Annotated in this window: 54 protein-coding genes, 1 tRNA gene and 1 riboswitch (1 of these 56 running past the window's edge); of the genes, 30 read left to right on the top strand and 25 right to left on the bottom strand. The window is 73.2% G+C overall.

Translation table 11 applies throughout. The features are described 5' to 3' along the window. The first annotated feature begins 19 nt into the window (after nucleotides 1–19). The 5 genes from ispD (at nucleotide 20) to ACWFQ8_RS15440 (ending at nucleotide 5553) form a co-directional block, all read left to right on the top strand. A complete protein-coding gene (gene ispD, locus ACWFQ8_RS15460) occupies nucleotides 20–766 on the top strand; it encodes a 2-C-methyl-D-erythritol 4-phosphate cytidylyltransferase (protein WP_453786721.1) in 747 nt (248 codons plus the stop codon). Continuing rightward, a complete protein-coding gene (gene ispF, locus ACWFQ8_RS15455; RefSeq protein ID WP_453786720.1) occupies nucleotides 756–1313 on the top strand; it encodes a 2-C-methyl-D-erythritol 2,4-cyclodiphosphate synthase in 558 nt (185 codons plus the stop codon). Before ispD ends, ispF begins: the two co-directional genes overlap by 11 nt. 106 nt (nucleotides 1314–1419) lie before the next feature. Next, on the top strand, nucleotides 1420–2820 hold the full coding sequence (cysS, locus tag ACWFQ8_RS15450) for a cysteine--tRNA ligase (protein WP_453786719.1): 1401 nt from the start codon (nucleotides 1420–1422) through the stop codon (nucleotides 2818–2820). A 95-nt stretch (nucleotides 2821–2915) separates the two neighbouring features. After that, complete coding sequence (gene rlmB / locus ACWFQ8_RS15445; RefSeq protein WP_453786718.1) at nucleotides 2916–3887, top strand: 23S rRNA (guanosine(2251)-2'-O)-methyltransferase RlmB; 972 nt, start codon at nucleotides 2916–2918, stop codon at nucleotides 3885–3887. Nucleotides 3888–4038: 151 nt separating this feature from the next. Next, nucleotides 4039–5553, top strand: coding sequence for a DoxX family membrane protein (locus tag ACWFQ8_RS15440; protein WP_453786717.1), 1515 nt, complete (start codon nucleotides 4039–4041; stop codon nucleotides 5551–5553). Between the two features lie 249 nt (nucleotides 5554–5802). On the opposite strand, the gene ACWFQ8_RS15435 is transcribed toward ACWFQ8_RS15440, so the two are convergent. From ACWFQ8_RS15435 to ACWFQ8_RS15425, 3 genes are all read right to left on the bottom strand, one after another. Next, the gene (locus ACWFQ8_RS15435) at nucleotides 5803–6591 is read right to left on the bottom strand and encodes a nucleotidyltransferase family protein (RefSeq protein ID WP_453786716.1); all 789 of its coding nucleotides are present in this window, start codon (nucleotides 6589–6591) and stop codon (nucleotides 5803–5805) included. 28 nt (nucleotides 6592–6619) lie between these two features. Further along, nucleotides 6620–7033 (bottom strand): hypothetical protein, encoded by a 414-nt coding sequence (locus tag ACWFQ8_RS15430; protein ID WP_453786715.1) that lies wholly within the window; start codon nucleotides 7031–7033, stop codon nucleotides 6620–6622. A gap of 239 nt (nucleotides 7034–7272) precedes the next feature. Beyond that, nucleotides 7273–8361, bottom strand: coding sequence for an ABC transporter ATP-binding protein (locus ACWFQ8_RS15425; RefSeq protein WP_453786714.1), 1089 nt, complete (start codon nucleotides 8359–8361; stop codon nucleotides 7273–7275). A gap of 214 nt (nucleotides 8362–8575) precedes the next feature. On the opposite strand from ACWFQ8_RS15425, the gene ACWFQ8_RS15420 reads away from it, so the two are divergent. Then, nucleotides 8576–8650, top strand: a tRNA-Thr gene (locus tag ACWFQ8_RS15420). 67 nt (nucleotides 8651–8717) lie between these two features. On the opposite strand, the gene ACWFQ8_RS15415 is transcribed toward ACWFQ8_RS15420, so the two are convergent. Continuing rightward, nucleotides 8718–10109, bottom strand: coding sequence for an NAD(P)/FAD-dependent oxidoreductase (locus tag ACWFQ8_RS15415; protein ID WP_453786713.1), 1392 nt, complete (start codon nucleotides 10107–10109; stop codon nucleotides 8718–8720). Nucleotides 10110–10371: 262 nt separating this feature from the next. Here ACWFQ8_RS15415 and ACWFQ8_RS15410 point away from each other — a divergent pair, with 262 nt between their 5' ends. From ACWFQ8_RS15410 to ACWFQ8_RS15400, 3 genes are all read left to right on the top strand, one after another. Next, nucleotides 10372–11265, top strand: coding sequence for an aminoglycoside phosphotransferase family protein (locus ACWFQ8_RS15410; protein WP_453786712.1), 894 nt, complete (start codon nucleotides 10372–10374; stop codon nucleotides 11263–11265). A gap of 37 nt (nucleotides 11266–11302) precedes the next feature. Further along, nucleotides 11303–11800: an N-acetyltransferase family protein gene (locus tag ACWFQ8_RS15405; protein ID WP_453786711.1), complete on the top strand. Its 498-nt coding sequence runs from the start codon at nucleotides 11303–11305 to the stop codon at nucleotides 11798–11800. Nucleotides 11801–12068: 268 nt separating this feature from the next. Next, nucleotides 12069–12743, top strand: coding sequence for a pentapeptide repeat-containing protein (locus ACWFQ8_RS15400; RefSeq protein ID WP_453786710.1), 675 nt, complete (start codon nucleotides 12069–12071; stop codon nucleotides 12741–12743). Nucleotides 12744–12870: 127 nt separating this feature from the next. Here ACWFQ8_RS15400 and ACWFQ8_RS15395 read toward each other — a convergent pair whose 3' ends face one another. From ACWFQ8_RS15395 to ACWFQ8_RS15385, 3 genes are read right to left on the bottom strand one after another with little or no spacing between them, the layout of a single operon-like run. After that, a complete protein-coding gene (locus ACWFQ8_RS15395; protein ID WP_453786709.1) occupies nucleotides 12871–13374 on the bottom strand; it encodes a hypothetical protein in 504 nt (167 codons plus the stop codon). Nucleotides 13375–13412: 38 nt separating this feature from the next. Further along, complete coding sequence (locus ACWFQ8_RS15390) at nucleotides 13413–14033, bottom strand: response regulator (protein WP_453786708.1); 621 nt, start codon at nucleotides 14031–14033, stop codon at nucleotides 13413–13415. Then, a complete protein-coding gene (locus tag ACWFQ8_RS15385) occupies nucleotides 14030–15385 on the bottom strand; it encodes a histidine kinase (RefSeq protein WP_453786707.1) in 1356 nt (451 codons plus the stop codon). The genes ACWFQ8_RS15390 and ACWFQ8_RS15385 overlap by 4 nt, the downstream gene beginning before the upstream one ends. Before the next feature lie 1111 nt (nucleotides 15386–16496). Between ACWFQ8_RS15385 and ACWFQ8_RS15380 the strand changes: the two genes are divergently transcribed. Both ACWFQ8_RS15380 and ACWFQ8_RS15375 read left to right on the top strand, forming a co-directional pair. After that, nucleotides 16497–17054, top strand: a complete 558-nt coding sequence (locus tag ACWFQ8_RS15380; protein ID WP_453786706.1) for a GlcG/HbpS family heme-binding protein — start codon at nucleotides 16497–16499, stop codon at nucleotides 17052–17054. 95 nt (nucleotides 17055–17149) lie between these two features. After that, entirely contained in the window at nucleotides 17150–18565 is a 1416-nt protein-coding gene (locus ACWFQ8_RS15375; RefSeq protein ID WP_453786705.1) for a M1 family metallopeptidase, read from the top strand. A 20-nt stretch (nucleotides 18566–18585) separates the two neighbouring features. On the opposite strand, the gene ACWFQ8_RS15370 is transcribed toward ACWFQ8_RS15375, so the two are convergent. Further along, nucleotides 18586–19131 (bottom strand): N-acetyltransferase family protein, encoded by a 546-nt coding sequence (locus ACWFQ8_RS15370; protein ID WP_453786704.1) that lies wholly within the window; start codon nucleotides 19129–19131, stop codon nucleotides 18586–18588. Nucleotides 19132–19219: 88 nt separating this feature from the next. Next, nucleotides 19220–19795 (bottom strand): TerD family protein, encoded by a 576-nt coding sequence (locus ACWFQ8_RS15365; RefSeq protein ID WP_033223609.1) that lies wholly within the window; start codon nucleotides 19793–19795, stop codon nucleotides 19220–19222. A 143-nt stretch (nucleotides 19796–19938) separates the two neighbouring features. Between ACWFQ8_RS15365 and arfB the strand changes: the two genes are divergently transcribed. Then, on the top strand, nucleotides 19939–20364 hold the full coding sequence (gene arfB / locus ACWFQ8_RS15360; protein WP_453786703.1) for an alternative ribosome rescue aminoacyl-tRNA hydrolase ArfB: 426 nt from the start codon (nucleotides 19939–19941) through the stop codon (nucleotides 20362–20364). An 85-nt stretch (nucleotides 20365–20449) separates the two neighbouring features. On the opposite strand, the gene ACWFQ8_RS15355 is transcribed toward arfB, so the two are convergent. Next, the gene (locus ACWFQ8_RS15355; protein ID WP_453786732.1) at nucleotides 20450–21013 is read right to left on the bottom strand and encodes a flavin reductase family protein; all 564 of its coding nucleotides are present in this window, start codon (nucleotides 21011–21013) and stop codon (nucleotides 20450–20452) included. A gap of 339 nt (nucleotides 21014–21352) precedes the next feature. Here ACWFQ8_RS15355 and cdgB point away from each other — a divergent pair, with 339 nt between their 5' ends. Both cdgB and ACWFQ8_RS15345 read left to right on the top strand, forming a co-directional pair. Continuing rightward, complete coding sequence (gene cdgB, locus ACWFQ8_RS15350; RefSeq protein ID WP_453786702.1) at nucleotides 21353–23074, top strand: diguanylate cyclase CdgB; 1722 nt, start codon at nucleotides 21353–21355, stop codon at nucleotides 23072–23074. A gap of 68 nt (nucleotides 23075–23142) precedes the next feature. After that, nucleotides 23143–24189, top strand: a complete 1047-nt coding sequence (locus ACWFQ8_RS15345) for a CBM35 domain-containing protein (RefSeq protein WP_453786701.1) — start codon at nucleotides 23143–23145, stop codon at nucleotides 24187–24189. A 4-nt stretch (nucleotides 24190–24193) separates the two neighbouring features. Here the strand turns inward: ACWFQ8_RS15345 and ACWFQ8_RS15340 are convergent, their stop codons facing one another. From ACWFQ8_RS15340 to ACWFQ8_RS15330, 3 genes are all read right to left on the bottom strand, one after another. After that, entirely contained in the window at nucleotides 24194–25111 is a 918-nt protein-coding gene (locus tag ACWFQ8_RS15340) for a 1-phosphofructokinase family hexose kinase (RefSeq protein ID WP_453786700.1), read from the bottom strand. A 123-nt stretch (nucleotides 25112–25234) separates the two neighbouring features. After that, nucleotides 25235–26386, bottom strand: coding sequence for an N-acetylglucosamine-6-phosphate deacetylase (nagA, locus tag ACWFQ8_RS15335; RefSeq protein WP_453786699.1), 1152 nt, complete (start codon nucleotides 26384–26386; stop codon nucleotides 25235–25237). Continuing rightward, complete coding sequence (locus tag ACWFQ8_RS15330) at nucleotides 26386–27318, bottom strand: ROK family protein (protein ID WP_453786731.1); 933 nt, start codon at nucleotides 27316–27318, stop codon at nucleotides 26386–26388. The genes nagA and ACWFQ8_RS15330 overlap by 1 nt, the downstream gene beginning before the upstream one ends. Before the next feature lie 209 nt (nucleotides 27319–27527). Here ACWFQ8_RS15330 and ACWFQ8_RS15325 point away from each other — a divergent pair, with 209 nt between their 5' ends. The 3 genes from ACWFQ8_RS15325 to otsB all read left to right on the top strand — a co-directional run bounded on the left by ACWFQ8_RS15325 (nucleotide 27528) and on the right by otsB (nucleotide 30184). Beyond that, entirely contained in the window at nucleotides 27528–28829 is a 1302-nt protein-coding gene (locus ACWFQ8_RS15325; protein ID WP_453786698.1) for an extracellular solute-binding protein, read from the top strand. A gap of 207 nt (nucleotides 28830–29036) precedes the next feature. Continuing rightward, nucleotides 29037–29273: a DUF3263 domain-containing protein gene (locus ACWFQ8_RS15320; RefSeq protein WP_453786697.1), complete on the top strand. Its 237-nt coding sequence runs from the start codon at nucleotides 29037–29039 to the stop codon at nucleotides 29271–29273. A 62-nt stretch (nucleotides 29274–29335) separates the two neighbouring features. After that, nucleotides 29336–30184 carry a trehalose-phosphatase gene (gene otsB, locus ACWFQ8_RS15315; protein WP_453786696.1) on the top strand — a complete coding sequence of 283 codons (849 nt, stop codon included), beginning with the start codon at nucleotides 29336–29338 and terminating at the stop codon, nucleotides 30182–30184. Nucleotides 30185–30760: 576 nt separating this feature from the next. On the opposite strand, the gene ACWFQ8_RS15310 is transcribed toward otsB, so the two are convergent. After that, a complete protein-coding gene (locus ACWFQ8_RS15310; RefSeq protein ID WP_453786695.1) occupies nucleotides 30761–32233 on the bottom strand; it encodes an alpha,alpha-trehalose-phosphate synthase (UDP-forming) in 1473 nt (490 codons plus the stop codon). A 95-nt stretch (nucleotides 32234–32328) separates the two neighbouring features. Further along, a complete protein-coding gene (locus ACWFQ8_RS15305; RefSeq protein WP_453786694.1) occupies nucleotides 32329–33279 on the bottom strand; it encodes a glucosyl-3-phosphoglycerate synthase in 951 nt (316 codons plus the stop codon). Between the two features lie 184 nt (nucleotides 33280–33463). Beyond that, nucleotides 33464–33618: riboswitch (SAM riboswitch) on the top strand. Between the two features lie 17 nt (nucleotides 33619–33635). Here ACWFQ8_RS15305 and thrC point away from each other — a divergent pair. The 4 genes from thrC to groL all read left to right on the top strand — a co-directional run bounded on the left by thrC (nucleotide 33636) and on the right by groL (nucleotide 37874). Continuing rightward, a complete protein-coding gene (gene thrC, locus ACWFQ8_RS15300; RefSeq protein WP_453786693.1) occupies nucleotides 33636–34940 on the top strand; it encodes a threonine synthase in 1305 nt (434 codons plus the stop codon). A gap of 35 nt (nucleotides 34941–34975) precedes the next feature. Beyond that, nucleotides 34976–35251: a MoaD/ThiS family protein gene (locus tag ACWFQ8_RS15295; protein WP_384540488.1), complete on the top strand. Its 276-nt coding sequence runs from the start codon at nucleotides 34976–34978 to the stop codon at nucleotides 35249–35251. A gap of 441 nt (nucleotides 35252–35692) precedes the next feature. After that, entirely contained in the window at nucleotides 35693–35899 is a 207-nt protein-coding gene (locus ACWFQ8_RS15290) for a cold-shock protein (protein WP_030009783.1), read from the top strand. A 352-nt stretch (nucleotides 35900–36251) separates the two neighbouring features. After that, the gene (gene groL, locus ACWFQ8_RS15285) at nucleotides 36252–37874 is read left to right on the top strand and encodes a chaperonin GroEL (RefSeq protein ID WP_453786692.1); all 1623 of its coding nucleotides are present in this window, start codon (nucleotides 36252–36254) and stop codon (nucleotides 37872–37874) included. Nucleotides 37875–38020: 146 nt separating this feature from the next. On the opposite strand, the gene ACWFQ8_RS15280 is transcribed toward groL, so the two are convergent. Further along, a complete protein-coding gene (locus tag ACWFQ8_RS15280; protein WP_453786691.1) occupies nucleotides 38021–38452 on the bottom strand; it encodes a GNAT family N-acetyltransferase in 432 nt (143 codons plus the stop codon). 218 nt (nucleotides 38453–38670) lie between these two features. Here ACWFQ8_RS15280 and ACWFQ8_RS15275 point away from each other — a divergent pair, with 218 nt between their 5' ends. From ACWFQ8_RS15275 to ACWFQ8_RS15265, 3 genes are all read left to right on the top strand, one after another. Beyond that, entirely contained in the window at nucleotides 38671–39297 is a 627-nt protein-coding gene (locus ACWFQ8_RS15275) for a phosphoribosylanthranilate isomerase (protein WP_453786690.1), read from the top strand. 369 nt (nucleotides 39298–39666) lie between these two features. Beyond that, on the top strand, nucleotides 39667–41286 hold the full coding sequence (locus ACWFQ8_RS15270; RefSeq protein WP_453786689.1) for a right-handed parallel beta-helix repeat-containing protein: 1620 nt from the start codon (nucleotides 39667–39669) through the stop codon (nucleotides 41284–41286). 149 nt (nucleotides 41287–41435) lie between these two features. Further along, complete coding sequence (locus ACWFQ8_RS15265; protein WP_453786688.1) at nucleotides 41436–42068, top strand: TetR family transcriptional regulator; 633 nt, start codon at nucleotides 41436–41438, stop codon at nucleotides 42066–42068. 2 nt (nucleotides 42069–42070) lie between these two features. On the opposite strand, the gene ACWFQ8_RS15260 is transcribed toward ACWFQ8_RS15265, so the two are convergent. Both ACWFQ8_RS15260 and ACWFQ8_RS15255 read right to left on the bottom strand, forming a co-directional pair. Beyond that, nucleotides 42071–42334 (bottom strand): DUF397 domain-containing protein, encoded by a 264-nt coding sequence (locus ACWFQ8_RS15260; protein WP_453786687.1) that lies wholly within the window; start codon nucleotides 42332–42334, stop codon nucleotides 42071–42073. Further along, complete coding sequence (locus tag ACWFQ8_RS15255) at nucleotides 42318–43154, bottom strand: helix-turn-helix domain-containing protein (RefSeq protein WP_453786686.1); 837 nt, start codon at nucleotides 43152–43154, stop codon at nucleotides 42318–42320. The genes ACWFQ8_RS15260 and ACWFQ8_RS15255 overlap by 17 nt, the downstream gene beginning before the upstream one ends. A 115-nt stretch (nucleotides 43155–43269) precedes the next feature. Here ACWFQ8_RS15255 and ACWFQ8_RS15250 point away from each other — a divergent pair, with 115 nt between their 5' ends. Together ACWFQ8_RS15250 and ACWFQ8_RS15245 are read left to right on the top strand one after the other, a co-directional pair. Then, nucleotides 43270–43491 carry a hypothetical protein gene (locus ACWFQ8_RS15250; protein WP_453786685.1) on the top strand — a complete coding sequence of 74 codons (222 nt, stop codon included), beginning with the start codon at nucleotides 43270–43272 and terminating at the stop codon, nucleotides 43489–43491. Next, entirely contained in the window at nucleotides 43488–44018 is a 531-nt protein-coding gene (locus tag ACWFQ8_RS15245) for an amidase (protein ID WP_453786684.1), read from the top strand. The genes ACWFQ8_RS15250 and ACWFQ8_RS15245 overlap by 4 nt, the downstream gene beginning before the upstream one ends. Nucleotides 44019–44122: 104 nt before the next feature. Here the strand turns inward: ACWFQ8_RS15245 and ACWFQ8_RS15240 are convergent, their stop codons facing one another. Further along, nucleotides 44123–44731: a GNAT family N-acetyltransferase gene (locus ACWFQ8_RS15240; protein ID WP_453786683.1), complete on the bottom strand. Its 609-nt coding sequence runs from the start codon at nucleotides 44729–44731 to the stop codon at nucleotides 44123–44125. A 286-nt stretch (nucleotides 44732–45017) separates the two neighbouring features. Between ACWFQ8_RS15240 and ACWFQ8_RS15235 the strand changes: the two genes are divergently transcribed. Beyond that, entirely contained in the window at nucleotides 45018–45275 is a 258-nt protein-coding gene (locus ACWFQ8_RS15235) for a hypothetical protein (protein ID WP_453786682.1), read from the top strand. A gap of 12 nt (nucleotides 45276–45287) precedes the next feature. Here the strand turns inward: ACWFQ8_RS15235 and ACWFQ8_RS15230 are convergent, their stop codons facing one another. Genes ACWFQ8_RS15230 through ACWFQ8_RS15220 form a run of 3 tightly spaced genes read right to left on the bottom strand, consistent with a single transcriptional unit; the run spans nucleotide 45288 to nucleotide 48781 of the window. Further along, on the bottom strand, nucleotides 45288–46892 hold the full coding sequence (locus ACWFQ8_RS15230; RefSeq protein ID WP_453786681.1) for a PTS transporter subunit EIIC: 1605 nt from the start codon (nucleotides 46890–46892) through the stop codon (nucleotides 45288–45290). Nucleotides 46893–46952: 60 nt separating this feature from the next. Then, nucleotides 46953–47876, bottom strand: a complete 924-nt coding sequence (murQ, locus tag ACWFQ8_RS15225) for an N-acetylmuramic acid 6-phosphate etherase (protein WP_453786680.1) — start codon at nucleotides 47874–47876, stop codon at nucleotides 46953–46955. Beyond that, a complete protein-coding gene (locus ACWFQ8_RS15220; protein WP_453786730.1) occupies nucleotides 47873–48781 on the bottom strand; it encodes a MurR/RpiR family transcriptional regulator in 909 nt (302 codons plus the stop codon). The genes murQ and ACWFQ8_RS15220 overlap by 4 nt, the downstream gene beginning before the upstream one ends. A gap of 262 nt (nucleotides 48782–49043) precedes the next feature. Here ACWFQ8_RS15220 and ACWFQ8_RS15215 point away from each other — a divergent pair, with 262 nt between their 5' ends. Beyond that, the gene (locus ACWFQ8_RS15215) at nucleotides 49044–49424 is read left to right on the top strand and encodes a hypothetical protein (RefSeq protein WP_453786679.1); all 381 of its coding nucleotides are present in this window, start codon (nucleotides 49044–49046) and stop codon (nucleotides 49422–49424) included. A 7-nt stretch (nucleotides 49425–49431) separates the two neighbouring features. Continuing rightward, nucleotides 49432–49701, top strand: coding sequence for a DUF4031 domain-containing protein (locus ACWFQ8_RS15210; protein ID WP_453786678.1), 270 nt, complete (start codon nucleotides 49432–49434; stop codon nucleotides 49699–49701). A gap of 6 nt (nucleotides 49702–49707) precedes the next feature. Here ACWFQ8_RS15210 and ACWFQ8_RS15205 read toward each other — a convergent pair whose 3' ends face one another. Further along, nucleotides 49708–50931: a Cmx/CmrA family chloramphenicol efflux MFS transporter gene (locus tag ACWFQ8_RS15205; RefSeq protein WP_453786677.1), complete on the bottom strand. Its 1224-nt coding sequence runs from the start codon at nucleotides 50929–50931 to the stop codon at nucleotides 49708–49710. 132 nt (nucleotides 50932–51063) lie between these two features. Further along, nucleotides 51064–51813, bottom strand: a complete 750-nt coding sequence (locus ACWFQ8_RS15200; protein WP_453786676.1) for an HD domain-containing protein — start codon at nucleotides 51811–51813, stop codon at nucleotides 51064–51066. A 142-nt stretch (nucleotides 51814–51955) separates the two neighbouring features. On the opposite strand from ACWFQ8_RS15200, the gene ACWFQ8_RS15195 reads away from it, so the two are divergent. Then, nucleotides 51956–52651: a copper homeostasis protein CutC gene (locus ACWFQ8_RS15195; RefSeq protein WP_453786675.1), complete on the top strand. Its 696-nt coding sequence runs from the start codon at nucleotides 51956–51958 to the stop codon at nucleotides 52649–52651. 96 nt (nucleotides 52652–52747) lie between these two features. Here the strand turns inward: ACWFQ8_RS15195 and ACWFQ8_RS15190 are convergent, their stop codons facing one another. Next, nucleotides 52748–54153 carry the 3' portion of a HelD family protein gene (locus ACWFQ8_RS15190; protein WP_453786729.1) on the bottom strand. The gene runs 577 nt beyond the window's last position, so the window shows 1406 of its 1983 coding nt (coding positions 578–1983); its start codon lies beyond the right edge, outside the window; its stop codon occupies nucleotides 52748–52750.

Here is a 54153-nt window from a genome sequence, read left to right as displayed (position 1 = left end):
GCGCACCCCGGAGCTACCGATGCATGACGAACCGCGCCCGCACCGCACCGCCGCGGTCATCCCCGCAGCCGGCCGCGGCCTCCGCCTCGGCCCAGGCGCCCCCAAGGCCCTGCGGGCCCTCGGCGGCATCCCGATGCTCGTCCACGCCGTCCGCGCCATGGCCCGCTCCCGCGCGGTCTCCCTCGTGGTCGTCGTCGCCCCGTCCGGCGGCGCCGCCGAGGTGCGCCGGATGCTCGACGAGCACGCGCTGCCCGAGCGCACCGAGATCCTGGTCGTCCCCGGCGGCGAGACCCGCCAGGAGTCCGTGAACGCGGGCCTGGCCGCGCTCCCGCACGACGTCACCTCCGTACTGATCCACGACGCGGCCCGGCCCCTGGTCCCCGTCGACACGGTGGACTCCGTCGTCGAGGCCGTCCGGGCCGGAGCGCCCGCCGTGGTCCCCGCGCTGCCGCTGGCCGACACCGTCAAGGAGGTCGAGCCCGGCGGGCCGGGCGAGCCCGAGCCGGTCGTCGCCACCCCCGAGCGGGCCCGGCTGCGCGCCGTCCAGACCCCGCAGGGCTTCGACCGCGACACCCTGGCGCGCGCGCACCGGGAGATCGCGGTCGACGGCGAGGGCGCCACCGACGACGCCGGAATGGTGGAACGGCTCGGTGTCACCGTCGTGGTCGTCCCCGGCCACGAAGAGGCCTTCAAGGTCACCCGCCCGCTGGACCTCGTCCTCGCCGAGGCCGTACTCGCCCGCAGGAGGGCCACCGATGCCTACTAGCCCCGAAACGCGCGAAGTGCCTGAAACGCGCGGAGCGTCCGAACCCCTCGCCGCCCCGCTGATCCCGCTCGTCGGTATCGGCACCGACGTGCACGCCTTCGAGACCGGTCGCGAGCTGTGGTGCGCCGGCCTGCTCTGGGAGGGCGAGGACGGGCTCGCCGGGCACTCCGACGGAGACGTCGCGGCGCACGCCGCCTGCGACGCCCTGTTCTCCGCCGCCGGCGTCGGCGACCTCGGCGCGCACTTCGGCACCTCCCGCCCCGAGTGGTCCGGCGCCGCCGGTGTCACCCTCCTGGCGGAAGCCGCGCGCATCGTCCGCGCCGAGGGCTTCGAGATCGGCAACATCGCCATCCAGGTGATCGGCGTCCGGCCGAAGATCGGCAAGCGGCGCGAAGAAGCGCAGAAGGCGCTCGCGGCCGCCGCGGGCGCCCCCGTCTCGGTCTCCGGCACCACCACCGACGGGCTGGGCCTGACCGGCCGCGCCGAGGGGCTCGCGGCCATCGCGACCGCTCTCGTGTACCGCGTGCGGGCCGACAAAACAGGCTGAGTACGGCGTACGCCCGCATCGCGGGCCGCACCGCTTCGGCAACAAACCCGCCCCGCGTCCCGAAAGGGTCGCGGGGCACTGCTACAGGCGCACTACCCTGGATGCCGTGACTATTCGCCTGTACGACACCAGCGCCCGGCAGATCCGCGACTTCACCCCGCTCGTTCCGGGCTGCGTCTCGATCTACCTCTGCGGCGCCACGGTGCAGGCCGCCCCGCACATCGGGCACATCCGGTCGGGCCTCAACTTCGACATGATGCGCCGCTGGTTCGAGTACCGGGGCTACGACGTCACCTTCGTCCGCAACGTCACGGACATCGACGACAAGATCATCGCGAAGTCCGCCGAGCAGCGCCGCCCCTGGTGGTCCATCGGCTACGAGAACGAGCGCGCCTTCAACGACGGCTACGCCGCGCTCGGTTGCCTCCCGCCCACCTACGAGCCCCGCGCCACCGGCCACGTCACCGAGATGGTCGAGATGATGCGCGGCCTCATCGAGCGCGGCCACGCCTACGAGTCCGAGGGCAACGTCTACTTCGACGTGACGTCGCACCCCGGCTACCTCTCGCTGTCCCGCCAGGAGCTCGACAACATCCGCCAGCCGGAGAGCACCGGCGAGACCGGCAAGCGCGACCCCCGCGACTTCGCCATGTGGAAGTCCGTCAAGCCGGGCGAGCCCTCCTGGGAGACCCCGTGGGGCCGCGGCCGGCCCGGCTGGCACCTCGAATGCTCCGCCATGGCGCACAAGTACCTCGGCGAGGCCTTCGACATCCACGGCGGCGGCCTGGACCTGATCTTCCCGCACCACGAGAACGAGATCGCGCAGGCGAAGGCCTTCGGCGACGAGTTCGCGAAGTACTGGGTGCACAACGCCTGGGTCACCATGTCGGGCGAGAAGATGTCGAAGTCCCTCGGGAACTCGGTCCTCGTCTCCGAGATGGTCCAGCAGTGGCGCCCGATCGTCCTGCGCTACTACCTCGGCACCCCGCACTACCGGTCGATGATCGAGTACAGCGAGGAGGCCCTGCGCGAGGCGGAGTCCGCCTTCGCCCGGATCGAGGGCTTCTACCAGCGCGTCGTCGAGAAGGCCGGCAAGCCCGTCGAGCCCGCCGCCGAGGTGCCGCCCGCCTTCGCCGAGGCCATGGACGACGACCTCGGGGTCCCGCAGGCGCTGGCCATCGTCCACACCACGGTCCGCCAGGGCAACAGCGCGCTCGCCGCCGACGACAAGGACGCGGCCATCGCGCGCCTGTCCGAGGTGCGGGCCATGCTCGGCGTCCTCGGCCTCGACCCGCTCGACCCGCACTGGGCCGGCGAGGCCGACCGCGGCGAGGACCTCCACGGCGCCGTGGACACGCTCGTACGCCTGGTCCTGGAGCAGCGCGAGTCGGCCCGGTCCCGCAAGGACTGGGCGACCGCCGACGCCATCCGCGACCAGCTCCAGCAGTCCGGGCTGGTCATCGAGGACAGTCCGACGGGCCCGCGCTGGACGCTCGGCCCCCGCTGAGCCCGGGCAGCTGAGCTTGGTGTGCCGCCCGGCGCTCCGGGCCGCACACTCTTCATACGTACATATCGCAGCATCAAAGAAAACAGGTAGAAGTCATGGCCGGGAACAGCCAGCGCAGGAACCGCCGCACGTCCAACAAGAAGGGCGCGACGGTCGGCAGCGGTGGCCAGCGGCGCAAGGGCCTGGAGGGCAGGGGCCCCACGCCCAAGGCCGAGGACCGCAAGAAGCACAAGGCGCACCGCATCAGCAACGCCGTCGCCCGCCAGGCCGCCAAGCGTCGCCCCGCCCCGCGCCGCGGCGGTCCCAAGGGCACCAGCGAGATGGTCGTCGGCCGCAACCCGGTCTTCGAGGCGCTGCGCGACGGGGTTCCGGCCACGACGCTGTACGTCCAGCAGTTCATCGACAACGACGAGCGCGTCCGCGAGGCCCTCCAGCTCGCGGCCGAGCGCGGCAACATCAACCTGATGGAAGCCCCGCGCCCCGAGCTCGACCGGATGACGAACGGGCTCAACCACCAGGGTCTGGTGCTCCAGGTCCCGCCGTACGAGTACGCGCACCCCGAGGACCTCACCGCCGCCGCCTACGACGACGGCGACGACCCGCTGATCGTCGCCCTCGACGGCGTCACCGACCCGCGCAACCTCGGCGCGATCGTCCGCTCCGTCTCCGCCTTCGGCGGCCACGGCGTGGTCATCCCCGAGCGCCGCGCCGCCGGTATGACCGCCGGTGCGTGGAAGAGCTCGGCCGGCACCGCCGCCCGTACCCCGGTCTCCCGCGTCACCAACCTGACGCGCGCCCTGCAGGAGTACAAGAAGGCGGGCATCGCCATCGTCGGCCTCGCCGCCGAGGGCGAGCACACGGTGAACGACCTGGAGGCGCTCGGCGGCCCGGTCGTCATCGTCGTCGGTTCCGAGGGCAAGGGTCTCGGCCGTCTCGTCGGCGAGAACTGCGACTACCTCGTCCGCATCCCGATGCCGGGCGGCGCCGAGTCCCTGAACGCCGGCGTGGCCGCCGGCGTGGTGCTCTACGAGGCGGCGCGCCGCCGCGCCGAGCGTCCGCGCGCCTGATCCGCGCTATCCGCTTGATCCATTCGGCTCACGCGGAGTGACCCGTGAGCGTGCCACCCCGCCCCTTGTGGGCGGGGTGGCTTGATCTTGACGGGTCTCGGACACATCCCTGCCGTCAAGGCAGTGTCCTAAACACTGATCACTCGGTTAGATGAGTGTGGACACCAGAACGTCAGGGTTCGACGACCAGCCCGCGCTGAGCATGGTCAAGGTGCCGTGCGACCCCGCACAGGTCATCGTCAACCACGCCAGCTTCCGCGTGCGGCTCGCACCGAGCCCGAGCGCGCGTTCCAAGCCCGCGAACGCCCCCGGCCGCGCACCCGTCCTCGGCGGCGCCGTGGTCGCCGCGGCCGGAGCCGGCCGCCGCCGGGCCCCCGTCGTCTGGAGCGGCAAGGCCGACGCCGGCGACTCCGCGGCCATGGGCGGACTGCTCCAGGCCGTACGGGACGTCGGGCGCGGCCACGAGGAGTACGACGGGGGCTCGACCCAGGTCATCCCGCGCGTCGATCTGGCTCACGACCTCGCCGACAACACCCTCGCCACGCCGACCGTCATCGGTCAGCGCAGCTACGGAGACCCGGAGACGCGCCCGCTGGCCCCCGTACGGGACCTGTCGTACGCGCGGCCGCCGGGCGGCGCCGAGGCCGGGGCGGACGGGCGGCGGGGCTCCGACGCGCGCGGGCAGGCCTCCTACTATCCGGGCCGCCGGATGAACCTGGGCGTCGTGCTGCTCCCGCTGCGCGTCTTCCTCGGCTTCATCTCCATCTACGCCGGCATGGGCAAGCTGTGCGACCCCGTCTACTTCGACGGCGGCGAGCGCGGCTCCATGGTCACCTGGCTGCACACCCTGCAGCCGTGGGCGCTCGCCGAACCGCTGCGCGACTTCGCGCTGGCGCACCCGGTGGGCGCGGGGCTGAGCGTGGCCTTCCTCCAGGTCATCGTGGGCGTGCTGACGGTGTTCGGCCTGTGGCAGCGGTTCGCCGCGTGCTTCGGGGCGCTGCTGTCCGCCGCGCTGCTGATGACGGTGAGCTGGAAGACCGTCCCGGCGTACGACGCGCCCGACATCATCTACCTCGCCGCCTGGAGCCCGCTGATCATCGCGGGCGCCCCGGTGTACTCCCTGGACGGGCGGCTCGCCGGCGAGGCCTGGCGCACCCTCGGTCCGCGTTCGGAGATCTGGCGGCTGCGGCGGCGCGTACTGCGGCGCGGCGCGGTCATGGCGACCGTCGTGTGCGGGCTGACCCTGCTCGTCGGTTCGCTGCTGGGCGGCGCGGTGCGGTCGACGACGGTGGTCACCGTGCCCGGGCCGGGGCAGGCCCCGACCAACTACCTGCCGGGGCAGCCGCTGCCGCAGCGGTCGCCGGTACGCCAGCAGCCCGTGGCGCCGACGCAGCCGACCAAGTCGGCGCAGCCCTCCGCGACGGCCTCCGAGCCGGCCGCGAAGCCCGGGCGGGGCGCGACGAGCGGTCCCGCCCGGGAGACGGCCGGGACCGGCTCCGGGGCGCCCACCGCGACACGGGGCACCACCGGCAAGCAGACCCCGCGCAGTACGCCGCGGCAGTCGACGGCGCCGAAGCCGCCGTCCGCGACCTCGGGGAGCACCACCGGGGGTGGCGGGGAGGCCCCGTCGAAGCAGCCCGGCCTGGTCGGGGGTCTCCTCGGCTGAGGCCGGTCCGGAACCGATGTGACCCGCCCAGCGGGGGCCCGGCGCGAGTGAGCGCGCCGGGCCCCTTCCACGTGCGGCGGGGGCGGTGTCGGGCGCGGGGGCCCGTACGGTCGTGGTCCCGCGCGCGGGGCACCGTACGGCCGTGGTCCCGGGCGCGGGGGCCCGTACGCGCGCGGGGCCCGTCCGGGCGCGGGTCCCGGGCGCGGGGCCTCGTACGCCCGGCCGCGTCCGGGCGCGGACCGGAAGGCCTCAGGGGGCCTTCTGGGACGCCAACTCCCGTGCGGCCTCGGTGAGGTCCTTCGCGGTGTCGATCGCCCGCCAGTAGGCCCCCTGGGGCAGCGGGTAGCCCGCCAGCCGGCGCTCGCGGGCCAGCCGGGGGAACGTCGTCCGCTCGTGGTCCCCCAAGTCGGGGAGCAGCGCGGCGAATTCGGGCCCGAAGACGTACACGCCGGCGTTGACCGGGTAGGGCGACGGCGGGGCTTCGATGAAGTCCAGCACCTGCCCGAACTCGTTGGTCTCCACCACCCCCCACGGGATCCGCGGCCGGGCCAGGGCGAGCGTGGCGGTCGCACCGCGCTCGGCGTGGAAGGCGGCCATCTCGCGCAGCGAGAAGCGGGTCCACACGTCCCCGTTGGTGGCGTACCAGGCCTCCTGCGGGTGCGGGAGGTGGCGGGCGGCGAACTTGAGGCCGCCGCCGCGCCCCAGCGGCTCCTCCTCCACGACCGTGGTCACGCGCAGCGGCAACCGGGCCTGCGCGAGCCACTCCTGGAGCACCTCGGCGAGGTGCCCGCAGGAGACGACGGCGTCCGTGACCCCCTCGGAGGCCAACCAGGCCAGCTGGTGCCCGATGATCGGCAGCCCGGTGCCCGGGATCTCGACCATCGGCTTGGGGCGGTCGTCCGTGTACGGGCGCAGCCGCGACCCCTGGCCGCCCGCCAGCAGGACTGCCTGGGTGGGCGCGGCCGGGAACGCGGCTGCGGAGGGCGTGGATCGGGGTGCGGGAGCTGCGGGTGGTACGGGCTGCTGGTCGTCGGTCATGGCGGCCAGCGTAGGGACGCCGTACGGCTCAGCCCATGGAGGCGACGCCGGTCGCGTACGAGGTGTCGCACACGGGGCGGGCGAAGGACTGGGCCTTCGTCGGGCCGTACACGTCGACGGCGGCGCGTCCCAGCGCCCGCGCGATGCCCACGCAGTGCTCGGCAAGCGACGGCCGGCGGTTCACCTCCTGCTGGAGGTGGGTGAGGACGTCACCCGGCTCCTGACCCGCCTTGAGGTCGCCGACGAGCGCGTCGCGCAGCACCTCGTGCGCGGCGCGCGGCTTCGCGGGGACGGAGACGTCCTCGGCGGAGGCGGTCAGGATCTGGGAGGAGGATGTGTCCGCCCAGGGGACCATGGTGACCGCGAGGGTCCCGGACAGGACCAGGACGACGGGCAGGACCAGGGCGAGGGAACGGCCGATACGGCGGGCAGTGTGGGTCACGAGGGCGAGAGTAGCGCTCGGTGAAGATTTGGCGACATTTAGTCACCCTGTCGGGGGATGGTTCGAGGTGGTTTTTCGAATGGGGGGTTGACGGACAGGGCCGAATGGCCCGGTCTGCCAGGGTTTCGACCTCGACCTCGACCTCGACGCCCGGCGCCGCTGCCGACCCCGACCTCGCGGACGCGGAAGGGGCGCCCCGCGGCGGGGGCGCCCCTTCGGCTCGGGCCTTGCGGGCGGCGCTAGTTGGAGAGGCGCTCGCCGGAGGAGGTCGAGAAGACGTGGATCTCGCCCGCGCGCGGGACCACGTGCAGGCTGGAGCCCTTCTCGGGCACCTGGCGGCCGTTGACCCGGACCACGAGGTCCTGCGAGCCCTCGGCGGAGGCGGTGGACCCGTACACGTAGCCGTCGGCGCCGAGTTCCTCGACGACGTTCACGACGACGGTCAGACCGCCGGTCTCGGCGAGGTCGAAGTGCTCGGGGCGGACGCCGACCGTCACGGTGCGGTCGCCCGCGTCGGCGGCGGCGGACAGCGCCTCGCGCGACACCGGGACGACGCTGTCGCCGAACTTCACGCCGCCGTCGGCGATCGGCACCTCGACCAGGTTCATGGCCGGGGAGCCGATGAAGCCGGCGACGAAGAGGTTCGCCGGACGGTCGTACATGTTGCGCGGGGTGTCGACCTGCTGGAGCAGCCCGTCCTTCAGGACGGCCACCCGGTCTCCCATGGTCATGGCCTCGACCTGGTCGTGGGTGACGTAGACGGTGGTGATGCCGAGGTCGCGCTGGAGCGCGGCGATCTGCGTACGGGTGGAGACGCGGAGCTTGGCGTCCAGGTTCGACAGCGGCTCGTCCATCAGGAAGACCTGCGGCTTGCGCACGATGGCGCGGCCCATGGCGACGCGCTGGCGCTGACCGCCGGAGAGCGCCTTCGGCTTGCGGTCGAGGTACTGGGTGAGGTCGAGCATCTTCGCCGCGTCCTCCACCTTCTTGCGGATGGTGGCCTTGTCCTCGCCGGCGATCTTGAGCGCGAAGCCCATGTTGTCCGCGACGGACATGTGCGGGTAGAGCGCGTAGTTCTGGAACACCATGGCGATGTCCCGGTCCTTGGGCGGCAGGTGCGTGACGTCGCGGTCGCCGATGCGGATGGCGCCCCCGTTGACGTCCTCCAGGCCGGCCAGCATGCGCAGCGAGGTGGACTTGCCGCAGCCGGAGGGGCCGACGAGGACGAGGAACTCGCCGTCCTCGATCTCCAGCTCCAGCTGGTCGACGGCGGGCTTGTCGCCGCCGGGGTACAGGCGGGTCGCCTTGTCGAAAGTGACGGAAGCCATGGTGATGCGTCCCTTCTACCGGCAGGAACGTGCCGGACGATCCGAGTGGAAGGAGAATGGGTCTAGTCCAGTGAACGGACTCCGCCCGACGCTACCCGGCCGCGCCGCGTCTGTCAGTACCGGGAAGGTCCCGATTACGCGATGGCCCCGCGAATCGGCCGCTGTGTAGAGTGATGGCGGCTCGACGCGCGGTGGTTTCGCGCGTCCGTGCCACGCCTCCTTAGCTCAGTCCGGCCAGAGCAACGCACTTGTAATGCGTAGGTCGTCGGTTCGAATCCGACAGGGGGCTCTTCTCGACCCCCCTCGCGGGGTCGGTGTCCTGGTCCGCGGTCGGACTCCCCGGGCAAGCCCGGCGGTCAGTGGCGGCCCGAGATGCGGTCGGCCGCGCGGGCCAGGGGGGACGTCGTCGGGCGGTGCCCGGCGGCCTCGCGGCGGTCCGCCTCGCGGTAGGCGGCGTACAGGGCCTGGACGCCGAGCCAGCGGAAGGGCTCCGGCTCCCAGCGGCGCACCCGGTGGTTGACCCAGGGCAGCGCGGTCAGCCCGGTGCTCTCCTCCAGGACGAGGTCGCGCAGGGTGCGGCCGGCGAGGTTGGCGGTGGCCACGCCCGAGCCGACGTAGCCGCCGGCCCAGCCGAGGCCCGTCGTGCGGTCCAGGGTGACCGTCGCGCACCAGTCGCGCGGCACGCCGAGCACGCCCGACCAGGCGTGGGTGATCTCGGTGCCCGTGAGCTGCGGGAAGAACGCCGTCAGCAGCGCCGTCAGGGAGTCGATCGTGGCCGGCTCCGTACGGCCCGTGTTCTCGGCGGCGGCCGCGCGCGAGCCGAAGCGGTACGGGACCCCGCGGCCGCCGATCGCGATGCGGTCGTCGGCGGTGCGCTGGGCGTACATGTACGCGTGCGCCATGTCGCCGAGGACCTCCCGGCCCGTCCAGCCGAGCTGCTCCCAGGTCCGCTCGGACAGCGGGGCCGTCACGATCATCGAGGAGTTCATCGGGAGCCACGCGCGCTTGTGGCCCTTGAGGGCGGCCGTGAACCCCTCCGTGCAGCGCAGCACGTACGGGGCGCGGACCGTGCCGTACGGGGTGACGGCGCGGCGCGGGGCGATCTCGGTGACGGGCGTGGACTCGTGGATCACCACGCCCAGGCGCTCCGCGGCGGCGGCCAGTCCCGTGACGAGCTTCAGCGGGTGGACGCGGGCGCCGTGCGGGCTCCAGCTGGAGCCGACGGCGTCGGCGATGTCGAGGCGGGCGCGGGTGGCGGTGGCGTCGTAGAGCTCGCGGTCGCTCTCGCCGAAGGCGACCTCGGCGGCGTGGAAGGCCCGCAGCCGGGTGAGCTGGGCGGGCGTGCGGGCGACTTCGAGGACGCCGCCCCGGTGGACGTCGGCGTCGATGTCCTCCTTGTCGGCCACGTCGATGACCTCGGTGACGGTGTCGTTCATGGCCCGCTGGAGCCGACGGGCGGCCTCGGGGCCGTGCAGCGCGGCGTACCGGTCGCGGCCGGCGATGCCGTTGTAGAGCCAGCCGCCGTTGCGGCCGGAGGCGCCGTAGCCGCAGAACTTCTGCTCCAGCACGGTGACGCGCAGGTCGGGGGCGGACCGCTTGAGGTAGTACGCGGTCCACAGGCCGGTGTAGCCGCCGCCGACGATGACGACGTCGGCCGTGGCGTCGGCGGTCAGGGGCGCGCGGGGTGGTGCGGCCGGGGCGGTGCGGTCCGTCGCGTGCCAGAAGGAAATGCCGCCGTTGATCGTCATGGAGGAGTTGCTACACCTCGTTCCGCCGGGGTGTCCAGGGGCGGGATGTCGCACTTCGGGGGCCGGGGGGTGGCCCTGTGACCGATGCGGGCGGGGCGGCGGGGCCCGTAGGGTTGGGCGGGGGTTTTGTCTGTATTGCGTAGGGCGGGGTCGATTCGTGGTGGGCGGCTGGGCGCGGGCGAAGCCGGCGGGGGCGGCCGGCGAGGGGCGGCGGGGTGGCGGGAGTCGGCGGTGCGGCAGGGCCCCGGGCTACCGTCGGGGCATGGTCGAGGTTCCGGACGGGCTGATCGAGGCCCAGGTCACGTACAACGGCGCCGCGGGCCGGGAGTTCATCGCGGCGCTGCCGGCACGCGCGGCGGAGTTCCTGGACCGGTGGGAACTGCGGCGCACCGGACCGGAGATGCACGGGACGACGGCCCTGGTGCTGCCGGTGGAGCGCGCCGACGGCACCCCGGCCGTGCTCAAGCTGACGCTGCCGGACGAGGAGAGCGCCGGGGAGCCGGTCGCGCTGCGCGCGTGGCGCGGGGAGGGCTGCGTACGGCTGTGGCGGCACGACGCGGCCACCGGCACCCTGCTGCTGGAGCGGCTCGACGAGAGCCGCCACCTGTCGGCGCTCGCGGAGCGCGACAGCCGCCGGGCCGTCGCGGTGATCGGGGAGCTGCTGGCGCGGCTGACGGCGGTACCCGCCCCGGCCGGGCTGCGCGGGCTCGGGGAGATGACCGCCGCGATGCTGGAGTCCGTACCGCGGGCGCTGGCGCTGCTGGCGGACGAGGGTGAGCGGGCCTTGGTGCGGGACTGCGCGGCGGCGGTGGCGGAGGTCGCCGGGGAGCCGGGCGACCGGCTGCTGCACTGGGACCTGCACTACGACAACGTCCTCGCGGGCGGGCGCCGCGAGGCGTGGTTGGCGATCGACCCGAAGCCGCTGGCCGGCGATCCCGGCTTCGACCTGCTGCCGGCCGTCGCCGACAACTTCCGAGCCGAGGAGGTGCGGTGGCGCTTCGAGCTGCTGGCGGAGGCGGTCGGGGCGGACCGGGAGCGCGCCCGGGCGTGGACGCTCGGACGGGTCCTGCAGAACGTCCTGTGGGACGTGGAGGACGGCGAGGACCGGCTGGACGGGGAGCAGTCGGCGGTGGCGCGGACCCTGCTCGGTCGCTGACCGGCCGGTCCGCGCGGACGCGGCTTAGGCTGCCGCCATGATCCGTAGCGCCGAAGTCACCGACGTGCCCGTCATCCACGCGATGATCCGCGAACTCGCGGCGTACGAGAAGGTCCCGCACGAGGCGCGGGCCACCGAGGAGCAGTTGCGCGAGGCGCTGTTCGGTGCCCGCCCGGCCGTCTTCGCGCACATCGCGGAGGCGGAGGACGGCGAGGCCGTCGGCTGCGCCGTGTGGTTCCTCAGCTTCTCGACGTGGCGCGGGGTGCACGGCATCTACCTGGAGGACCTGTACGTCCGCCCGTCCGCGCGCGGCGGCGGCCACGGCAAGGCGCTGCTGGCGGAGCTGGCGCGGACGTGCGTGGAGCGGGGGTACGAGCGGCTGGAGTGGTCGGTCCTGGACTGGAACACCCCGGCCGTCGACTTCTACCGGGCGGCGGGTGCGGTGGCCATGGACGAGTGGACCGTGAACCGCCTGACGGACGACGCGCTCCGCGAGCTGGGCGGGTGGGCGGAGGCGGAGGGCTCGTGCGCGTGACGTCGGGACGGGCCGCCGGGGGCCGGGGCCGTGGTGCCGGGGGGGGCGATGGGCACGCGCGATGTGTGGCGTCCGCGTGCGTGACGACGGGCGTGGCGGCGGGGGCGGTCGTGGGTGGGGCGGGGGTGCGTCGGGGGGTGTGAAGGCGGGCGCGGCGGCGGGCGGTGGCGTCGGCGTGCGGGTCGGTGGGCGTGCGGCGAGGCTGCGACCTCCAGCGCGGTCGAGGTCAAGGGCCGGGATTGTCGGAGCCGTCGGCCACGATGGGGCCATGGTGCGAAAAGGGCAGCAGCAGACGGTCAAGGCGGCGCGGCGGGCGGAGGTGCGGCTGCCGGAGCTGGCGCCGTGGCCCGGCGGCGGCCTGGAGCCGGACGGGGACTACGACGGGCTGGAGCTCGCCGACCTGGACCTGACGGGGGAGGAGGGGATCGGGTCCCGGTTCATGGACTGCGCGCTGCGGCGCTGCGCGCTGGACGAGGCGGGGTTGGCCAAGGCCCGCTTCCTGGACTCGGTGCTGGAGGGCGTCCGGGGGGTGGGCACCGACCTGTCGGGAGCCTCGCTGCGGGACGTGGAGCTGCTGGACGCCCGGCTGGGCGGCGTGCAGTTGCACGGCGCCGTGCTGGAGCGGGTCGTGGTCCGGGGCGGCAAGATCGACTACCTGAACCTGCGGACGGCGCGGCTCAAGGACGTGGTCTTCGAGAGCTGCGTCCTGGTGGAGCCGGACTTCGGCGGCGCGGTGCTGGAACGGGTGGAGTTCCGGGACTGCGTGCTGCGGGGCGCGGACTTCAGCCGGGTGCGGATGACTGACGTGGATCTGCGGGGGGCGACGGCGTTGGAGATCGCGCGGGGGGTGGAGGCGTTGGCGGGGGCGGTGATCAGTCCGGGGCAGCTGTTCGAGCTCGCCCCGGCGATGGCTGCGCAGCTGGGCGTACGGGTGCTGGCGTAGCCGGGCGGGCCGCCGCCGCCCGCCTCAATCGCCGGCGGGGCTGGGTTCGGGGCTCCGCCTCTGGCCTCGGGCCTCGGATGTTGGCGGGGTTCAAGATCGGGGCTCCGCCCCGGGCCCGGGTCCGGGGCTACGCGGGGACGCGGGGGAAGCGGGACTGGAGCATCCAGATGGCCGGGTTGTCGGCGAGGCCGTCGTGCATGTCGGTCAGGTCCGCGACGAGGTCGTGCAGGAAGTCGCGGGCCTCGCGGCGCAGCAGGCGGTGGCTGAAGGTCAGCGGGGCCTCCTCCGGCGGCATCCAGTCGGCCTCGACGTCGACCCAGCCGAAGCGGCGCTCGAACAGCATCCGGTCCGTCGACTCGGTGAAGTCGAGCTCGGCGAACTGGCGGTTGGCCGACCGGTTGCCCCGCGGGTCCCGGTCGAGCTGCTCGACGATGTCGCACAGCGCCCACGCGAAGTCCAGGACCGGAACCCATCCCCAGGCTGTGGACACTTCCCGGTCCGCGGCGGTGTCGGCGAGGTAGACGTCCCCGCAGAACAGGTCGTGGCGCAGGGAGTGGACGTCCGCCGAGCGGTAGTCGGTCTGCGGGGGGTCCGGGAAGCGCCGGGAGAGGGAGTAGCCGATGTCGAGCACGTACCCGATGGTGTCACGGTCGTCCGGGGGGCTCCCGTTCAGGGGAGGAGGCGTTGTTCCTTCGCCACCGAGACGGCGCCCGCGCGGGTGTCGACGCCCAGCTTGTCGTAGATCCGGCCCAGGTGGGTCTTGACCGTGGCCTCGCTGATGAACAGGGCGCGGGCGATGTCCCGGTTGCCGAGCCCCCGGGCCAGCTGCCCGAGGATGTCCAGCTCGCGGTCGGTGAGGGTGGGGCGGGTGCCGCGCATGTGGGCCATCACGCGGCTGGCGACGGGCGGGGACAGCGTGGTGCGGCCCTGCGCCGCCGAGTGGATGGCGGCGAAGAGCTCTTCCGGGCGTTCCGCCTTGAGGAGGTAGCCCGTCGCCCCCGCGCCGATCGCCCGGGTGATGTCCGCGTCGGTGTCGTACGTGGTGAGGACCAGGACGTGCGGGGGCCGGGGGAGGGCCGTGATACGGCGGGTGGCCTCGACGCCGTCGATGCCCTCTCCCAGCTGGAGGTCCATGAGGACCACGTCGGGGCGGAGCCGGGTGGCCAGGGCGACCGCCTCCTCGCCGCTGCCGGCTTCGCCGAGTACCTCGATGTCCGGCTCGCTGCCGAGCAGGGCCAGCAGTCCGGCGCGGACCACCACGTGGTCGTCACAGAGCAGGATCGTCGTCATCGGGTGGGCTCCAGGGGTACGGCCGCGGAGAGGACGGTGCCCTCGCCCGGCGTGGACTCGACGGTGAGGGTGCCGCCCAGCTGGCGTACGCGGGCGCGCATGGCCGGGAGGCCGTGGCCGCGTTCGGAGGCGGAGGCGGGGGCGGGGGCGGAGGCGGGGGAGGTCGCGGAGGGTGTGCCGCCGGGCCGGGCGAAGCCGTGGCCGTCGTCGGCGATGTCCAGGACCACCTGGTCCCCCAGGAAACTGAGGGTGAGCGCGGCGGTACCGGCGCCCGAGTGCTCCCGGACGTTGGCCAGCGCGCCCTGGGCTATGCGCAGCAGGGCGGACTGGACGCGGTCCGGGAGCGGGGCCGGGGTCCCTTCGAGGTGGAACCGGACCTCGATGTCCGGGCCCGCGTCCAGTGCGCGCAGGGCGGCGGCGAGCCCGGCGCCGTCGGCGAGTTCGGACGGCGCCAGGTCGTGCACGAGCCGGCGCGCCTCGGCGAGGCCGCGGGCCGCGATGCCGGTGGCGGTACGGACGTGCGCGCGGGCGGTGCCGGGGTCGGTGTCCCAGGTGCGGTCGGCGGCCTGGAGCAGCATCTGCTGGCTGGACAGGTTCTGGGCGAGGGTGTCGTGGATCTCCATCGACAGCCGCTGGCGCTCGGCGAGGGTGCCTTCGCGGCGTTCGGTGGCGGCCAGTTCGCGGCGGGTGCGGATGAGGTCGTCGATGAGGGCGCGCTGGGCCTGGGCCTGGCGTTCCATGTGGACGAAGACGGCGGTGGCGAGGGCGGCCACGGCGGGCGGGGCGAGGAGGAGGTTGGGGTCGAAGGTGTCGGAGAGCTGGAGCTGGGCGGTGACGACGAAGACGGTGAGGAGTGCGACGAGGACGATGGCGGCGCGTGGGGGGAGGGTGCGCAGGGCCGTGTAGAAGAGCGGTACGGCGCACCAGGCGAAGCTCGGCGCGAGGACGACCAGGACCACCCAGGTGGTGACGATCAGGCCCAGCCAGAGGAGACGGCCGGCGCCGGGGCCGGGGCCGGGGCCGGGGCCTTGGCCGGCGGGGTGGCGGGTGGCGCCCGCGGGGCCGGTGCCCTGGCCTTGGCCGGCGGGGGAGTCGGTGCCGGTTGCTTGGCCGGCGGCGGGGCGGGCGCCTCGGCCTCGGGCCCCGGGGCCTGTGCCGTGGACGGCGGCGGCCGCGGCGGGGCCGGTGCCTTGGCCGGCGGGGCGGGTGGCGCCGACGGCGTTGCCGAGTACGTACAGCAGGGCCAGGGCGATGCTCAGCGCGATGACCCAGGGGGTACGGGGCTCGCCGGGGTGGCGCAGGAGGAAACGGGCCACCGAGGCGCCGAGGAGCAGGAAGAAGGCCGTGTGCATGACCGCGGCGAGTACGCGGGTGTCCGGGTCGGTGGCGGTGGACCGCGAGGGCAAAGGGGGTCGCGGCGGATGCGGGGGTTGTGGGAGTGGGGCGGGGCTCACGGGGGCTCCTGGGGCGAGGTGGTGCGTGTTTCCATCCTGCCGGGTTCCGGTGCGGTGGGCCGGTGCGGGCCGTTGCCGGGGCTCCGCCCCGGACCCCGCGCCTCAAACGCCGGCGGGGCTGGTGGTGGGGCCGCCCCGGAACCTGCGCCTCGGACGTCGGTGGGGCTCCGCCCCGGACCCCGCGCCTCAAACGCCGGCGGGGCTCGGTGCTGGGGCTTCGCCCCCGGACCCCGCGCCTCGGGCGTCGGTGGGGCTCCGCCCCGGCATCAGCGCCTCAAGCGCGGGCGGGGCTGGTGCTGGGGCTCCGCCCCGGACCCCGTGCCTCGGGTGTCGGTGGGGCTGGTGGTGGGGCTTCGCCCCGGGACCCGTGCCTCGGGTGTCGGTGGGGCTGGGGCGGGGGTGGACCGGCATGGGGAGGTGGGCTGGACGGCGTCGGGAGGGGAACCGGGCGGGCCGGGAGAGGGCTGGCAGGGGGCTGGCGGGGCTGAGGGGGACGGCGGCTGGGTGGTGGGGGTTTGTCCCGGGCCCGTGCCGCGCACCGGACGTCGGGCTCGGCCCGGCCGGGCCCTCATGGGCTCCGGCCCGGGAAGCGTGGGGACGGGGACAGCCAATGCCGGGGTGGGGGTGGGGCGCATCGACCGATCGGATGACCCCCGGGTCAGCCGGTGCGGGGCAGGGAGCGAGCCGGTACGGGGACGGGGCGGCGGGGGGTTCGGGGGGAGGGTTGGAGCAGTGGCGGGGCCGGGCCGCCCAGCAGCGGCGGAAGCGTCCGATCACCGCCACCCGCGCTCCCCGTCCACCCGTCCGTACCCCCGCGTAAACCCCGTGCGTGCCACTCGTCCGTGCCCCCGCGTAAACCCCGTGCGTGCCACGTCCGTGCCACCCGCGGAAACCCGTGCGTGCCACTCGTCCGTACCACCCGCGGAAACCCGTGCGTACCCCTGTGCGTACCACCCGTTCGTACCACCGTCCGTACCACCCGTCCGTGTCACCGTCCTCAGGAGCAGAGATGAACACCCGCACCCGCGTCCTCACCGGTACCGCCCTCGCCGTCGCCCTCGGCGCCGGGACCTTCGGCGCCGTCAGCGCCACCGCCGCGCCCGCCCGGGCCGAGTCCGCGCCGGTCCTCGCCGCCGCGAAGAAGAAGGACGGCGACAAGGACTTCACCACCACCACGCACCTCACCGTCGACGCCGCCACCCGCGCCGCCCAGGCCGCGCTGGACGCCGCCGCGAAGGAGAACCAGCGCGTGTCGGTCGCCGTCGTGGACCGCAACGGCAACACCGTCGTCACCCTCCGCGGCGACGGCGCGGGTCCGCAGTCCTACGAGTCGGCGCAGCGCAAGGCCTTCACCGCGGTGTCCTGGAACGCCCCGACCTCCGTGCTCGCCGGCCGGCTCGCGCAGACCCCGAACCTGAAGGACATCCCCGGCACCCTCTTCCTCGGCGGCGGCGCCCCGGTGCAGGCCGACGGCGCCCCGGTCGCGGGCATCGGGGTGGCCGGCGCCCCCAGCGGCGACCTCGACGAGAAGTTCGCCAAGGCCGGCGTCGACGCGCTGAGCAAGTAGCGCGTAGCGAGTGGCCCGTAGGAAGGGGCGAGCAGCCGGCAGTCGGCCGGGACGCGTCACCGAGGTGCGCCGGGATGCGACCTAGGATCCTTTGTGTGGAACCTCGCGCATTCGTCCGTCTCGCCGCCCCCGCCGTTGCCGTCCTGCTCGCCCTCACGGCGGCGTGTACCGGCGGCACCGTGCAGGGGCGGCCGGGGGCGTCGGGGCTGCGGGACCCGTACTTCCCCAAGGCGGGCAACGGCGGCTACCAGGTCGACCACTACGCGCTCGACCTCGACTACGACCCCGCCGACGGGAAGCTGCGCGGCAAGGCCGTCATCACCGCCCGCGCCGAGCAGGGGCTGAGCTCCTTCAACCTCGACCTCAGCGGCCTCGACGTCGACGGTGTGGCGGTGCAGGGCGCCGCGGCCCGTTACAACCGGACCGGCAGCGAGTTGACCGTCCGTCCCGCCGAGGACCTGAGGAAGGGCGAGGTCTTCCGGACGGAGGTCGACTACAGCGGCCGACCGAAGGTGTTCGAGGATCCGGACGGCTCCCGGGAGGGCTGGATCACGTACGCGGACGGCGCGGTGGGCGTCGGTGAGCCGATCGGGTCGATGGCCTGGTTCCCCGGCAACCACCACCCCAGCGACAAGGCCGCCTACGACATCACGCTCACCGTGCCGGACGGCTACGAGGCCGTGTCGAACGGCGAGTTGCGTTCCCGCACCGAACGGGGCGACGGACGCACCGCGTTCGCGTGGCACGCCCCGGAGCCGATGGCGAGCTACCTGGCCACCGCCGCCGTCGGGAAGTACGAGGTGACGACCGGGCGGACCGCTTCCGGGGTCCGGCTCTACCACGCGGTGGCTCCCGACCAGGTGGCGCGGAGCGCGGACGCGCTCGCCCGGCTGCCGGAGGTGCTGGAGTGGGGCGGCGGCCGGTTCGGCCCGTACCCCTTCGGTGCGGCGGGTGCGATCGTGCTGCCCGGCGGCACCCTGGAGTACGCCCTGGAGACACAGACGCGCCCGCTCTTCCCCGGCGCGCCCGAGGAATCGCTCGTCGTGCACGAGCTGGCCCACCAGTGGTTCGGCAACTCGGTGTCGCCGGAGTCCTGGAAGGACATGTGGCTCAACGAGGGCTTCGCCACCTACGCGGAGTGGCTGTGGGCCGAGGACCACGGCGGGAACACCGCGCAGGAGAGCTTCGACGCCTTCCTGGAGGGCGACACGGAGACGGAGCCGGCGGCCGGTTCCGACTGGGACGCCTTCCCGCCCGCCGCCCCGCCGGGGCCCGAGCACATCTCCGGGAACCCGGTGTACTTCCGCGGCGCGATGGTCCTGCACCGGATCCGCCAGGAGGTGGGGGACGAGAAGTTCTTCGCGCTGCTGCGGGGCTGGGCCGCCGAGCACCGGCACGGGAACGCCAGCACCGCCGACTTCACCGCCTACGCGCAGAAGAGCACCGGGCACGACCTGGAGAAGGTCTGGGACGTCTGGCTGTTCGGGAAGGGCCGCCCGCCCGCCGCGTGAGGAGGAGAGGACCGCCCCTCCTACAGTCCTGCGCGCGGCGGCCGTCCGGCGTCGAGGGGCTTGCGCAGCACCGTGCGGTCGCGGCCCCGTTCGCGGTCCTCGGCCTTGCGCACGGGGGCGTAGCCCCGGGACTTCCAGAACGCGAGCGCGGCCGGGTTGTTGTCGAGTACGGCCAGGCGTACGCCTGTTCGCCCAGCGGTGCGGAAGCGGTCCTCGACCAGGGCGGTGACGGCGCGCCCGTAGCCCTGGCGGTGTGCGGTGGCGTCGATGAGCAGCAGCCCGATCCACGGGTCCGGGTCGTCGGACGCCGGGTCGGGGTGGTGGGCGAGGGTGGCGGCGAGGCCGACGAGGCGGCCGGCGGAGCGGGCGAGGAGCACCTCGGCGCCGTCCTTAGCGATGTCGTCGGCGAGGGCGGCCGCGACCTGTTCGACCGTGATGCGGTTCGGGTCGGGGAAGTCGCCGCTCAGTTCGAAGAATGCGTGGTTCGTCGCGTAGAGCGCGGCGATCTCGGTGAGGACCGGACCGGGCAGGGCGCCGTCGACGGGAACGAGCGGTTGGAGAATCACCTGGTCAACGGTAGCGAAGCCCCCTCTCCTGACGGGAGGAGGCTTCGCCTGCCGAGGGTCGGCCCCGATCGCTCGGGGCGTGGCGGACTCAGACGTTGACGCCGAAGTCCTGGGCGATGCCGGTGAGACCGGAGGCGTAGCCCTGGCCGACCGCGCGGAACTTCCACTCGGCGCCGTTGCGGTAGAGCTCGCCGAAGACCATGGCGGTCTCGGTCGCCGCGTCCTCGGAGAGGTCGTAGCGGGCGATCTCGGCGCCGCCGGCCTGGTTCACGACGCGGATGTACGCGTTGCGGACCTGGCCGAAGTTCTGGCTGCGGGCCTCGGCGTCGTAGATCGAGACCGGGAAGACGATCTTGTCCACGTCGGCCGGGAGGCCGGCGAGGTTGACGTTGATCGCCTCGTCGTCGCCCGCGCCCTCGCCGGTGCGGTTGTCACCGGTGTGCACGATGGTCTGGTCCGGGGTGGACTTGTTGTTGAAGAAGACGAAGTGACCGTCGGAGACGACCTTGCCCGTCGGGTTGACCGCGATGGCGGAGGCGTCCAGGTCGAAGTCGACTCCGGTCGTCGTACGGACGTCCCAGCCGAGGCCGACCGTGACGGCAGTGAGGCCCGGGGCCTCCTTGCTGAGCGAGACGTTGCCGCCCTTGGACAGGCTTACTGCCATTTTGACTGGTGTCCCTTCCTCGTCTCATGACCGCGATATGTGGCCAAGTTACCGCTGATCCCTATAACGCGAGGAGAGGGGCGCGGGGTTCCCGGCGTGAAATACGGGTGACGGGGCGGCCCCGGGGCACGGATCATAGGGACATGCCTGGTCCCTATGTCATCCGCGGTTCGGTCGTGCTCCCCGAGGGAGAGCTCGCCTGGCGCTTCTCGCGGTCCTCCGGGCCGGGCGGCCAGCACGTGAACACCTCGGACTCGCGGGTGGAGCTGCTGTTCGACCTGGCGGCGACGAAGGCGCTGCCCGAGGTGTGGAGGGCGCGGGCGCTGGAGCGGCTCGCCGGCCGGCTGGTGGACGGGGTGGTGACCGTACGGGCCTCCGAGCACCGCTCGCAGCTGCGCAACCGGGAGATGGCGCTGGTCCGGCTGGCTTCCCTGCTGGCGGAGGCGACGGCGCCGCCGCCGAAGCCGCGCCGGGCGACGAAGATCCCGCGCGGGATCAACGAGCGGCGGCTGCGGGAGAAGAAGGCCCGCGCCGAGACGAAGCGAGGCCGCACCGGCCGCGACTGGTAGCCGCCCCGCCGGAGCCGGAGCCGGAGCCGGAGCCGGAGCCGAAGCCGGAGCCGGAGCCCCGCCCCCTCGGGAGCCGCCGCCGTCCCTACGCGCCCAGGTGCCGGTAGCGCCCCCGGAAGTACGTCAGCGGCGAGGAGTCGGGCGCGGGCAGTCCCGCCGTCAGCACGCGGCCGACGACCAGGGTGTGGTCCCCCGCCGCGACACGGTTCTCCGTACGGCATTCGAGGGTGGCCAGCGCCCCGCTCAGCAGCGGCGCGCCCGAGGCCTCGCCGCGCGTGTGGGGGAGGTCCGCGAAGAGCAGCCGGTCGCTGATCCGGCCCTTCATCGAGAACCGGCCCGCGACCTGGAGCTGGTGGTCGGCGAGGACCGAGACCGCCCACAGCGGCTGCTCCGCCAGCAGGTCGTCCATCCGGGAGCCCTCGCGCAGGCTCACCAGGACCAGGGCCGGGTCCAGGGAGACGGACATGAAGGCGGTGGCCGTCATGCCGACGTCCTCGCCGCGCGTGCCGTCCACCGTCAGGGGGGCCTCGTGCGCGGTCACCAGGCACACGCCCGCCGCCAACCGGGCCATCGCGGCGCGGAACTCGTCGTTGCTCACTCCCTCAGCATGGGGTCTCGCCCCGGGCGGGGCGGACACGGGGGTCGACACGCGGGGGACACGGCTGGGTACAGGGGTCGTCTCGGGCACGTCGACACGCTAATCTCGCGGTTTCGCGCGCACATCGGGCCCGGGTCCGAGTCGCGCCCCCGCCCCTCGGCCTAGGTCCCGACGTATCGTTTGCTCCCGGGAAGGCGGGGGAGCGCTCCCAGCCGGTAACCCCCCGCTGAGCACCGGTATTCATCTCATGTGACTTGAGTCACAGAGGGCAAGATTTGTTGACCCTGTGTACCTGCCGCACAGCTCACTGTGATTCAGTGGACGGGACACCGCAACGAAACGCCGATGACAAACCAGGAGTTGCTGTCGAGGTCTCGGGGAGAGCGAGCAATGGAGACCGAGTCGGAGCCGTACGTCCGTCTTGCGACCCTGCGGCAGCTGCACCGGGTGGTGGCCGAGCTCAACACGGCCCGCAGCCTGGCGGACACTCTGCAGACCGTCGTGGACGGCATCGTCGTGGGTCTCGGCTACGAACTCGCCTGTGTCAACCTCGTACGCCCGGACGGTGATCTGGTCGTCGCCGCCTTCGCCGGCGACCCCGCGGCCGAGGCCCTCATCACCGGTCGCGTCGGCTCCCGGGCCTCCTGGGAACGCCGCCTGACGATGGGTGAGAACTGGGACGGGCTCCGCTTCATCCCGCACACCGAGGGCTGGGTCCTGCTGGAGGACGACGTGCCCCAGTGGCACACCGACGGCCCCGATCCGCGGTTCGCGGACGAGTGGCATCCGGAGGACCGGCTCTACGCGCCGATGTACGCGTCCGGCGGCGAACTCCTCGGTGTCATTTCGGTGGACAGGCCGCGCAACGGACGCCGGCCGGGCGCCTGGGGGCGCGAAGCGCTCCAGATGTACGCCTTCCAGGCGGCGATTGCGATCAGCAATGCCCGGCTCCGCGCCAACATGCAGCGCGCCCTGGTACGGCTCGAACGGGAGCAGCAGGCACTGCGGGCCAGCGAGGAGTCGTTCCGCCAGGCCTTCGAGTACGCGCCCAGCGGCATGGCCATCGCCGAGATGGGCGGCGACCAGCACGGCCGGCTGCTGCGGACCAACGACGCGCTGTGCCGGCTGCTGGGCCGGCCCGCCTCGGTGCTGCGCCGCTACTCCTTCTCCGACCTGGTCCACCCCGAGGACATCGGCACCCTGCTGCGCACCTCGGCCGAGGGCGGTCGCGCGGAGCTGCGCCTCGGGCGGCGCGACGGCACCTACGTGTGGGTCTCCCTGCGCAACTCCGTGGTCGCCGACGCCGCCGACGGGCCCCGCTTCCTGCTCACGCACGTCGAGGACATCGAGGAGCGCAAGCGGCACGAGCTCCAGCTGGCCCACCGCGCGAGCCACGACTCGCTCACCGGCCTGCCCAACAGCGCCGAGCTGCGGGCCCGGCTCGGCGCGCGGTTGTGCCGCAGACCGCAGTCCGTGCGGGCCACCGCCGTGGAGGCCTTGGACGCGGCCTACGAGGGGCGTGAGGGGCACGACGCGTACGAGGTCCGCAGAGGGGCGGGTGGTGCCGGTGAGCACGGCTTTCAGCCCGACGGGAGCGACCGCTACCCCACGCCCGAGCCCTTCGAGTTCCCCGTCGGGGCGGTGCCGGCCCAGGACGGCCCGTACGACCACCACGTGCACACCGTGGCGCCCGCCACCGACGTCGACGACGGGACGAAGGGGCTCGCGGTGCTCTTCTGCGACCTCGACGGCTTCAAGTCGATCAACGACCGGTTCGGGCACCACACGGGCGACGCCGTCCTGATCGAGGTGGCCCGGCGGCTGACGACCGGCGTCAGGGACGGTGACACCGTCGCTCGGCTAGGTGGTGACGAATTCGTCGTCCTCGCCGACGGACTGGGCGCCGCGGACGCCGCGGACCTGGCCGTGCGGCTGCGCAACGCGATCATCCCGCCGATCCGGGTGGACGGCCGCGCGGTGCGGGTGGGAGCGAGTTTCGGCATCGGCTGGGCCAGTTGCGGGATGTCGGCGGACGAGGTGCTGCGCTCCGCCGACCAGCGGATGTACATCGAGAAGCGGTCCCGTTCCAAGGCGCACCGCCGGGCGGGCTGAGCGGATCGGCCGCTCGTGGGCGCACGTGTTCGGGGTAGGCTCCCGGGGGTCGAAAGGAGTGACCTGCGATGACGACGCCCGCGAACAACGGCCCGAACAACGGGGCGAACAAGCCCGAGGACGACGACCCGTTCGGCTATCTCTACGCGGACGGCCAGGCCGCCGGAGCCACCCCGCCCTCGGGCGGTGGATACGGCTACCCCGGCGGCTCGACGGTCGGTGGTCAGCCCGGCGCGCAGCCCGGCGTCCCCCGTACCTCGTACAACCAGGTGCGCACGGTCGGTGAGCGGAGCTACGGCGGCCAGCGCGGCCCCGTCCCCCCGCAGCAGGGCCCCGGGCAGCAGCCTTCGGCCTACCAGGCGCAGTACCAGTCCCCGGAGGCGCTCCAGGCGGGCGGCTACGGCGTCCCGCAGCAGCAGCCCCCGCAGCACCAGACCCAGACGGTCTCGCACCTGGGCGGTCACGGCGGGGGCCATGGCGGCGGGCACGGCGGCGGGTCCAGCCGCCGGGGCATGCTGATCGCGGCCGTCGCGGTGGTCGGCGCCGTCGTGATCGGCATCGGTGCCGCCGTGACCTTCGGCGATGACGACGAGAAGAAGGGGAAGGAGGCGGACGGCAAGCCGAACCAGTCGGCGGCCCCGCAGAACCCCTCGACCCCGCCGACCGGCGGCGCCTCGCAGCCGCCCCAGGCCGAGCTGCCCAGGGCGGACTTCGCGGGCGCCGGCATGTCCCTCACGGGCGGCGCGGTGCTGCAGAACACGGTGCCCGGTGCCAAGAGCGCCGGCGGCCAGTACGTGGGCGGGCTGAGCACGCCCGGCGCCGCGGCGACGTGGAGCCTGGAGGTCCCGGCGGCCGGCAAGTACAAGCTGAAGATGACCTACGGCGTGCCCGGCAAGGACGCGAGCACGACGCTGACCGTCAACGGCGAGAAGCAGAGCCGGCAGATCAACATGAAGAACTTCTCCAAGGCCGCCGAGGGCGACTGGTCCAAGGGCTGGACCAACACCTACTCGATCGTGACGCTCAAGCAGGGCGCCAACACGGTCAAGATCTCGTGCGAGGCCGGCGACAGCTGCGAGGTCAACCTCGACCAGCTGTGGCTCGAAAAGGAGTGACCGGCTAGCCGGCCGTCACCTTCACCGACCCCCGGACCTCCTCGTAGGTGCGGGGGTCGAACTCTCCCGCCGCCGGGGCGAGCACCGTGGCCGCCGAGAGGGCCACCGCCCGGGCGAGCCGGTCCGGCCAGTCCAGCCCCTCCGCCAGGCCCGACAGCAGGCCGGCGACCGCGGAGTCCCCGGCGCCGGTGGGATTGCCGGCGAGCACCCGGGGCGGGGCCGCCCGCCAGGTGCCCTCGGCCGTGGCGGCCAGCAGGCCGTCCGGTCCCAGCGAGGTGACCACCGCGTGGGCGCCGCGGCGGCGGGCGTCGCGGGTGGCGGGCAGCGGATCGCGGGAGCCGGTGAGCTCGGCCAGCTCGGCGGCGTTCGGCTTGATGATCTCGGGGCGGGCGGCGACCCCGCGGCGCAGCGCCTCGCCGCCGGTGTCCAGCAGGACCGGGACGCCGGCGGCGCGGGCCGCCCGTACGAGCACCGCGTACGCGCCGACGGGCACGCCCGGCGGCAGGCTGCCGCACAGGGCCACGGCGCGGGCGGTACGGACGAGCTCCTCGTAGCGGGCGAGGAACCGCGCCCATTCGGCGGCCGTGATCAGCGGGCCGGGCTCGTTGAACTGCGTGGTGTCGCCGGAGGCCGCGTCGACCACGGCCAGGGTGCGGCGGGTGCCGTCGGCGCAGGGCACCAGGGCGTCGGCCACTCCCGGGTACCGCTCCAGCGACTCCCGTACGAGGGCGCCCACCGGGCCGCCCGCGAAGCCCGTCGCCGTCACCTCGTGGCCCAGCGCGGCCAGTACGCGGGCCACGTTGAGGCCTTTGCCGCCGGGCCGTTCGGTGACGCCGGCGACCCGGTGCGAGGTGTGCGGAAGCAGCCTCGGCACGCGGTACGTGACGTCGAGCGCGGTGTTGAGCGTCACGGTCAGGATCATGGGCACTCCCGGGTCTTGTGCCGGGATCATGCCAAACGCAGGGCGGTGGGCCCAGTCCCGGGGCCGACCGCCCGTCCGCGTACAGCCGCTCGGCCGCCAGTCGTCGACCGGTCAGGGGAGCGCTCAGAGCGCCGGCTTGACGATCCATTCGCCGCGCCGCATGACGCCCTTGACGTCGAACTCGGCGTCGAGGACGACCAGGTCGGCGTACTTGCCGGGCTCCAGCGAGCCGATCTCGTCGTACCGGCCGATCAGTTTGGCCGGGTTGGCGGAGATCGCCTGGACCACGGACTCGACGGGCAGCTTGTCGAGGGTGACCGAGCGCTTGAAGGCGGTGTCCAGGGTCAGCGTCGAGCCTGCGATCGAGCCGCCCTCCACGAGCCGGGCCACGCCCTGCTTCACCTCGACCTCCAGCGGGCCGAGGTGGTAGGTCCCGTCGCCGAAGCCGGCCGCGTCCATCGCGTCGGTGATCAGCGCCACGCGGTGCGCGCCGGCATGGTGAAAGGCCAGCTCCAGCATCGCCGGGTGCAGGTGGGTGCCGTCGTTGATGAGCTCGACGGTCACCCGCTCGTCCTCCAGCAGCGCCGCGATGGGGCCGGGGGCGCGGTGCTCCAGGCCGGGCATCGCGTTGTAGAGGTGGGTGGCCACGGTCGCGCCCGCGTCGATGGCCTGGCGCGCCTGCTCGTACGTGGAGTCCGTGTGGCCGATGGCCGCGATGACCCCGAGCTCCGCCAGCAGCCGTACGGAGTCCAGGCCGCCCGGCAGCTCGGTGGCGAGGGTGAACATGCGGGCGGTGCCGTGCGCGGCGTCGACCAGCTTGCGGACCTCGGCCGGGTCCGGGTCGCGGAGCAGGTCCGCCTTGTGCGCGCCCTTGCGGCAGGCGTTGATGAAGGGGCCCTCGAAGTGGATGCCCGCGATCTCGCCCTGCTGGGTCAGCTCGGCGAGCAGTCCGGCGCGCCGCGCCAGTTCGTCGAGGTCGCCGGTGACGGTGGAGGCGACGAGGGTGGTCGTCCCGTGCTCGCGGTGGGTCCGTACGCCCTTGAGCACCTGCTCGGCGGTGCCGGAGGTGAAGGAGGCGCCACCGCCGCCGTGGTTGTGGATGTCCACGAAGCCGGGGACGAGCCAGTGCCCGGTCAGGTCCAGGACCTGCGCGCCCTCCTGGGCACTGCCGGCGATGCGGTCGCCGTCGACGATGACCCGGCCGTTCGCGACCGTCCCGGTGGGCAGCACCACCCTGGCGCCGGAGAGAACAGTGCTGTGCGCGCTTCCGGACATCAGGCAGGTACCTCCGTGGCGAGTAGGTCCCAGGCGAGCAGACCCGCGCCCAGGCATCCGGCGGTGTCCCCGAGGGCCGCCGGAACGATGTGGGGGAGCCGCTGGAACGTCACGCGTTCCTCCACGGCCGTCCGTAGTGGTGTGAACAAGGTTTCCCCGGCCTCCGCGAGCCCGCCACCGATGATCAGCGTGCGGGGGTCCAGCAGCGTGATCGCCGTGACCAGCCCGTCGGCGAGGGCGCCGATGGCGGCCAGCCACACCTCGCGGGCCCGCGCGTCACCCGACTCGACGGCCCTGGCGCAGTCGGCGGCGTCCGCCAGCGGGTCGCCCGAGGCGGCTGCCCAGGCGCGGCTGACGGCGGAGGCGGAGGCGAGGGTCTCCAGGCAGCCGCGCTGACCGCAGCCGCAGGCGGGTCCGCCGGGGCGGACCACGATGTGCCCGATCTCGCCCGCGTAGCCGTGCGCGCCGGCTTCGATGCGGCCGGCGATGCCGATGGCGCCGGCGATGCCGGTGCCGAGCGGGACGAAGAGGAAGCGGTCCGCGCCCCGCCCGGCGCCGATGCGGCCCTCGGCGAGTCCGCCCGTGCGCACGTCGTGCCCGAGGGCCACGGGGATTCCGCCGAGGCGGGCGCCGAGCAGGGCGCGCATCGGTACGTCGCGCCAGCCCAGGTTCGCCGCGTAGACGGCGATCCCGTTCTCGGCGTCGACGATGCCGGGGACGGCGACGCCGGCGGCCGAGGCGGGTCGGCCGAAGCGCTCCGTGCCGGTGTCGAGCAGCTCGGCGGCGAAGTCCTGGATCGTCTCGACGACGGCGTCGGCGCCCCGCTCGCGGCCGGTGGCGCGGCGCGCCTCGTGCAGCAGGGTGCCGTCGGCGGCGACCAGGGCGGCCTTCATCCCGGTGCCGCCCACATCGAGGGCGATGACGTGTTTCACGGGTTTCACAGAGATAGTCTCGCGTGCTCGGCGGGGAAAGGTCTAGTCCATTGAGAGGGATTGTTGAGCTGCCATACAAATCCGGGACCCAGGTCGGACACGGTCCGGACACGGACCGCGCCCGGAAGCGCCCCCAGGTGTCGGCGAGCCGTCAAAGTGGTGTAGACCTTACGTGGATCGTACGTACAACTAGGGGTGGATGGAGAACTGTGAAGGGCCGTTACCTGAGCCTGGCCGCGTCCGGCGCCGTGCTGTGCCTGTCCGCAGTGACGCTGACGGGCTGCGGAGCCGTCGGGGGACTCGCCGGGGACAACGAGGTGACCCTGCGGGTCGTGGCGGCCGACTACGGGGACAATCCGCAGAACTCCTCGCAGTCGTACTGGAAGGACCTCGCCGAGGGCTTCGAGAAGGACCACCCCGGCATCAACGTCGAGGTGAGCGTCTACTCGTGGTCGGAGGTGGACGCCAAGGTCGCCGAGATGGTCAAGGCCGGCAAGGCCCCCGACATCGCCCAGATCGGCGCCTACGCCGACTACGCGGCCGCCGGCAAGCTCTACCGGGCCGACGAACTGCTCTCGGTCAAGACGGAGGCCGACTTCCTGCCGCCGCTCGCGGACGCCGGCAAGGTCAAGCGGGTCCAGTACGGGCTGCCCTTCGTCGCCAGCACCCGGCTGCTCTTCTACAACGAGAAGCTGCTGGCCGACGCGGGCGTCGTGCCCAAGGACGGCCGGACCCCCTGGCAGCCCAAGAGCTGGACGGACCTCGAAGCGGCCGCCAAGAAGCTCAAGGGCGCGGGCGTCCCCACCCCCTTCGCGCTGCCCCTGGGCCGCGAGGAGGCGCAGGCCGAGACGATGATGTGGCTCCTGTCGGGCGGAGGCGGCTACACCGACAACGAGGAGTCGTACTCCATCGACTCGCCCGCCAACGTCAAGACGCTGGAGTTCCTGCGCGACAAGCTCGTCGGGCAGGGGCTGACCGGGCCCGTCGAGCCGGCGAAGCTGGACCGGCAGGCCGCCTTCGACGCCTTCACGCGCGGCGAGGTCGGCATGCTCAACGGCCACCCGACGCTGGTCAAGCAGGCCGCGGACAAGGGCGTGAAGGTCGGGATGCTGCCCCTGCCCACCGCCGACGGCACCGATCAGTCGGCGATGGGCGTCGCGGACTGGGTGATGGCCTTCAAGAACGGGCACAACCGGGAGTCCGGGAAGTTCCTCGACTACCTCTACGACACGAAGAACGTGACGGCCTTCACCGACAAGTACGCCCTGCTGCCGGTCACCACGAGCGGCTACCGGGCGATGGAGTCGGCGACGGGCGGGTCCGCGCCGCAGCTGAAGACCTTCCTGGCGGCGCTGCCGAACGCGCGGCTGTACCCCGTCGGCAAGGAGTCCTGGGCGGGCGTCAGCGAGGACATCAAGCAGGACATCGGCACGACGGTGCAGCCGGGCGGGCAGCCGGCGAAGGTCCTGGAGGACATCGCGACGGCGGCCCGGGCGGCCGACCCGCGCTGACCCCACGGCCGCGGCGCCGCCGGTTCCGGGCCGGGAGACCCCCGCCGCCGCCGGGCCGCCGGTACCGGGTTGCCGGTTCCGGGTCGCCGGTTTCGGGCTCAATGGTCCCGGGCCGCTCGTCCGCCGGCTCCGGGTCCGCCGGGTGCGCGGCGTCCGTCGGGTTCGGTCGGCGGGGTGGGTGTCGGTGGGCGGCGTTAATCTGGCCTTATGACGGACGAAGGGCGGCTGACGGCCACGGAGGCCGCGGTGCTCGCGTACGAGGGCCGTACCTGGCCCGGGCCAGGGGCCAAGGAGCGGGCCATACGGGAGGGGCTCGGGATGACCCCGGTCCGCTACTACCAGCTGCTCAACGCGCTCATGGACGATCCCCGCGCGCTCGCCCACGCACCGGGCACGGTCAACCGCCTCCGGCGCATCCGCGATGCCCAGCGGGCCCGCCGTTAATCGTCGCGCGCCCGTGGTCCGCGCCATAGCCGACACGGGGCCGGGCCGTTAGGGTCGTCGGTATGGGGAGCCGTCCGCACGACCTGCCGATGCCCGTCACCGCAGCCGGACGCGAGGGCCTGGAAGCACTGCTCCGCGCCCCGCGCCGGTCCGTGGTCGCACTCGACTTCGACGGCACACTCGCCGACATCGTCCCGGACCCGGACCAGGCCCGGGCCCACCCCGGAGCCGTGCCCGCGCTGTCGGCGCTGGCCCCCGAGGTGGCCTCGGTGGCCGTGATCACCGGCCGGCCGGCCGGGGTCGCCGTCCGCTACGGCGGCTTCGCCGGCGTCCCGGGACTCGAACACCTGGTCGTCCTCGGTCACTACGGTGCCGAACGCTGGGACGCCGTCACCGGCATCGTCCACGCCCCCGCCGAGCACCCCGGGGTGGCGGCGGTCCGGGCGGAGCTGCCGGGGTTCCTCGACGCGATCGGGGCCTGGCGGGGCACGTGGATCGAGGAGAAGGGCCGCGCCCTGGCCGTGCACACCCGGCGGGCCGAGGACCCCGAGGCGGCCTTCGCGGCGCTGCGGGAGCCCCTCGCGGAGCTGGCCGCGCGGCACGGGCTGATGGTCGAACCGGGCCGGGCCGTGCTGGAGCTGAGGCCGCCGGGCGTGGACAAGGGCGTCGCGCTGACGGAGTTCCTGGCGGAGACGGGCGCGGAGGCCGTGCTGTACGCGGGGGACGACCTGGGGGACCTGGCGGCGTTCGCGGCGGTCGAGAAGCGGCGGACGGACGGGTTGCCGGGCGTGCTGGTGTGCAGTGGCTCGGCGGAGGTCCCGGAGCTCGCCTCCCGCGCGGACCTGGTCCTCCCCGGCCCGGCCGAGGTCGTCGCCTTCCTGTCCACGCTGGCGGCGGCCGTCCGCGGCTGACCCTGCCGTGCGGTTCGGCCGCCGGCCGGGCCCGGTGCCGGCTGCGGCTGCCGCGGTGCGAGAACCGCGGCACCGGCGGGCGGAACATGCCCCGGGCGGGGGCCGAGGCCAATCCCCCCGGGCTCCGCCCCGGACCCCGCGCCTCAAGCGCCGGCGAGGCTGGATTCGCTCGGCCTCGGGCCTCGCGCCTCAATCGCCGGCGGGGCTGGTTCGGCCGGGCCGGTTCTCTGCGCGGCTCAAGGATCGGGGCTCCGCCCCGGACCCCGCGCCTCAATCGCCGGCGGGGCTGGATTCGCTCCGCCCCGTACCCCGCGCCTCAAACGCCGGCGAGGCTGGATTCGCTCCGCTTCGGATTTCGCGCTCCAAGCGCCGGCGAGGGTGGATGGGGCTGGTGTCCTCTGCCTGGCGAGGGCTGGATTGCCCGGAGGGCAATTCCAGCCCCGCCGGCGTTTGAGGCGCGGGCGCGGAGCGCCGTGGGGTTGGGGGCGGGGCCCCGGGAGGGGAGCCGTGGGGTTGGAGGCGGGGCCTCGGGAGGGGAGGCGTGGGGGGTCGGGGCGGAGCGCCGTAGGGGGGCGGTCAGGGCTTCGCGGGGGGGAGGGCCGACAGTTGGGACGTGAACCAGCGGGCCGGCGGGAGCGCCGTCGCGGCGGCCGCGAGGCGCTTCGTGCGCTCCGCCCGCTCCCCCTCCGGCATCGCCAGCGCCGCGTGCAACGCCTCGGCCGTCTCCGTCACGTCGTACGGGCTCACCGTCAGCGCGTCCTCGCGGAGCTCCTCGTACGCCCCCGCCCCCGTCGACAGCACCAGCACGCACCCCTCCTCCGACACCACCGGGATCTCCTTCGCCACCAGGTTCATGCCGTCCCGCACCGGGTTCACCAGCGCCACGTCCGCCATCCGGTACGCCGCCAGCGACCGCGCGAAGTCGTCCTTGACCGACACCAGCACCGGCTGCCAGTCCTCCGTGCCGAACTCCGCGTTGATCTCCGCCGCCAGCGTGGCCACCGCGTCCGTGTAGTCCCGGTAGACCTTCAAGTCCTGCCGCGAGGGGTACGCCGACGCCAGGTGCACGACCCGGCCCCGCCACTCGGGGTGCGTCGTCAGCAGTTCCCGGTACGCCAGCAGCCCGCGCAGGATGTTCTTGGACAGCTCCGTCCGGTCCACCCGGACGATGGTCTTTCGGCCCGCGACCTCCGCCCGAAGCTCCGCCAGCTTCTCGTCCACCTCCGGACGGTGCGCCAGCGCGCGCAGCTCCTCCGCGTCGACGCCGAGCGGGTACGCCTCCACGGCCGTCTCCCGCACCGGCCCCAGCCCGCTGCCGTCCGCGCGCATCCTGCGGTGCGTCACCGAGGTCGGGTTGCCGCCGTGGGCGAAGCTGCCCGTCGCGACGCCGGTAGGGGAGTCCGTGCTCGCGCCCGTGATGAAGTTGACGCCCCACCGCTCGGTGTGGAAGCCGAGCCGGTCCGCCCCGAGCATGCCCCACAGCAGTTGCTCCCGGATGTCGTCCGGCAGCATGCCCATGAACTCCGGGGACGCCCACGGAGTGTGCGTGAAGTGCCCGATCCGCAGGTCCGGCCGCAGTGCGCGCAGCTCGCCCGGGGCCAGCGCCAGGTGGTAGTCCTGCACGAGGACGGCCGCGCCCGGCGCCGCCTCCTCGGCGAGGGCCTCGGCGAAGGCCCGGTTGTACGCCACGTACGAGTCCCAGCGGCGCCGGAACTCCGCGTCGAAGACCGGCTCGCGCGGGACGTCGTACAGGTGGTGGTGGGTGAACCAGAGCACCGAGTTCGCGATGCCGTTGTAGGCGTCGTCGTACACCGTGGGATCGATGTCCAGCATCCGGACACCCGGCTCCGCGACGCCCCGCCGAACCGCCTCCCGGTCCGCCTCCGACAGGGCCGCGCAGATCCACAGGGCGCCTGGTTGCTCCGCGAGCGCGGCGGAGAGCCCCGAGACGAGCCCGCCCCCGCCGCGCCGGGCGGTGAGCGTGCCGTCGGGGGCGAGGGCGTAGGAGAGCGGGCCGCGGTTGGCTGCGACGAGTACCTGAGAAGCCATGCCGCCAACCTAGCCCCGACCGCCCTCGCTCAAACGTGTGGACGGAGCCGGCCGGGGGCCCGGACCGGCTCGCGCCGGGCGCCGAGGGAGCCGGTTCAGGCCACGCGGCGCACGGCGTACTCCGGGATCTCCCGCATCGGCGGCCGCTCCTCTGTGTCCACCGCGTACGTCCGCGCAACGAACCCGTCCGGTCCCCGCTCGAACTGCGTCAGCTCCGGCCGTACGAGGTGCCCGCGCGAGAGCCGCAACTGCGCCGTGCGGTAGATCGCGGCGGCCATCCGGCCCAGCGCCTGCCCGTCCTGATGGCGGTGGACCCGTACGCCCACGTCCACCTGGGCCAGCGCGTCCAGCCCGACCGTGTGCAGCGCGTCCACCAGCAGGCCGAGCTCGACCCCGTACCCGACGGGGAACGGCAGCCGCTCCAGCAGCGAGCGCCGCACCGCGTACTCGCCGCCCAGCGGCTGCACGAAGCCGGCCAGCCGCGGCCAGTGCAGGTTCAGCAGCGGGCGGGCCACCAGCTCGGTCACCCGGCCGCCCTGGCCCGGGGCGTCGCCCAGCGGGCGGTCGTACATCGCCTTGACGAACTGCACACCGGGGTCGGTCAGCAGCGGTCCCACGATCCCGGAGACGAACGAGGCCGAGAAGTCCCGCAGATCGGCGTCGACGAAGCAGACCACGTCCCCGGTGGTGGCCAGCAGCGAGCGCCACAGCACCTCGCCCTTGCCGGGCAGTGGGGGGATCCTCGGGAGGAGCGCGTCGCGGTGCACGACCCGGGCGCCGGCCTTCGCCGCGACCTCCGCCGTGCGGTCCTCGGAGCCCGAGTCGATCACGACCAGCTCGTCCACCAGCGGCACCGGCAGGCCCTCGATCAGATCGCGCCGGATGACCTCGACGATGGCGCCGACCGTCGCCTCCTCGTCGAGCGCGGGCAGCACCACGCTGACCGTCGTGCCGGCCGCCCGTTTCCGGTCGAGCAGCTGGTCGAGCGGTCGGTCGGCGGCGGACCAGGAGCGGTCGGCCAGCCAGCGCTCCACCTCTTCCAGCACTCTCAGCACTCCCTGCGTCGATCCCTTTGGGGTGAAATATGATCCATCTCGCGGTTCGGACGGCTGTCTCAACCACCCGGACCTTCGGTTACAGTCTTGAACAACGCGAAGCACCGCCGCATGTCGGGGGTCCTCGCGCACAAACGCCCGGGAGCGCCACAGAGCGCGCAGCCCGGTGCCATACCGCTCATCCAGAGGGGCAGAGGGACACGGCCCGTTGAAGCCCCGGCAACCCTCCAGTCGGTTCTCGCGATTGCGTCACGCACGCCAGCGAGGTCCCCGGCTAGGGAAGGTGCCAATTCCGTCTCATGGCGAAGTGCGCCATGGGGAAGATGAGGAGAAAGGGCCTCGCCATCATGGCTGCACAGACTGTCGCCACCTCTGCCGACCTGGTTTCTGTCGACCTCGGACCCGCCACCGGCCTTTCCTGTCGCGAATGCGGTACCCGTTTCGCGCTCGGTCCCGTCTTCGCGTGCGCCGAGTGCTTCGGACCGCTGGAAGTCGCCTACGAGTTCCCGACCGGTACTGGTTCACCCGAAGACGCCGAGGCGCTGCGCGCGGCGATCGAGGCCGGACCCAACAACATCTGGCGTTACGCGCCGCTGCTGCCCGTCCCCGCGGACGTGGCCTCCAAGCCGAGCCTGAACCCCGGCTTCACCAAGCTGGTGGACGCGGCCAACCTGGCCAAGGAGCTCGGCGTCACCGGCAAGCTCTACGTCAAGGACGACTCCGGCAACCCGACGCACTCCTTCAAGGACCGCGTCGTGGCCATCGCCGTCGAGGCCGCCCGCGCCTTCGGCTTCACCACCCTGTCCTGCTCCTCCACGGGCAACCTGGCCGGCGCCGTCGGCGCGGCCGCCGCCCGCGCCGGCTTCCGGTCCTGCGTGTTCATCCCGCACGACCTGGAGCAGGGCAAGGTCGTCATGGCCGGTGTGTACGGCGGCGACCTGGTCGGTATCGAGGGCAACTACGACGACGTCAACCGCTTCTGCTCCGAGCTCATCGGCGACCCGCTGGGCGAGGGCTGGGGCTTCGTCAACGTCAACCTGCGCCCCTACTACGGCGAGGGCTCCAAGACCCTGGCGTACGAGATCTGCGAGCAGCTCGGCTGGCAGCTGCCCGACCAGATCGTCATCCCGATCGCGTCCGGCTCGCAGCTGACGAAGATCGACAAGGGTCTGCAGGAGCTGATCAAGCTCGGCCTCGTCGAGGACAAGCCGTACAAGATCTTCGGTGCCCAGGCCGAGGGCTGCTCCCCGGTATCGACCGCCTTCAAGGCCGGTCACGACGTGGTCCGCCCGCAGAAGCCGAACACCATCGCCAAGTCGCTGGCCATCGGCAACCCGGCGGACGGCCCGTACGTGCTGGACATCGCGCGCCGGACCGGTGGCTTCGTCGAGGACGTCAACGACGAGCAGGTCGTCGAGGCCATCAAGATCCTCGCCCAGACCGAGGGCATCTTCGCCGAGACCGCGGGTGGCGTGACCGTCGGCGTGACGAAGAAGCTCATCGAGAACGGGCAGCTCGACCCGACGCTGACGACGGTCGTCCTGAACACCGGCGACGGCCTCAAGACCCTGGAGGCGGTGGCCGCCGACAGCGGGCAGAGCGCCACCATCCGCCCGAGCCTGGACGCCTTCCGCGCCGCCGGCCTGGCCTGACGACCACTCCCGCACACCGGAAAGGCAGTAGCACCATGAGCGTCAACGTCCGCATCCCCACCATCCTGCGCACCTACACCGGCGGCCGGGCCGAGGTCCCCGCCGAGGGCGCCACGCTGGCGGAGGTCATCCAGTCCCTGGAGCAGAGCCACCCGGGCATCGCCGCGCGCGTCCTGGACGACCAGGGCAAGCTGCGCCGCTTCGTGAACGTCTACGTCAACGACGACGACGTGCGCTTCGAGGGCGGGCTGGAGGCGAAGACGCCGGACGGCGCCGGCGTCTCGATCATCCCCGCCGTCGCGGGCGGCTGACCGGTCCCGTCCGGACGGGACCGGACGGGTCCGGCCCCTGAGGCCGGTGTCCCGGACGCCACGCGAATCCTTTATTACCCCCTCCGTCAACAAGTGGAGGGGGTAATTCTGTTTGGTTGGGCGCGGTAGAGTTGGGGAAGTCCCCTCCGCTGGACTTGCCCGCCGCATATGTACGGGTCGCGTGAGGGTCGACATCGGGTCAATGTGCGAGTGCGGTATGGGGCTTTGGCGAGATATGTCGAGCCCGAGTTGCCCAGGAAGATGCCAAATTTTCACTCTATTTCAATGTATCCGGGTGTCCTGAATTCTCGTCGGATTGACCTGTTGCAGACAGCACCCGCGCAGATACATTCAGCCTCGGTCGACGCGTTCCGACGCAAGTTCTGACCCGGGATCGCGAAGTGCGTTCCTGCGCAAGGGCCAGTAATAGGGGAGTTAGGCATGGCTCAGGGCACCGTCAAGTGGTTCAACGCGGAGAAGGGCTACGGCTTCATCGCGGTCGACGGTGGTGCGGATGTGTTCGTCCACTACAGCGCCATCCAGATGGACGGGTACCGCACCCTTGAAGAGGGTCAGCGGGTCGAGTTCGAGATCTCGCAGGGCCAGAAGGGTCCGCAGGCGGACATGGTCAAGCTCGCACTCGGCTAGTCCTGGCGCGATCGACCGCCCACGCGTGCACGACGAGGGGCCCACATCCCGGACACGGGATGTGGGCCCCTCGCGCGTCGCGGCCCGTGCGGGGGGCCGTGTGCGGCCCGTTCTGGGCCCGTGCGGGGGCCGACGTTCACCCGGCCATTGCCCGAAGCCGCTTGCACTCGGAGGGGTCGAGTGCTAATCATTGGCGTTAGCACTCTCCTGTCGAGAGTGCTACCAAAACGAGGACCGGGCCGGTGAGGCCCGCAGGGTCCGGCGGGAAGGAACCGCCGGGCACTCAGGCCGTCCGTCGCGGGCGCGGGCGCGGTCCGGAGCAATCCACCCCTGTCCGGGAGGACCACTTCAGATGGCCAAGATCATTGCGTTCGACGAGGAGGCCCGGCGCGGTCTCGAGCGTGGGATGAACCAGCTCGCCGACGCCGTCAAGGTCACCCTTGGCCCCAAGGGTCGCAACGTCGTCCTTGAGAAGAAGTGGGGCGCCCCCACGATCACCAACGATGGTGTCTCCATCGCCAAGGAGATCGAGCTCGAGGACCCGTACGAGAAGATCGGCGCCGAGCTGGTCAAGGAAGTCGCCAAGAAGACGGACGACGTCGCCGGCGACGGTACGACCACCGCCACGGTGCTGGCTCAGGCGCTCGTCCGCGAGGGCCTGCGCAACGTAGCCGCCGGCGCCAACCCGATGGCCCTCAAGCGTGGTATCGAGAAGGCCGTCGAGGCCGTCTCCGCCGCCCTGCTCGCCCAGGCCAAGGATGTCGAGACCAAGGAGCAGATCGCTTCCACGGCCTCCATCTCCGCCGCCGACACCCAGATCGGCGAGCTCATCGCCGAGGCCATGGACAAGGTCGGCAAGGAAGGCGTCATCACCGTCGAGGAGTCGCAGACCTTCGGTCTGGAGCTTGAGCTCACCGAGGGCATGCGCTTCGACAAGGGCTACATCTCGGCGTACTTCGCCACCGACATGGAGCGCATGGAGTCGTCCCTCGACGACCCGTACATCCTGATCGTCAACTCCAAGATCGGCTCGGTCAAGGACCTGCTGCCGCTCCTGGAGAAGGTCATGCAGTCCGGCAAGCCGCTGCTGATCATCGCCGAGGACGTCGAGGGCGAGGCCCTGTCGACCCTGGTCGTCAACAAGATCCGCGGCACCTTCAAGTCCGTCGCCGTCAAGGCCCCGGGCTTCGGTGACCGCCGCAAGGCCATGCTCGGCGACATCGCCATCCTCACCGGTGGCACCGTCATCTCCGAGGAGGTCGGCCTCAAGCTGGAGAACGCCGGTCTCGACCTCCTGGGCCGCGCCCGCAAGGTCGTCATCACCAAGGACGAGACCACCATCGTCGACGGTGCCGGTGACAGCGACCAGGTCGCCGGTCGCGTGAACCAGATCCGCGCCGAGATCGAGAACTCCGACTCGGACTACGACCGCGAGAAGCTCCAGGAGCGCCTCGCGAAGCTGGCCGGCGGCGTGGCCGTCATCAAGGCCGGCGCCGCGACCGAGGTGGAGCTCAAGGAGCGCAAGCACCGCATCGAGGACGCCGTTCGCAACGCGAAGGCGGCCGTCGAGGAGGGCATCGTCGCCGGTGGTGGCGTGGCCCTGCTGCAGGCCTCCGCGGTCTTCGAGAAGCTGGAGCTCACGGGCGACGAGGCGACCGGCGCCAACGCCGTGCGCCTGGCCCTGGAGGCCCCGCTCAAGCAGATCGCCGTCAACGGTGGCCTTGAGGGTGGCGTCGTCGTCGAGAAGGTGCGCAACCTGCCGATCGGTCACGGCCTGAACGCCGCGACCGGCAAGTACGTCGACATGATCGCCGAGGGCATCATCGACCCGGCGAAGGTCACGCGCTCCGCGCTGCAGAACGCCGCGTCGATCGCCGCGCTGTTCCTGACGACCGAGGCCGTCATCGCCGACAAGCCCGAGAAGGCCGGTGCCCCCGCGGGCGGCGGCATGCCGGGCGGTGACATGGACTTCTGATCGGCCCCTGGCTGATCGGCTGTTCTCGAACGAGGGCGGCACCCCCGCGGGGGTGCCGCCCTCGGGCGTTCCGGCGGGTTCCTCGGGCGTTCCGGGTTCCTCGGGCGTTCCGGCGGGTTCTTCGGGATCGCCCGGCGGTGCCGGGATCAGGGCTTGAGCCGCTTGAGGAAGTACACGTCCTCGTGGCCGGCCGGGAAACCCGGGACGCGGGCCGTCTCCGCGTAGCCGTGGCGGGCGTAGAAGGCCGGCGCCTGGAAGGTGAAGGACGAGACCAGGATCGTGGCGCAGCCCCGGCGGCGGGCCTCCTCCTCGGCCGCGGCCAGCAGCTTCGCGCCCCAGCCTCCGCCCCGGCAGTCCTCGCGGACCCAGGTCATCCCGATGCCCGCGCGGTCGCCCCAGCTCCAGCCGGACAGTCCCGCGACGAGCGCGCCGTCCGCGTCCGTGATCCGTACGGTGAATTCGGACTGCTCGTGCCCTGCCGTCGCCGCCTGGTTGAAGGCGTCCAGCTCCTTGCTCAACCGCGCGTCGAGCTCGGAGTCCGGTCCGCCTGTGGCGATGTCCACCCCGTTGTCGTTCATGGCACTCATTCTGCGTGCGCCGCGGCGTCCGGCCGAACGGATTCCGGACTGCCGGGGGCCGGCTGCCGGGGCCGGGCTCAGAAGTCGTGCCGGGCACCCTCGATTCCGCCGCGTGACGTGCTGTGCCCGTGCCTCACCAGGTGAGGGCCGGGAGTGCCGGAGTGCCCGGGGTTCGGGACGGGGCGGCGGGGGGTCCCGGGGTTTGGTTGACTCGGGGCATGAGCGAAAGCAGCGCACTGTTCGTGAAGATCTGCGGCCTCAGGACCGCCCATGACGTGGATGCGGCCGTCGCGGCCGGGGCGGACGCCGTCGGCTTCGTCTTCGCCCCCGGCAGCCCGCGGACCGTCGGCGCCGCCGAGGCGCGGGAGCTGGCCGGGCGGGTGCCGGACGGGGTGCTGACCGTCGGGGTGTTCCGGGGACAGTCCCTCGCGGAGGTCCGGCGACTGACCGAGGAGAGCGGGGTCCGGGCCGTGCAGCTGCACGGGGACGAGGGGCCCGAGTACTACGGGGACCTCCGCGCGCCGGGCCGGACGCTGCTGCGGGCCACGGCCGAGCAGGTGGAGCGCTGCGGGGAGTACGGGGAGGACCTGCTGCTGCTCGACGCCCCCGATCCGGGGTCGGGCCGGCCGTGGAACTGGGGCTCGGCCCGGTTCACGGCGCCCGAGGGCCGGTGGTTGCTGGCGGGCGGGCTCACCCCGGCCAATGTCGGGGAGGCCGTCCGGATCACCGGCGCCTGGGGCGTGGACGTGTCCAGCGGGGTGGAACGGGAGCGCGGGGTGAAGTCCCCGGAGCTGATCCGCGCCTTCGTGCAGGCCGCCCGCGCCGCCGCCGCCGAGCACCAGTGACCTGAGTCAGAGATTCCGTGCCGGCCGGGGAGGAGTCGTCCGGGTCCGAGGATTCCGCCGTCGCCGTCTTCTGACGCCCAGCGGGCCGTGGCCATGCCCCGCCCGGTCGGCGAGGGCCGAACCAATAACTGACGGTGCGTCAAAATGCTTACACCGGGACGGGGGTTGCATACGGTTTTTCGGTCTGCGACTGTCACTCACGCAACTCATGCCCCTCACAGCGGACTTGGGGGCGCAGCGCCGAGCGCTCTGACCCCGGCGCGGCGACACGGAGCGATGCGCCCCCTGCGCCCTTCCCCCTGCCTGCGGCTCCCGCCGACGCAGGCCGCGTACCGCTGCCGCCAGGACAATCTCGGAGACCAGGCAACAATGAAACGCACGAGCACCCTCGCCGTGACCGCGGCACTGCTTGCTTCGTCCGCCCCACTCGGCCTTGTCACCATGGGAGCGGGCATCGCCCACGCCGCGGCCGGCACGTACTTCGTCAGCCCCAGCGGCGATGACGGCAACCCGGGAACCTCGGCCGGAGCCCCCTTCCGCACCCTCCAGAAGGCCGCGGACAGTGCGGGCCCCGGCGACACCGTCTCGATCATGAACGGTACGTACTCCGAACACTCCAAGGGCTCCAACGTCTTGAGCCTCACCCGCTCAGGCCTCCCCGGCGCCCCCATAACCTTCACCGCGCACCAGGGCCACCACCCGGTGATCCAGGCGGTCAGCGCATGGAACGCGATCGCCGTCAACGGTGCGTCCTACATCACCATCAAGGGCCTGGAGATCAAGGGCAACAACGACGCCCTGAACCTGGCCGCGGCGGAGCGCGGGGCGAACAAGACGGACCCCACGTTCAACACCAACTGCATCTCCGTGGAACGCAACAGATCCACCGGCGCCCCCTCGCACCACATCGAGGTGATCGGCAACGAGATACACCACTGCGCCGGCGGCGGCATCGCGGTGATGGACTCCGACCACGTGACCGTCTCCAACAACCACGTCTACTCGAATTCGTGGTACACGGTCTACGCGACCAGTGGAATCTCCATCCTCACCCCGCGCGACGTCGGCGGCGGTGACGCGCAGGAATACAAGATCCGCATTACCGGCAACCGTGTCCACGACAACGAAACAAAGATCAAATGGGAGAAGTGCGGCTGCTACTCCGACGGTAACGGCATCATCATCGACACCCTCAAGGGCGACGATGACAGTCCCGCCTACCGCGGACGTGTGCTTGTCGCCGACAACCTCTCGTACGACAACGGCGGCTCAGGAATCCACTCCTACAAGAGCCAGCACGTCGACATCGTCCACAACACGGCGTACATGAACGGCCGCAGCACCCGCATGGAGAGCTACGCCAACATCTTCGCGCACGACAGCACCGACGTACGACTACTCAACAACATCTCCTACGGCCGGCCGGGCCAAGCGACGAACAGCAAGTCCCGCAATGTCGACGTCACCTACGACTACAACGTCTACTTCGGCGGCAAGGCCCCCGAAGTGAAGGGCGCGCACGACATCGTCTCCGACCCGCGGTTCGCCGCCGCGGGCACGACGGCCCACGCGGACTTCCGGCTGAGCAAGGGCTCCCCCGCCATCGGCTCGGGCGTCCCGTTCGCAGCAGTCACCACGGACCTCACCGGAGCCCGCCGGGCCGGCCCGCCCGACCGCGGCGCCTACGGCTTCATCGCGGGCAACGTAACGCAAGGGGCCTCCGGGCCCGCCGGCAACGGGTCCGCTTCCCCCGGCCGGCAGAGCGGTACCCCTGCCCCGGGGCAGCCTTCGGGCGGAGCCGACGCGGACAGCCCGCCCGCCGCACGGGCATCCGGCGGAGCCGATGACTCCGGACCGGAGCCGAACGGCGGAAGCGGGCCGCTCGCAGAGACAGGCGGCTCCGACCCGGTGCTCCCGCTCGGCATCGCGGCGGCCGTCCTCGGCATCGGCGGCGGCCTTCTTCTTGCCGCCCGGCGCAAGCGCTCCTGACCTTCGGGACCGGACCGCTTCGACTGCCGGGTCGTGGTACCGGCCCCGCCCCCGTGCTCCGAGGGGCCGGTACCACCGCAGGCCCGGCGGGCCCCCGTTCGCGGGGCCGCTCGCACCGCCGGGTCGGCCTTGCTGACAGACTTTCCGTTATGGCAGAGCAGAATCAGACCGGAACGGAGTCACTCACCGGTGAACCCGTACCCGACCCTCCGCGCGTCGCCTGGCGCAAACAGATGAGAGTGCGCGTACTGGACGCCGCCCGCGACCTCACCTGCGATGCCGGCTGGGACCGGGTCAGCCTCTCTGCCGTCGCGGCCCGCGCCGAGGTGTCCCGCCCCTCGGTATACAAGGAGTTCGGCAGCCGAGCCGGCCTGGGACGCGCACTGGTGGTCCGCGAAACCCAGCAATTCCTCGCCGGGGTGGCCGACACCCTCTATCCCGGCCTCCCCGACCCGCACGCCTGTCTCGAAAGTGCCATCCTCTACGTGCTCAGGGAAGCCGACGACCAGCCCCTGATCCGGGCCGTCATCGCAGCTGCCCGCGAAGGCTCCGACAATCTGCTCCCCTACCTCACCGCGCGAGCGGATCCGATATTCAACGCCAGCCAGAGCCTCGTCCAGAGCTGGCTGGCCACGCGGTACCCGGAGCAAGGCGCAGCGGCACTCGAAATGACGGCGGACGTCATCGTTCGCATGACCATCAGTCATCTCATCCTGCCTGCCGCCGAACAGCACTGCACCGCTCGACGACTGGCTGACGCCGCGGTGAAACTACTGAAATGAGTTCAGCTCTCTCGGAGCGCCGAGACGAAGGTCGCCCAGGCCCGTGCCCGGAACACCACGTGCGGGCCTTCGGGCCGCTTGGAGTCCCTCACCGGGACGAGGCCGGTGTGGCCGTCGGCCACTTCGAGACAGTCCCCGCCGGTGCCGTCGCTGTATGTGGACTTCCGCCAGGTGGCCACCTCCAGGCAGTCCCCGCCGTCGCCGCCGCTGTAAGAGGACTTGTGCCACATCGCTGTCGAGAGGTCGTACTCAGGCGTGCTGGTCATGTTCGTATTCCTCCGCGACCGATTCGATCAAGGCTAGGGACTCGCGCGGCGACAGCGCGTTGGCCGTGAGGAGATCGTAGGTCAGGGTGTGCTGAGCGACCGTGGCCGGATCATCGAAGAGCTGCCCCGTACCCATGCCTTGCACATACGCGAGTGGTGGTGCGTCGTCGAAGGACATCAGCTTGAGGGATCCCAGCATGCCCGCGTGGAGACCCGCGCTGAACGGGAGTACCTGCACGATGATCCGGTGCGATCGGATCAGGCGAGCGATGTGGCGAAGCGCCTCGGCCATGAGCGCCGGCTGGTCCCCACGTCGGCGAAGGACGGACTCGTCAAGTACGCACCAAAACAGCGGGGTTGTTGGCTCGTTCAGCAGCGCGGCGCGCGCCAGTCGGTTGGCAACCAGTTCGTCGATGGTCGCTTCCGTGGCCGTCGGCTGGTATGCGCGGAACACCTCCCGCGCGTAGGCCTCGGTCTGGAGCAGCCCGGGAATGAGCTGCGGCGCGTACTCCCGGATGGCCGTCGCCAGCGCCTCGGCTTCGGCCGCCGCCGCGAAGTGATCGGGGTATTTGGACTTGGCCGCCGCCCCGCAGTTGCGGGCGAAGAATCCGCCCGTGTCGAGGATGTCGTCTATCTGGCGCGCGAAGTCGAGGTGCATGCGGCGCGTACCGGCCTCCAGTTGGCCGATGAAGGAGCCACTGACGAAGAGAGGTTCGCCCAACTCGGCCTGGCTTTTGCCGACGCGCTCGCGCGCCACGCGGAGTTCGGCGCCGAGGAGGGCGCGGGGTGAGGAGGAGGGGTCGAGGTTCTTTCCTGGCATGGAAACTCCCTGGCCAACGCTCGCGGTTGTTGCGGGTCCGCACTTGAAAGGCTAGCGAGCACGTCGCCACGCTGAGTGTCGAAGTCGGATACTCAGAGTAGAAAGGTGACATGTCATGGTGCTCACCCCACAGGAGCGCATGCGAGCGGCGGAAGAGGCCGTCCAGCAGCTCAAGGAGTCCCTCGCCGGGGTGGGGGTGCTCTTCCCCTCGCTCGATGTGGAACGGGTCTCCGCCGCCGGTTCCTACGGTCTGCCGCTCGTGGACCTCGGACGCTGCAACCTGGACACCGCGCTCCGGCTCGCCGCCGTCCTGCACGAGCGGGCGGTGGGCAGGTGAGCGAGGCGGTCGATGCCGCGCAGTTCGCCTTCGAGCTCGGCTGGAAACTGCGCGGACTGGAGACGGTCCTGGCGCCGTGGGGGGCGTCCGGCGGGCCGCGGTCGCCCGCGCGGCCCGGGTGGCACCGGTTCACGCTGATCCACTGCCCGGTCGAGGGGTATCCGGGCTTCGACGATCCGCGCTACGAGGGGCTCCGCGCGAGCCCGCCCCGGGGGTGCGCGGTCGAGGACCTCGGGGGGTGTCTTGGGCTGCGGTGCGAGCGGCCGGGCGGGCGGTTGCTGGACGCGGTGGCGGAGCTGTGCGCGGAGGTCCGGCGCGGGCACGGGCTGCTGATGACCGGGCTCGGCGTCGACCGGCTGTGGGAGTGGTCGGCGGACGGTACGGACGGATGGGGGGCCGAGGTCGTGGGGCAGCTGCTGCTGATGGCGGCCGAGCGGGGGCCCAAGCTCGGTTACGGCGTGGCCGACCTGGAGCGGTTCCTGCGGACCGCGGCCTCCGAGGGGGAGGTGGCCGCGGCCTCGGGGTGAGCGCGGGGAAACCGGTCCGGGCGCGGGAGTCGGCCGCCCGGGACGGGGCCCTGGCGCAACCCGACCGCCTCGCGGGCCGTCCGCGCCGGACGGCGGTCGACCTCTCAGTCGGTGCGCAGACGGGCGTGCAGGTGCTCGTCGTGCCAGCCGTCGCAGTGGAGGAGGGCGCCGCGCATGGTGCCCTCCAGGAGGAAGCCGGCCTTGAGCGCGACGGCGCAGGAGGCCGGGTTCGCCACGGAGTGGGTGATGCGCAGGCGGTGCAGCCCGAGGTCGTCGAAGGCCCAGCGGCTGACGGCCTCGGTGGCCTCCACCATCACCCCGGTGCCGCGTCCTGCGGGCAGCAGCCAGTAGAGGAACTCGCCGCTGCCGCCCGCGAGGTCGAGGTCGCCCAGTCCGATCAGGCCGACGGCCGGGCCGCCGGCGGCGGGGGAGACGGCCCACACGGCGGCCTCCTCGGCCCGCCAGCGCTCCTGCCAGCGCGCGATCCGGGCGTGCGCCTGCGACGGGGTGAGGGGGGACGGGCGGTTCCAGTGCCGGATGTCGGGGTCGAGGCAGGACGCCACGAGCGCGGGCACGTCGTACGGGGCCCAGGGGCGCAGCAGCGCGCCGCCGGGGAGGGCGAACTCGGGCTGCGGGAGCGCACGCATCCGGCCGGCCGGGACCACGGGCGGTATCGCCGGGGGCGGAGGGGTGACTGCGGAGTCGATCACCATCCGATCATGCCGGTACGCGTGCGCGGCGCGCGGTACGGGGGAGGCGCGGCCGGCGGCGCAACCCGGGGGGAGGGGCGGGCGTCTTCGCGGGGGGGGACGCAGCGTACGGGGCGCGCGGTACGGGAGAGGCGCGGGGATGTCGGAGCGGGAGACGCCGGAACAGCACACCGGCCCGGCCGGGCGAACGGGCCCGGCGGGGGCCGGGGCGGCGGGCGCCGGGGTGGCGGGGTCGGCCGGGCGAACGGGCCCGGCTGGGGCCGCCGGGCGGGGCCGGGCGGTGGGGGAGGTGTCGTTCGCGGACAGCCTGCCGGCGTTGGGGCTGTTGGTGCCCGCCACCGCGTTGTTGCGGTACCTCGGGGAGTACGGCTGGGCGTACTGGGCGGGTGCGGTGCTCGGGGTGCTCGGAGTGGCGGCCGCCGGGTTCGGGCTCGCTTCGGCGGTCGGCGGCCTGCGACGGGGGCGCCGCAGGCTGCTCGCGGGGTACAGCGTCGTCCTGCTGTCGGCGGCCGTCTTCGCGTTCGCGGTGCGGCTCGTGCAGAGCTGAGGCCCGGGCGGCTCAGGTCAGAGCCGGTTCCTTGCCGGACGCCGACGTCGGCGTCGACGGGGACGAGGACGGGGACACGGACGCGGACGGGGACGCCGCGCCGGCCGGGGCCGAGGGGTCCGGGTCGGTGTCGAGGTCGGCCAGCATCCGCTGGGTGAAGCCGAAGAAGTACGTGGCGACGAAGCCCACCAGGTAGCCGACCGCCAGGCCGCCCCCGTAGACGGCGATGGTCGCGCCCATGCCCGACGTGCCGTCGAGCAGCGGGAACAGGGCCCAGCCCGAGGGGCCGATGGCGGTGGAGCCGAAGGCCGTGCCGAGCTGGTTGCAGAGGCCGATGAACGCCCCGCCCGCCGCGCCGCCCACGCAGGCGGTGATGAAGGGGCGGCCGAGCGGCAGGGAGACCCCGTAGATCAGGGGCTCGCCGACGCCCAGGAAACCGGCCGGGAGCGCGGACTTGATGGTGGTGCGCAGCGAACGGTTGCGCGGGAGCCGGTAGTAGACGGCGATGGCGGCGCCGACCTGGCCCGCGCCGGCCATGGCCAGGATGGGCAGCAGGACGGTGTGGCCGGCCTGTTCGATGAGGGTGGTGTGGAGGGGGACCAGCGCCTGGTGCAGGCCCAGCATGACCAGGGGGAGGAAGAGCCCGCCCAGGACGAGGCCGGCGAAGGCGCCCCCGGTGGCGAGCAGCCAGGTGGCGAACGTACCGATGGCGGCGGAGGCCTCACCGGCGAGGAACATCAGGCCGAACAGGGTGACCAGGCCGGAGACGAGCACGGTGAGGGTGGGGGTGAGCAGGACGTCCACGGCCTCGGGGACCCACCTGCGGCACCACTTCTCGACCTGGACGGCGAGCAGCGCGGCGGCGAGGGCGCCGAGGACGCCGCCCTGGCCGGGGGAGAGGGACTGGCCGAAGGCGTCGATCTTGGCGACGCCGGGGAAGACGATGATCGCGGCGACCGCGCCACCGAGGATCGCCGTACCGCCGAACTCCTTGGCGGTGTTGTAGCCGACGAAGACGGCGATCAGGGACATGAAGCCGGAGGCGATGGCGGCCAGTGCCGGGACGAGGGCGGGCAGCCGGCCCATGTTCATCAGGACGCCGTTGAGTCCCGCGATGATGCCGCAGCCGATGAGGGCCGGGATCAGCGGGACGAAGATGTTCGCGACGCGGCGCAGGAACAGCTTGAACGGGGTCGCGTTCTTCGCCTTCCGCGCCTGCTTGATGGCCGTGCCGCGGTCCGCCAGCGCGTCGGCGGTGACGCCTCGGGCGGCTAGGGCGGCCGGGGCGGCCGGGGCGTCGGGCGCGGCGGGGGCGGTCGAGGCCGGGGCCGCCGGGGCCGCGGCGGGGGCCGCCGAGCGGGCCCGCGCCACCAGCGCCTCGAATTCCGGCGTCACCCGGGCGACGGCGCCCGGGCCGAGGACGATCTGGTACGTGTCGTCCTCGACCACGCCCATGACCGCCGGGAGGGCGCGCAGGGCCTCGTCCCGGACCAGGCTCCGGTCCCGGAGGCCGATGCGCAGGCGGGTCATGCAGTGCGCGATGGAGGTGATGTTGTCCGGGCCGCCGACCAGAGGGAGGATCGCGGCGGCTGTGGCGCGGTTCTTGTCAGTGGACATGTGGTCGCCTTGCGTCGGGGGAGCGGGCGGTGCGAGGGCGGGGCCGCCCGCGGGGCGGGGTCAGCGGGTCGCGGCGAGGGCCGCGCGGAGGTGTCCCCGCGAGGCGGCGAGCAGCTCGGCGGCTTCCGGGCCGTCGACGCCGCCGAGGATCACGAGGACGGCGTTCTTGACCTCGCCGCCGGTGGCGCTCAGCGCGGCCTCGATCTCCGCGTCGGGCGCGCCGGTGGCCAGGGACACGATGCGGCGGGCGCGGGCGCGCAGCTTCTCGTTCGAGGAGCGCATGTCGACCATCAGGTTCCCGTAGGTCTTCCCGAGGCGGATCATCGTGACGGTCGAGATCAGGTTCAGCACCAGCTTCTGGGCCGTGCCCGCCTTCAGCCGGGTGGAGCCGGTGAGCAGCTCGGGCCCGACGACGACCTCGATGCCGTGCTCGGCGGCCGCGGCGAGCGCGGAGCCCGCGTTGCAGGAGAGCCCGACGGTGAGCGCGCCGCGGGTACGGGCGAACTCGACCGCGCCGATCGCGTACGGGGTGCGGCCGGAGGCGGAGATGCCGACGACGGTGTCGTCGGGCCCGATCTCCAGCGCGGTGAGGTCCCCGGCGGCCAGCTCCGCGGAGTCCTCCGCGCCCTCGACGGACTTGGCCATGGCCGAGGGGCCGCCCGCGATGAGGCCGACGACCTGGGACGGGTCGGTGTTGAAGGTGGGCGGGCACTCGCTGGCGTCCAGGACCCCCATCCGGCCGGCGGTGCCGGCTCCCGCGTAGACCAGCCGGCCGCCGCGGGCCATGCGCGCGGCGATGGCGTCGACGGCGGCGGCGATCCGCGGCAACTGCCCGGCGACGGCGGCCGGGACGGTGGCGTCCTCGGCGTTCATGGTGCGGGCGATGTCGAGGGTGGACAGCCGGTCGATCTCGGCCAGTTCGGGACGGAAGGCCTCGGTGGTCAGGGTCTCCAGTTGGGCGCGGAGTGCGGCGTGGGAGGTCATGGGCGGTGCTCCTGGCGGGGGTGGGTGCCGTGGCTGCGCCTGCCGGTCGGTACGGGGTGGTGGTGGCGGGGGGCGAGGGCCTCGTAGGAGGCGGCGAGGGCGGGGGCGGCGGTCTCGTAGGTCCGCTGCGCGACGCCGACGAACAGGCAGTCGACGACGAGGAGCTGGCTGGTCCGGCTGGACATCGCGGCCGGGCGCAGCCGGCTCTCGCGGGCGGCGGAGGTGGCCAGTACGAGATCGGCGTAGTGGGCGACGGGGGCGCCCGGGCGGCCGGTGAGGGCGATGGTGGTGGCGCCTCGCTCGAAGGCCGTGCGGAGGGGCTCGATCACGTCGCCCGTGGAGCCGGAGTGGGTCACGGCGACGGCCACGTCGCCGGGGCGCAGCTGGACGGCGTTGGTGACGGCGAGGTGGGGGTCGCTGTGGGCGTGTGCGACGAGGCCGATGCGGAGCAGTTTCTGGGCGAGGTCCTGGCCGACGAGCGCGGAGGCGCCGACGCCGTAGATGTCGATGCGGCGGGCGGTGGCGAGCGCGCTGACGGCGGAGGCGAGCTGGGTCAGGTCGAGGCCGGCGGCGGTGTCGGCGAGGGTCTGCGCCTCCTCGTGCGCCAGCTTGGCGACGACGTCCTCGATGGGGTCGTCGACCGCTATGTCGACGGTGAGCGCGGGCGCGGCGCCGGACTCCTGCTGGGCGGCGAGGGCGGCCAGCGCGAGGCGCAGGTCGCGGTAGCCGGGGTAGCCGAGGAGGCGGGCGGTGCGGACGACGGTGGCCTCGCTGGTGCCGGTGTGCTCGGCGAGGGCGGAGACGGTGAGCCGGGAGCAGCCGGCCGGGTCGCGGGCGACGGCCTCGGCGACGGCCTGCATGGAGCGGGTCATGGACGGCGCGAGGGCCCGTACGCGGGCCCGCAGCTCGGCGGGCGCCGGCGCGGGCGCCTTGGCCGGCGGGGCGGGCGGTTTCGCGACCGCCGGGCCGGGCGGGGCCTGCGGGCCGGGCGCGACCGCCGGGCCGGGCGGGGCCTGCGGGGCGGTGTCGGCCGGCGGCGTGAAAGTTTCTTTCGTGTTCTTGCTCACTGCTGAAAGCTATTTTCAGGGCGGTCGAGGGTCAAGGAGCCATACGCCGCCGGGCGGACGGACCTTCACCGGTTGGGCCGTCCGGGTCCACAATGGGCGCATGGATCCCGCACCCCCCCTGGAGCAGGCGCTGCACGTCGCCCGCGCACTCGTTCTCGCCGACCTCGCCGCGGGCCAGGTCGCCGACGCCGATGTCGTCTCCCTCGTCGAGGACTCGGTCACGCACCGCCGGTGGTGGGTGGAGCAGTGGCCGGAGGGGGTCGGCTACCTTCCCGGACTCGTCGCCCAGGACGTCCAGGACGCCCTGCTGGAGAAGTACGGGCGCTGGCCGCTGTGCCCGGTCTGTGCGCACGGCGATCCGCACGCCCTGGACGTGGAGCCGGAGCTGGGACCGGACCCGCACTGGGTGTGCTCGGAGGCGGGCGTCCGGGTGGCGCCGGTGGGCGGCCTCGGTGCCGTCCTGCAACCCGGCGCCCGGTGAACCACCCGTGACGGTGTACATCGACCCGCCGACCTGGCCCGGCCACGGCCGCATGTGGTCGCACCTGGTCAGCGACGTCTCGTACGAGGAACTGCACGCCTTCGCCGCGGCCATCGGCTGCCCGCCGCGGGCGTTCGAGCGGGACCACTACGACGTGCCCTCGTACCGCTACGCGGACGCGGTGGGCGCCGGCGCGGTGGAGATCGGCAGCAAGGAACTGGTCCGCCGGCTCACGGCGGCGGGCCTGCGCCGGCCGAAGGGCCGGGAGCAGGCGTAGCGGCGGTCAGGCGCGGGCGGGGGCTGCGGCCTCGGCGGCCCTGGGGGCCGGGGCGCCGGAGGTGACCACGCGGGTCGCGGCGGGCGTACGGCGGTCCAGGCGCAGGGCGGCGACGGCCAGGGCGATCGCGGTGACCGTCATGGCGGCGCCCGCCCAGGCGGTGGCGGAGAAGCCCAGGCCCGCGTCGATCACGGTGCCGCCGAGCCAGGGGCCGCCGGTGTTGCCCAGGTTGAAGGCGGCCGTGGTGGTGGCGCCGGCCAGGGTCGGGGCGGCGCCGGCCACGTTGAACATGCGGGCGTTGAGCGCCGGAGCCGTGAAGAAGGCCGAGACGCCGATCAGGAACGACAGCGCGATCGCCGCGACGTGCAGCGGGGCCAGCAGGGCGAGCGCGGCCAGGAAGGCCGTGGAGGCGGTGATGCCCCAGATCATCACGCCGAACAGGTGCGCGTCCGCGACCCGGCCGCCGATGGTGGTGCCGATCAGGGCGCCGGCGCCGAACAGGCCGAGGATCCACGGGACCCACTTCGAGTCGAGCCCGGCCACGTCCGTGAGCAGCGGGGACAGGTAGCTGAAGGCGCAGAAGACGCCGCCCGCGGCCAGCGCGGTGATGCCGATGGACAGCCACACCTGGCGGTCGCGGTAGATGCGCAGCTCCCGTCCCAGCGACGGCTTCTCGACGGGCAGCGGGATCTTGGGGATGAGCGCCAGGATGCCGACGAGCGCGATCGCGGAGGCGGCGGCGACCGACCAGAAGGCGGAGCGCCAGCCCAGGTGCTCGCCGAGGAAGGCGCCGGCGGGGACGCCCAGGACGTTGGCGATGGACAGGCCGCCGATCATGACCGCCATCGCACGGGCCCGCTGGTCCTTGTCGACCATGGCGATGGCGACGGCCGCGCCGACGGCCCAGAAGCCGGCGCAGGCGAGGGCGGAGACCACGCGGGAGGCGAAGAGCAGTTCGTACGAGGGGGCGAGCGCGCCGGCGACCTGCCCGAGGCCGAAGAGGCTGATGAGGGAGACGAGGGTGGTGCGGCGCGGCAGCCGCAGCGTGGCCACGGCCAGCAGCGGGGCGCCGACGACCATGCCGATCGCGAAGGCGGATATCAGCAGGCCGGCCTGCGGGATGGTGACGCCCATGTCCTCCGCGATCGGCGGCAGCAGGCCGGAGAGCATGAACTCGCTGGTGCCGAGCGCGAAGACGGACAGGCCGAGGACGTACACGGCGACGGGCATGCGGGGGCGTGCTGAAACTGCGGGCATGGACGTCATCAACCGTCGTGAACGGGATCAAATTCCCGCGAGTGTGTCAGGCGTGTGACGTGTGTGGGTGATGGCGGGCGGGCCGGCGCCGGACCGCAGCCGCGGTTACGCCTGCGGGGCGAGGGCGGCGAGCTCGGCGGCGAGGTTGGCGCGGGCGGGGGTCTCCCAGTGCGCGGTGCCGTAGGGCGTGCGGAAGAGCCTCGGCAGGTCGAGCAGTCGGCGCAGGACCGCGGCGCGGCCGGTACGGAAGGCCTCGTCGGGGACGAAGCCGTACTCGGTGCGGACGGCGGCGGCGTAGGCCGCGTACGCCTGCGGGGCGCCGGCCAGGACCGCCAGGTCGGCGTCGCAGAGCACCTCGCCGTTGGTGTCGCCGGGGGCGGGGTCGTGGGAGACGGTGAGCCGCACCAGGCGGGCCACCTCGGCGGTGCGGGCGGCGTCGATGCCCAGCTCGGGGAGGGCGCGCTCGGCGAGGGCGGCGCTGCGCTCCTCGTTCTCGGAGCGGTCGGGGCGGTAGACCGCGTCGTGGAACCAGGCCGCGAGCTCCACGGCGGCGGGGTCGGCGGCGTGGGGTGCCAGGACGTCGATCCGCGCGAGGACGTCGGCCAGGTGGGCGGTGGTGTGGTAGCGGCGCTGCGGTTCCGCCCAGGCCGTGAGGAGACGCTCGGCGTAGGGGGCGGGGTCGGTGGCGGCGGCCGCGCCGGCGGCGGTGGCGGTCGCCCGGAAGCGGGCGCGGAGGGCGTCGGTGTCGGCGGAGGTGTCGGCGGGGGTGCCGGCGGGGGTGCCCGCGCCCGAGTCGGCGGGGGTGTGGGCGCCCGCCTGGGCGGCCGTGTCGGTGTGCGGGGTGCCTGTGTCCATGCGCACATTGTGGGGGTGGCGTGATGGTGCTGGTGGAGCGCGGACGTGGGCCCGTACTCTGGATATTGGACTAGACCTATTTTCCTACTGGCCGGATCGCCGTATGGGGCCTTGCGGGCAGTTTCTTGAAGGACGGGATCGAATGAGCAACCCTGCGCGTGGCCTCCTGGAGGTGATCGCCCTCGACGTGGAGGACGCGGTCGCGGCCCAGGCCGGTGGGGCGGACCGACTCGAACTGGTCACCGACATGGCCGCCGACGGGCTCACCCCGGCGCGCGAGACCTTCGCGGCGATCAGGGCGGCGGTCGACATCCCGCTGCGGGTGATGCTCCGCGGGACGGACGGCTTCGCGGCGGGCGACGTCGACGCTCTCGCGGCGACGGCGCGGGCCCTGCGGGCGGAGGGTGCGCGGGAGTTCGTACTCGGCTTCCTGCACGCGGACGGCACACCGGACCTGGCGGCGGTCGAAGCGGTGGCGGCGGAGCTGGAGGGCTGCCGCTGGACCTTCCACCGGGCGATCGACCGCGCGGCGGACCGGGACCAGCTGCGGAAGGCCCTCGCGGAGGTGCCGGGACTGGACACGTACCTGACCGCCGGCGCGGCGGGCGGGGTGGACGAGGGGCTGCCGGTCCTCCTGGCCGAGGCGGCGCGAAGCGGTGAGCCGGGGTACGGGGCGCGGATCCTGGTGGGCGGCGGCCTGGCGCTGGCGCACGTACCGGTGCTGCGCCGGGCGGGCATCGACGCCTTCCACATCGGGGGCGCGGCCCGCCCGTCGGGCTGGACCCACCCGGTCTCGGCGGCCGCGGTGGCGCGGTGGCGGACGGCACTCGACACCTGACCCCGCGCCGGGGGCCCTGCCGGGCCGGCGCCCCCGGCCCGGCTCCCGTTTCCCCGTACGGGCACCTGCTTCCGGGTCCGGGCGGAGCCCCGGGGGTCAGGACAACGGGGTAGGGAGGGGGGCGGCGTGGAGGGCCGTCAGTCCCGAGACGGCGCGGGTGAGGCAGACGTACAGCCGGCGCAGCCCGGTCCGTTCGTCCGGCTCGCCGGAGACGATGGCCGCCGGTTCGTCCAGGACCACGTAGTCGTACTCCAGGCCCTTCGCCAACGACGCCGGCACCAGTGTCAGCCGCGACTGCGCCGTCGTCTCCTCGCCGGGCGCCAGGTACGCCAGCCCCGCCGCCCGCAGGGCCTCCGCCAGGAGCGGGATCCGGGCGTCCGCCGCGATCAGGCCGACCGACCCCTCGTGTTCCAGCGACTCCCGGCACGCGGCGACGACCGCCGCCGTCAGATCGGAGGTCCGCGAGATCCGCAGCGAACCCGGCGTCTCACGGACCGAGGAGACCGGCGCCAGGCCCGGCGCGATCGACGGCAGCAGCCGGGAGGCGTACGCGATCACCTCGCGCGGCACGCGGAAGCCCGCCGTCAGCTCCTCCACCACCGCCTGCGGCTTGCCCAGGTGGGTCAGCGCCTCCTCCCAGCCGCGCGTGGCCCACGGGGTCGTGCCCTGGGCGAGGTCGCCGAGGATCGTCGCCGAGCCCGTCGTGCAGCGCCGGCCGACCGCGCGGTACTGCATCGGGGAGAGGTCCTGGGCCTCGTCGAGGACGACATGGCCCAGCGACGGCGTCCGCTCCACCAGGTCGGCCGCCTCGTCGATCAGGACCAGGTCCGCCGCCGACCACTTCGCCGACTTCACCGTGCGGAACGGCTTCGGCCACAGCAGCAGCTTCTGCTCGTCCGCCGTCAGGACGTCCGCCGCGTGCAGGGCCAAGAAGTCGGGGTCGCTCAGCAGGCGCAGGACGAGCTTAGCCGGTTCGACGGGCGGCCAGAGCGCCTTCACGGCCGCCTTCACGGCGGGATCGCGCGCCACCGCGTCCTGGACGCGGTCGTCCGGCGCCTCGCCGGCCTGCTCCATCCGTACCAGGACGGCGTGCGCGATGCGCTGCGGCAGCGCGTCGCGGGCGGCGCCGTAGCGGATGTCGCGGTTCTGGAGCTCCTCGACCATCTCGGCGAGCTCGTACGCGGGTACCCGCCAGCGCCGCGAACCCCGGACCACCATCAGCGTCTCGGTCGGCGCCGTGACGTGCGCGCGGACCGCGCGGCGCAGTACCTCCGCCATCCGGGCGTCGCCCTTGACCGCGGCGGTCTCGGCGGGGTCCGTGCCGCGTACCTCCAGCCCGGGGCGGGCGACCAGGTCGTCGAGGGTGGCCTGCTCGACCTCCAGCTCGCCCAGTGCCGGCAGGACCTGCTCGATGTAGTGCAGGAAGGAGCGGTTCGGCCCGATGACGAGCGTCCCCGTACGGGCGAGGCGGTCGCGGTGGGCGTACAGCAGGTACGCGACCC

Source organism: Streptomyces sp. NPDC055254 (assembly GCF_053606025.1).
Note: the sequence above shows the minus strand (reverse complement) of the source record. Positions and strands in the feature narration are given on the sequence as shown.

What these genes read in the sequence shown, in the direction of transcription:
- ispD (WP_453786721.1), top strand. Translation starts at nt 20, where the DNA reads ATGCATGACGAACCGCGCCCGCACCGCACCGCCGCGGTCATCCCCGCA.
- ispF (WP_453786720.1), top strand. Translation starts at nt 756, where the DNA reads ATGCCTACTAGCCCCGAAACGCGCGAAGTGCCTGAAACGCGCGGAGCG.
- rlmB (WP_453786718.1), top strand. Translation starts at nt 2,916, where the DNA reads ATGGCCGGGAACAGCCAGCGCAGGAACCGCCGCACGTCCAACAAGAAG.
- ACWFQ8_RS15440 (WP_453786717.1), top strand. Translation starts at nt 4,039, where the DNA reads ATGAGTGTGGACACCAGAACGTCAGGGTTCGACGACCAGCCCGCGCTG.
- ACWFQ8_RS15435 (WP_453786716.1), bottom strand. Translation starts at nt 6,591, where the DNA reads ATGACCGACGACCAGCAGCCCGTACCACCCGCAGCTCCCGCACCCCGA.
- ACWFQ8_RS15425 (WP_453786714.1), bottom strand. Translation starts at nt 8,361, where the DNA reads ATGGCTTCCGTCACTTTCGACAAGGCGACCCGCCTGTACCCCGGCGGC.
- ACWFQ8_RS15415 (WP_453786713.1), bottom strand. Translation starts at nt 10,109, where the DNA reads ATGACGATCAACGGCGGCATTTCCTTCTGGCACGCGACGGACCGCACC.
- ACWFQ8_RS15410 (WP_453786712.1), top strand. Translation starts at nt 10,372, where the DNA reads ATGGTCGAGGTTCCGGACGGGCTGATCGAGGCCCAGGTCACGTACAAC.
- ACWFQ8_RS15405 (WP_453786711.1), top strand. Translation starts at nt 11,303, where the DNA reads ATGATCCGTAGCGCCGAAGTCACCGACGTGCCCGTCATCCACGCGATG.
- ACWFQ8_RS15400 (WP_453786710.1), top strand. Translation starts at nt 12,069, where the DNA reads ATGGTGCGAAAAGGGCAGCAGCAGACGGTCAAGGCGGCGCGGCGGGCG.
- ACWFQ8_RS15390 (WP_453786708.1), bottom strand. Translation starts at nt 14,033, where the DNA reads ATGACGACGATCCTGCTCTGTGACGACCACGTGGTGGTCCGCGCCGGA.
- ACWFQ8_RS15385 (WP_453786707.1), bottom strand. Translation starts at nt 15,385, where the DNA reads ATGCACACGGCCTTCTTCCTGCTCCTCGGCGCCTCGGTGGCCCGTTTC.
- ACWFQ8_RS15380 (WP_453786706.1), top strand. Translation starts at nt 16,497, where the DNA reads ATGAACACCCGCACCCGCGTCCTCACCGGTACCGCCCTCGCCGTCGCC.
- ACWFQ8_RS15365 (WP_033223609.1), bottom strand. Translation starts at nt 19,795, where the DNA reads ATGGCAGTAAGCCTGTCCAAGGGCGGCAACGTCTCGCTCAGCAAGGAG.
- arfB (WP_453786703.1), top strand. Translation starts at nt 19,939, where the DNA reads ATGCCTGGTCCCTATGTCATCCGCGGTTCGGTCGTGCTCCCCGAGGGA.
- cdgB (WP_453786702.1), top strand. Translation starts at nt 21,353, where the DNA reads ATGGAGACCGAGTCGGAGCCGTACGTCCGTCTTGCGACCCTGCGGCAG.
- ACWFQ8_RS15345 (WP_453786701.1), top strand. Translation starts at nt 23,143, where the DNA reads ATGACGACGCCCGCGAACAACGGCCCGAACAACGGGGCGAACAAGCCC.
- ACWFQ8_RS15340 (WP_453786700.1), bottom strand. Translation starts at nt 25,111, where the DNA reads ATGATCCTGACCGTGACGCTCAACACCGCGCTCGACGTCACGTACCGC.
- nagA (WP_453786699.1), bottom strand. Translation starts at nt 26,386, where the DNA reads ATGTCCGGAAGCGCGCACAGCACTGTTCTCTCCGGCGCCAGGGTGGTG.
- ACWFQ8_RS15320 (WP_453786697.1), top strand. Translation starts at nt 29,037, where the DNA reads ATGACGGACGAAGGGCGGCTGACGGCCACGGAGGCCGCGGTGCTCGCG.
- otsB (WP_453786696.1), top strand. Translation starts at nt 29,336, where the DNA reads ATGGGGAGCCGTCCGCACGACCTGCCGATGCCCGTCACCGCAGCCGGA.
- ACWFQ8_RS15310 (WP_453786695.1), bottom strand. Translation starts at nt 32,233, where the DNA reads ATGGCTTCTCAGGTACTCGTCGCAGCCAACCGCGGCCCGCTCTCCTAC.
- thrC (WP_453786693.1), top strand. Translation starts at nt 33,636, where the DNA reads ATGGCTGCACAGACTGTCGCCACCTCTGCCGACCTGGTTTCTGTCGAC.
- ACWFQ8_RS15295 (WP_384540488.1), top strand. Translation starts at nt 34,976, where the DNA reads ATGAGCGTCAACGTCCGCATCCCCACCATCCTGCGCACCTACACCGGC.
- ACWFQ8_RS15290 (WP_030009783.1), top strand. Translation starts at nt 35,693, where the DNA reads ATGGCTCAGGGCACCGTCAAGTGGTTCAACGCGGAGAAGGGCTACGGC.
- groL (WP_453786692.1), top strand. Translation starts at nt 36,252, where the DNA reads ATGGCCAAGATCATTGCGTTCGACGAGGAGGCCCGGCGCGGTCTCGAG.
- ACWFQ8_RS15280 (WP_453786691.1), bottom strand. Translation starts at nt 38,452, where the DNA reads ATGAACGACAACGGGGTGGACATCGCCACAGGCGGACCGGACTCCGAG.
- ACWFQ8_RS15275 (WP_453786690.1), top strand. Translation starts at nt 38,671, where the DNA reads ATGAGCGAAAGCAGCGCACTGTTCGTGAAGATCTGCGGCCTCAGGACC.
- ACWFQ8_RS15270 (WP_453786689.1), top strand. Translation starts at nt 39,667, where the DNA reads ATGAAACGCACGAGCACCCTCGCCGTGACCGCGGCACTGCTTGCTTCG.
- ACWFQ8_RS15265 (WP_453786688.1), top strand. Translation starts at nt 41,436, where the DNA reads ATGGCAGAGCAGAATCAGACCGGAACGGAGTCACTCACCGGTGAACCC.
- ACWFQ8_RS15260 (WP_453786687.1), bottom strand. Translation starts at nt 42,334, where the DNA reads ATGACCAGCACGCCTGAGTACGACCTCTCGACAGCGATGTGGCACAAG.
- ACWFQ8_RS15255 (WP_453786686.1), bottom strand. Translation starts at nt 43,154, where the DNA reads ATGCCAGGAAAGAACCTCGACCCCTCCTCCTCACCCCGCGCCCTCCTC.
- ACWFQ8_RS15250 (WP_453786685.1), top strand. Translation starts at nt 43,270, where the DNA reads ATGGTGCTCACCCCACAGGAGCGCATGCGAGCGGCGGAAGAGGCCGTC.
- ACWFQ8_RS15240 (WP_453786683.1), bottom strand. Translation starts at nt 44,731, where the DNA reads ATGGTGATCGACTCCGCAGTCACCCCTCCGCCCCCGGCGATACCGCCC.
- ACWFQ8_RS15230 (WP_453786681.1), bottom strand. Translation starts at nt 46,892, where the DNA reads ATGTCCACTGACAAGAACCGCGCCACAGCCGCCGCGATCCTCCCTCTG.
- murQ (WP_453786680.1), bottom strand. Translation starts at nt 47,876, where the DNA reads ATGACCTCCCACGCCGCACTCCGCGCCCAACTGGAGACCCTGACCACC.
- ACWFQ8_RS15215 (WP_453786679.1), top strand. Translation starts at nt 49,044, where the DNA reads ATGGATCCCGCACCCCCCCTGGAGCAGGCGCTGCACGTCGCCCGCGCA.
- ACWFQ8_RS15205 (WP_453786677.1), bottom strand. Translation starts at nt 50,931, where the DNA reads ATGCCCGTCGCCGTGTACGTCCTCGGCCTGTCCGTCTTCGCGCTCGGC.
- ACWFQ8_RS15200 (WP_453786676.1), bottom strand. Translation starts at nt 51,813, where the DNA reads ATGGACACAGGCACCCCGCACACCGACACGGCCGCCCAGGCGGGCGCC.
- ACWFQ8_RS15195 (WP_453786675.1), top strand. Translation starts at nt 51,956, where the DNA reads ATGAGCAACCCTGCGCGTGGCCTCCTGGAGGTGATCGCCCTCGACGTG.